At 56.7% G+C, this 55,341-nt stretch carries 57 protein-coding genes (1 of these 57 running past the window's edge); 25 read left to right on the forward strand and 32 right to left on the reverse strand.

Annotation, left to right across the window (positions count from 1 at the left end; all coding sequences use genetic code 11):
• Positions 1–112: 112 nt before the first annotated feature.
• From zapB to OHJ17_RS00560, 4 genes are all read left to right on the forward strand, one after another.
• Complete coding sequence (gene zapB, locus OHJ17_RS00545; protein ID WP_004150222.1) at positions 113–358, forward strand: septal ring assembly protein ZapB; 246 nt, start codon at positions 113–115, stop codon at positions 356–358.
• 151 nt (positions 359–509) lie between these two features.
• A complete protein-coding gene (locus OHJ17_RS00550; RefSeq protein WP_002922936.1) occupies positions 510–1,499 on the forward strand; it encodes a sulfate ABC transporter substrate-binding protein in 990 nt (329 codons plus the stop codon).
• A gap of 162 nt (positions 1,500–1,661) precedes the next feature.
• Positions 1,662–2,432, forward strand: a complete 771-nt coding sequence (locus OHJ17_RS00555; RefSeq protein ID WP_014906767.1) for a CDP-diacylglycerol diphosphatase — start codon at positions 1,662–1,664, stop codon at positions 2,430–2,432.
• A 64-nt stretch (positions 2,433–2,496) separates the two neighbouring features.
• A complete protein-coding gene (locus OHJ17_RS00560) occupies positions 2,497–3,801 on the forward strand; it encodes an SLC13 family permease (protein ID WP_032433693.1) in 1,305 nt (434 codons plus the stop codon).
• A gap of 92 nt (positions 3,802–3,893) precedes the next feature.
• Here the strand turns inward: OHJ17_RS00560 and tpiA are convergent, their stop codons facing one another.
• Positions 3,894–4,661 (reverse strand): triose-phosphate isomerase, encoded by a 768-nt coding sequence (tpiA, locus tag OHJ17_RS00565; protein WP_002922909.1) that lies wholly within the window; start codon positions 4,659–4,661, stop codon positions 3,894–3,896.
• Positions 4,662–4,770: 109 nt separating this feature from the next.
• Positions 4,771–5,373, reverse strand: coding sequence for a YiiQ family protein (locus tag OHJ17_RS00570; RefSeq protein WP_002922908.1), 603 nt, complete (start codon positions 5,371–5,373; stop codon positions 4,771–4,773).
• A 112-nt stretch (positions 5,374–5,485) separates the two neighbouring features.
• Between OHJ17_RS00570 and OHJ17_RS00575 the strand changes: the two genes are divergently transcribed.
• Complete coding sequence (locus tag OHJ17_RS00575) at positions 5,486–5,914, forward strand: DUF805 domain-containing protein (RefSeq protein WP_004901418.1); 429 nt, start codon at positions 5,486–5,488, stop codon at positions 5,912–5,914.
• Here OHJ17_RS00575 and fpr read toward each other — a convergent pair whose 3' ends face one another.
• From fpr to gmk, 7 genes are all read right to left on the reverse strand, one after another.
• Positions 5,915–6,661, reverse strand: coding sequence for a ferredoxin--NADP(+) reductase (fpr, locus tag OHJ17_RS00580; protein ID WP_004173895.1), 747 nt, complete (start codon positions 6,659–6,661; stop codon positions 5,915–5,917).
• A 150-nt stretch (positions 6,662–6,811) separates the two neighbouring features.
• The gene (glpX, locus tag OHJ17_RS00585; protein WP_002922903.1) at positions 6,812–7,822 is read right to left on the reverse strand and encodes a class II fructose-bisphosphatase; all 1,011 of its coding nucleotides are present in this window, start codon (positions 7,820–7,822) and stop codon (positions 6,812–6,814) included.
• Between the two features lie 48 nt (positions 7,823–7,870).
• A complete protein-coding gene (gene recG / locus OHJ17_RS00590; RefSeq protein WP_004151504.1) occupies positions 7,871–9,952 on the reverse strand; it encodes an ATP-dependent DNA helicase RecG in 2,082 nt (693 codons plus the stop codon).
• A gap of 5 nt (positions 9,953–9,957) precedes the next feature.
• On the reverse strand, positions 9,958–10,647 hold the full coding sequence (gene trmH, locus OHJ17_RS00595; RefSeq protein ID WP_004181538.1) for a tRNA (guanosine(18)-2'-O)-methyltransferase TrmH: 690 nt from the start codon (positions 10,645–10,647) through the stop codon (positions 9,958–9,960).
• A 4-nt stretch (positions 10,648–10,651) separates the two neighbouring features.
• Positions 10,652–12,772: a bifunctional GTP diphosphokinase/guanosine-3',5'-bis pyrophosphate 3'-pyrophosphohydrolase gene (spoT, locus tag OHJ17_RS00600; RefSeq protein ID WP_004150214.1), complete on the reverse strand. Its 2,121-nt coding sequence runs from the start codon at positions 12,770–12,772 to the stop codon at positions 10,652–10,654.
• Positions 12,773–12,790: 18 nt separating this feature from the next.
• The gene (gene rpoZ, locus OHJ17_RS00605; RefSeq protein ID WP_000135058.1) at positions 12,791–13,066 is read right to left on the reverse strand and encodes a DNA-directed RNA polymerase subunit omega; all 276 of its coding nucleotides are present in this window, start codon (positions 13,064–13,066) and stop codon (positions 12,791–12,793) included.
• 54 nt (positions 13,067–13,120) lie between these two features.
• Positions 13,121–13,744: a guanylate kinase gene (gene gmk, locus OHJ17_RS00610; protein ID WP_002922664.1), complete on the reverse strand. Its 624-nt coding sequence runs from the start codon at positions 13,742–13,744 to the stop codon at positions 13,121–13,123.
• A gap of 258 nt (positions 13,745–14,002) precedes the next feature.
• Here gmk and ligB point away from each other — a divergent pair, with 258 nt between their 5' ends.
• Positions 14,003–15,679, forward strand: coding sequence for an NAD-dependent DNA ligase LigB (ligB, locus tag OHJ17_RS00615; RefSeq protein WP_021313902.1), 1,677 nt, complete (start codon positions 14,003–14,005; stop codon positions 15,677–15,679).
• 5 nt (positions 15,680–15,684) lie between these two features.
• Here ligB and OHJ17_RS00620 read toward each other — a convergent pair whose 3' ends face one another.
• Positions 15,685–16,302, reverse strand: a complete 618-nt coding sequence (locus OHJ17_RS00620) for a trimeric intracellular cation channel family protein (RefSeq protein WP_002922654.1) — start codon at positions 16,300–16,302, stop codon at positions 15,685–15,687.
• Between the two features lie 275 nt (positions 16,303–16,577).
• Here OHJ17_RS00620 and OHJ17_RS00625 point away from each other — a divergent pair, with 275 nt between their 5' ends.
• Positions 16,578–17,828 carry a chloride channel protein gene (locus OHJ17_RS00625; protein ID WP_009308789.1) on the forward strand — a complete coding sequence of 417 codons (1,251 nt, stop codon included), beginning with the start codon at positions 16,578–16,580 and terminating at the stop codon, positions 17,826–17,828.
• Between the two features lie 55 nt (positions 17,829–17,883).
• On the opposite strand, the gene OHJ17_RS00630 is transcribed toward OHJ17_RS00625, so the two are convergent.
• The 3 genes from OHJ17_RS00630 to OHJ17_RS00640 all read right to left on the reverse strand — a co-directional run bounded on the left by OHJ17_RS00630 (position 17,884) and on the right by OHJ17_RS00640 (position 20,737).
• The gene (locus OHJ17_RS00630; protein WP_004151500.1) at positions 17,884–18,942 is read right to left on the reverse strand and encodes a bifunctional transcriptional activator/DNA repair enzyme AdaA; all 1,059 of its coding nucleotides are present in this window, start codon (positions 18,940–18,942) and stop codon (positions 17,884–17,886) included.
• Between the two features lie 2 nt (positions 18,943–18,944).
• Complete coding sequence (locus OHJ17_RS00635) at positions 18,945–19,691, reverse strand: isocitrate lyase/PEP mutase family protein (RefSeq protein ID WP_032433692.1); 747 nt, start codon at positions 19,689–19,691, stop codon at positions 18,945–18,947.
• 182 nt (positions 19,692–19,873) lie between these two features.
• Positions 19,874–20,737 (reverse strand): YicC/YloC family endoribonuclease, encoded by an 864-nt coding sequence (locus OHJ17_RS00640; RefSeq protein ID WP_002922636.1) that lies wholly within the window; start codon positions 20,735–20,737, stop codon positions 19,874–19,876.
• 499 nt (positions 20,738–21,236) lie between these two features.
• Between OHJ17_RS00640 and OHJ17_RS00645 the strand changes: the two genes are divergently transcribed.
• Complete coding sequence (locus OHJ17_RS00645; protein WP_032433691.1) at positions 21,237–22,937, forward strand: lysophospholipid acyltransferase family protein; 1,701 nt, start codon at positions 21,237–21,239, stop codon at positions 22,935–22,937.
• A gap of 37 nt (positions 22,938–22,974) precedes the next feature.
• Here the strand turns inward: OHJ17_RS00645 and OHJ17_RS00650 are convergent, their stop codons facing one another.
• Positions 22,975–23,106 carry a hypothetical protein gene (locus OHJ17_RS00650; protein ID WP_050486007.1) on the reverse strand — a complete coding sequence of 44 codons (132 nt, stop codon included), beginning with the start codon at positions 23,104–23,106 and terminating at the stop codon, positions 22,975–22,977.
• Here OHJ17_RS00650 and OHJ17_RS00655 point away from each other — a divergent pair.
• From OHJ17_RS00655 to pyrE, 5 genes are all read left to right on the forward strand, one after another.
• Positions 23,066–23,992 carry an HlyD family secretion protein gene (locus OHJ17_RS00655; RefSeq protein ID WP_269465353.1) on the forward strand — a complete coding sequence of 309 codons (927 nt, stop codon included), beginning with the start codon at positions 23,066–23,068 and terminating at the stop codon, positions 23,990–23,992. The two genes, OHJ17_RS00650 and OHJ17_RS00655, sit on opposite strands and share 41 nt — an antisense overlap.
• Positions 23,985–24,902 (forward strand): ABC transporter ATP-binding protein, encoded by a 918-nt coding sequence (locus OHJ17_RS00660; RefSeq protein ID WP_004173902.1) that lies wholly within the window; start codon positions 23,985–23,987, stop codon positions 24,900–24,902. Before OHJ17_RS00655 ends, OHJ17_RS00660 begins: the two co-directional genes overlap by 8 nt.
• On the forward strand, positions 24,889–26,028 hold the full coding sequence (locus OHJ17_RS00665; RefSeq protein WP_002922603.1) for an ABC transporter permease: 1,140 nt from the start codon (positions 24,889–24,891) through the stop codon (positions 26,026–26,028). The genes OHJ17_RS00660 and OHJ17_RS00665 overlap by 14 nt, the downstream gene beginning before the upstream one ends.
• A gap of 96 nt (positions 26,029–26,124) precedes the next feature.
• Positions 26,125–26,841, forward strand: coding sequence for a ribonuclease PH (rph, locus tag OHJ17_RS00670; RefSeq protein WP_002922602.1), 717 nt, complete (start codon positions 26,125–26,127; stop codon positions 26,839–26,841).
• A 110-nt stretch (positions 26,842–26,951) separates the two neighbouring features.
• A complete protein-coding gene (gene pyrE, locus OHJ17_RS00675; RefSeq protein WP_032433690.1) occupies positions 26,952–27,593 on the forward strand; it encodes an orotate phosphoribosyltransferase in 642 nt (213 codons plus the stop codon).
• A 47-nt stretch (positions 27,594–27,640) separates the two neighbouring features.
• Here the strand turns inward: pyrE and slmA are convergent, their stop codons facing one another.
• The 3 genes from slmA to coaBC all read right to left on the reverse strand — a co-directional run bounded on the left by slmA (position 27,641) and on the right by coaBC (position 30,012).
• Positions 27,641–28,237, reverse strand: coding sequence for a nucleoid occlusion factor SlmA (gene slmA / locus OHJ17_RS00680; RefSeq protein WP_002922598.1), 597 nt, complete (start codon positions 28,235–28,237; stop codon positions 27,641–27,643).
• A 124-nt stretch (positions 28,238–28,361) separates the two neighbouring features.
• Positions 28,362–28,820, reverse strand: coding sequence for a dUTP diphosphatase (gene dut, locus OHJ17_RS00685; RefSeq protein ID WP_004145270.1), 459 nt, complete (start codon positions 28,818–28,820; stop codon positions 28,362–28,364).
• On the reverse strand, positions 28,798–30,012 hold the full coding sequence (gene coaBC / locus OHJ17_RS00690; RefSeq protein ID WP_004188117.1) for a bifunctional phosphopantothenoylcysteine decarboxylase/phosphopantothenate--cysteine ligase CoaBC: 1,215 nt from the start codon (positions 30,010–30,012) through the stop codon (positions 28,798–28,800). Before coaBC ends, dut begins: the two co-directional genes overlap by 23 nt.
• Positions 30,013–30,184: 172 nt before the next feature.
• Between coaBC and radC the strand changes: the two genes are divergently transcribed.
• From radC to mutM, 4 genes are all read left to right on the forward strand, one after another.
• A complete protein-coding gene (gene radC, locus OHJ17_RS00695) occupies positions 30,185–30,850 on the forward strand; it encodes a RadC family protein (RefSeq protein WP_002922589.1) in 666 nt (221 codons plus the stop codon).
• 216 nt (positions 30,851–31,066) lie between these two features.
• On the forward strand, positions 31,067–31,303 hold the full coding sequence (gene rpmB / locus OHJ17_RS00700) for a 50S ribosomal protein L28 (protein WP_000091955.1): 237 nt from the start codon (positions 31,067–31,069) through the stop codon (positions 31,301–31,303).
• A gap of 20 nt (positions 31,304–31,323) precedes the next feature.
• A complete protein-coding gene (gene rpmG / locus OHJ17_RS00705; RefSeq protein WP_002922510.1) occupies positions 31,324–31,491 on the forward strand; it encodes a 50S ribosomal protein L33 in 168 nt (55 codons plus the stop codon).
• A 134-nt stretch (positions 31,492–31,625) separates the two neighbouring features.
• On the forward strand, positions 31,626–32,435 hold the full coding sequence (gene mutM / locus OHJ17_RS00710; RefSeq protein WP_004173907.1) for a bifunctional DNA-formamidopyrimidine glycosylase/DNA-(apurinic or apyrimidinic site) lyase: 810 nt from the start codon (positions 31,626–31,628) through the stop codon (positions 32,433–32,435).
• 187 nt (positions 32,436–32,622) lie between these two features.
• Here mutM and coaD read toward each other — a convergent pair whose 3' ends face one another.
• The 7 genes from coaD to rfaQ form a co-directional block, all read right to left on the reverse strand.
• Positions 32,623–33,102, reverse strand: a complete 480-nt coding sequence (coaD, locus tag OHJ17_RS00715; RefSeq protein WP_002922501.1) for a pantetheine-phosphate adenylyltransferase — start codon at positions 33,100–33,102, stop codon at positions 32,623–32,625.
• Entirely contained in the window at positions 33,099–33,875 is a 777-nt protein-coding gene (locus tag OHJ17_RS00720; RefSeq protein ID WP_004145264.1) for a glycosyltransferase family 2 protein, read from the reverse strand. Before OHJ17_RS00720 ends, coaD begins: the two co-directional genes overlap by 4 nt.
• Positions 33,875–35,149: a lipid IV(A) 3-deoxy-D-manno-octulosonic acid transferase gene (waaA, locus tag OHJ17_RS00725; RefSeq protein ID WP_004145263.1), complete on the reverse strand. Its 1,275-nt coding sequence runs from the start codon at positions 35,147–35,149 to the stop codon at positions 33,875–33,877. Before waaA ends, OHJ17_RS00720 begins: the two co-directional genes overlap by 1 nt.
• Before the next feature lie 91 nt (positions 35,150–35,240).
• Positions 35,241–36,230: a glycosyltransferase gene (locus OHJ17_RS00730; protein WP_004173909.1), complete on the reverse strand. Its 990-nt coding sequence runs from the start codon at positions 36,228–36,230 to the stop codon at positions 35,241–35,243.
• A gap of 29 nt (positions 36,231–36,259) precedes the next feature.
• Positions 36,260–37,354, reverse strand: coding sequence for a glycosyltransferase (locus OHJ17_RS00735; RefSeq protein ID WP_032433689.1), 1,095 nt, complete (start codon positions 37,352–37,354; stop codon positions 36,260–36,262).
• Positions 37,355–37,356: 2 nt separating this feature from the next.
• Positions 37,357–38,484 (reverse strand): glycosyltransferase family 4 protein, encoded by a 1,128-nt coding sequence (locus OHJ17_RS00740; RefSeq protein ID WP_032433688.1) that lies wholly within the window; start codon positions 38,482–38,484, stop codon positions 37,357–37,359.
• A complete protein-coding gene (rfaQ, locus tag OHJ17_RS00745) occupies positions 38,481–39,557 on the reverse strand; it encodes a putative lipopolysaccharide heptosyltransferase III (RefSeq protein WP_004181527.1) in 1,077 nt (358 codons plus the stop codon). Before rfaQ ends, OHJ17_RS00740 begins: the two co-directional genes overlap by 4 nt.
• 111 nt (positions 39,558–39,668) lie before the next feature.
• Here rfaQ and OHJ17_RS00750 point away from each other — a divergent pair, with 111 nt between their 5' ends.
• Positions 39,669–40,631 (forward strand): polysaccharide deacetylase family protein, encoded by a 963-nt coding sequence (locus OHJ17_RS00750; RefSeq protein ID WP_002922494.1) that lies wholly within the window; start codon positions 39,669–39,671, stop codon positions 40,629–40,631.
• 18 nt (positions 40,632–40,649) lie between these two features.
• Positions 40,650–41,729 (forward strand): glycosyltransferase family 9 protein, encoded by a 1,080-nt coding sequence (locus tag OHJ17_RS00755; RefSeq protein ID WP_002922472.1) that lies wholly within the window; start codon positions 40,650–40,652, stop codon positions 41,727–41,729.
• A 43-nt stretch (positions 41,730–41,772) separates the two neighbouring features.
• Here the strand turns inward: OHJ17_RS00755 and OHJ17_RS00760 are convergent, their stop codons facing one another.
• From OHJ17_RS00760 to rfaD, 5 genes are read right to left on the reverse strand one after another with little or no spacing between them, the layout of a single operon-like run.
• Complete coding sequence (locus OHJ17_RS00760; RefSeq protein ID WP_004164973.1) at positions 41,773–42,942, reverse strand: O-antigen ligase family protein; 1,170 nt, start codon at positions 42,940–42,942, stop codon at positions 41,773–41,775.
• Positions 42,920–43,828: a sugar glycosyltransferase gene (locus OHJ17_RS00765; protein WP_002922468.1), complete on the reverse strand. Its 909-nt coding sequence runs from the start codon at positions 43,826–43,828 to the stop codon at positions 42,920–42,922. The genes OHJ17_RS00760 and OHJ17_RS00765 overlap by 23 nt, the downstream gene beginning before the upstream one ends.
• Positions 43,828–44,799, reverse strand: coding sequence for a lipopolysaccharide heptosyltransferase RfaC (gene rfaC / locus OHJ17_RS00770; RefSeq protein ID WP_032433687.1), 972 nt, complete (start codon positions 44,797–44,799; stop codon positions 43,828–43,830). Before rfaC ends, OHJ17_RS00765 begins: the two co-directional genes overlap by 1 nt.
• Before the next feature lie 3 nt (positions 44,800–44,802).
• On the reverse strand, positions 44,803–45,861 hold the full coding sequence (gene rfaF, locus OHJ17_RS00775) for an ADP-heptose--LPS heptosyltransferase RfaF (RefSeq protein WP_032433686.1): 1,059 nt from the start codon (positions 45,859–45,861) through the stop codon (positions 44,803–44,805).
• 9 nt (positions 45,862–45,870) lie between these two features.
• Positions 45,871–46,803, reverse strand: a complete 933-nt coding sequence (gene rfaD, locus OHJ17_RS00780; RefSeq protein ID WP_002922463.1) for an ADP-glyceromanno-heptose 6-epimerase — start codon at positions 46,801–46,803, stop codon at positions 45,871–45,873.
• Positions 46,804–47,016: 213 nt separating this feature from the next.
• On the opposite strand from rfaD, the gene kbl reads away from it, so the two are divergent.
• From kbl to OHJ17_RS00795, 3 genes are all read left to right on the forward strand, one after another.
• Positions 47,017–48,210 (forward strand): glycine C-acetyltransferase, encoded by a 1,194-nt coding sequence (kbl, locus tag OHJ17_RS00785; protein WP_002922462.1) that lies wholly within the window; start codon positions 47,017–47,019, stop codon positions 48,208–48,210.
• A 12-nt stretch (positions 48,211–48,222) separates the two neighbouring features.
• Complete coding sequence (tdh, locus tag OHJ17_RS00790; RefSeq protein WP_002922461.1) at positions 48,223–49,248, forward strand: L-threonine 3-dehydrogenase; 1,026 nt, start codon at positions 48,223–48,225, stop codon at positions 49,246–49,248.
• Between the two features lie 219 nt (positions 49,249–49,467).
• On the forward strand, positions 49,468–50,205 hold the full coding sequence (locus tag OHJ17_RS00795) for a glycosyltransferase family 2 protein (protein WP_014343446.1): 738 nt from the start codon (positions 49,468–49,470) through the stop codon (positions 50,203–50,205).
• 5 nt (positions 50,206–50,210) lie between these two features.
• Here the strand turns inward: OHJ17_RS00795 and OHJ17_RS00800 are convergent, their stop codons facing one another.
• Genes OHJ17_RS00800 through gpmM form a run of 3 tightly spaced genes read right to left on the reverse strand, consistent with a single transcriptional unit; the run spans position 50,211 to position 53,987 of the window.
• Complete coding sequence (locus OHJ17_RS00800; protein ID WP_002922459.1) at positions 50,211–51,158, reverse strand: divergent polysaccharide deacetylase family protein; 948 nt, start codon at positions 51,156–51,158, stop codon at positions 50,211–50,213.
• Positions 51,159–51,161: 3 nt separating this feature from the next.
• Entirely contained in the window at positions 51,162–52,433 is a 1,272-nt protein-coding gene (envC, locus tag OHJ17_RS00805) for a murein hydrolase activator EnvC (RefSeq protein WP_002922458.1), read from the reverse strand.
• 9 nt (positions 52,434–52,442) lie between these two features.
• Positions 52,443–53,987 (reverse strand): 2,3-bisphosphoglycerate-independent phosphoglycerate mutase, encoded by a 1,545-nt coding sequence (gene gpmM / locus OHJ17_RS00810; protein WP_004152046.1) that lies wholly within the window; start codon positions 53,985–53,987, stop codon positions 52,443–52,445.
• 245 nt (positions 53,988–54,232) lie between these two features.
• On the opposite strand from gpmM, the gene OHJ17_RS00815 reads away from it, so the two are divergent.
• The 3 genes from OHJ17_RS00815 to secB all read left to right on the forward strand — a co-directional run.
• Entirely contained in the window at positions 54,233–54,664 is a 432-nt protein-coding gene (locus OHJ17_RS00815) for a rhodanese-like domain-containing protein (RefSeq protein WP_023291350.1), read from the forward strand.
• A 104-nt stretch (positions 54,665–54,768) separates the two neighbouring features.
• Positions 54,769–55,020: a glutaredoxin 3 gene (gene grxC / locus OHJ17_RS00820; RefSeq protein ID WP_002922429.1), complete on the forward strand. Its 252-nt coding sequence runs from the start codon at positions 54,769–54,771 to the stop codon at positions 55,018–55,020.
• 60 nt (positions 55,021–55,080) lie between these two features.
• Positions 55,081–55,341, forward strand: partial view of a protein-export chaperone SecB gene (gene secB, locus OHJ17_RS00825; RefSeq protein ID WP_002922428.1) — the 5' portion only. Its footprint extends 207 nt past the window's final position; the window shows 261 of its 468 coding nt (coding positions 1–261); the start codon lies at positions 55,081–55,083; the stop codon falls past the right edge of the window.

Raw genomic sequence — 55,341 nt, forward strand, 5'->3', positions numbered from 1 at the left:
GGGGATTCATACAATCGACGATAACACCGCTATGTGCGCTAATTTTCGTTAAGGCGGGACCGCGTATACGAAACACGAGTTTCTATCAACGCCTTGCAAGTTCAGGAGAGGTATGACGATGTCATTAGAAGTGTTTGAGAAATTAGAATCTAAGGTTCAGCAGGCGATTGATACCATCACTCTGTTGCAGATGGAAATCGAAGAGCTGAAAGAAAAGAACAACACCCTGGTGCAGGAAGTTCAGAGCGCGCAGCATGGTCGTGAAGAGCTGGAGCGCGAAAACAGCCAGCTGAAAGAGCAGCAGCAGGGCTGGCAGGAACGTCTGCAGGCGCTGCTGGGTCGCATGGAAGAAGTCTAATCGCTTCGCGCCCTCTCCCGCCCGGGAGGGGGTCATCCTTACTCGCGTCTTTATATCCGCAAGTTATAGCCAATCTTTTTTTATTCTTTAATCATTGAATCGCTTTCTGGCACGCTTAACCCATCACAACACACATAAAGAGAGCGGTGCGATGAATAAGTGGGGCGTAGGGTTAACTCTGTTGCTGGCATCCGCCAGCGTTCTGGCAAAAGACATTCAGCTATTAAACGTATCTTATGATCCAACGCGCGAGCTGTACGAACAGTACAACAAAGCGTTTAGCGCACACTGGAAGCAGGAGACCGGCGACAACGTGGTGATCCGCCAGTCGCATGGTGGCTCTGGCAAACAGGCGACCTCGGTGATTAACGGTATTGAAGCGGATGTGGTCACGCTGGCGCTGGCCTACGATGTCGACGCTATTGCCGAACGCGGCCGCATCGATAAAAACTGGCTGAAACGCCTGCCGGATAACTCTGCGCCGTATACCTCCACCATCGTGTTCCTCGTCCGCAAGGGCAATCCGAAACAGATCCATGACTGGAACGATCTGATCAAACCGGGTGTGTCGGTCATAACCCCGAACCCGAAAAGCTCCGGCGGCGCCCGCTGGAACTACCTGGCAGCCTGGGGCTATGCTCTGCATCAGAATCACGGCGACCAGGCGAAAGCCCAGGAATTCGTCAAGGCGCTGTATAAAAACGTGGAAGTGCTGGACTCCGGCGCGCGCGGTTCGACCAATACCTTCGTAGAACGCGGCATCGGCGACGTACTGATCGCCTGGGAAAACGAAGCGCTGCTAGCGACCAACGAACTGGGCAAAGACAAGTTTGAAATCGTGACCCCGAGTGAGTCGATTCTGGCTGAGCCGACCGTCTCGGTGGTCGACAAAGTGGTGGATAAGAAAGGCACGCGTCAGGTGGCGGAAGCGTACCTGAAGTATCTCTACTCGCCGGAAGGCCAGGAGATTGCGGCGAAGAACTTCTACCGCCCGCGCGATCCGAATGTGGCGAAGAAATATGCTAACGAATTCCCGAAACTGAAGCTGTTTACCATCGATCAGGAGTTCGGCGGCTGGACGAAAGCGCAGAAAGAGCACTTCTCCAACGGCGGCACCTTCGACCAGATTAGCCAGCGTTAATTCTCTTGTCCCTGCTTGCGCTACGCTTAGCAGGGCTACAGTTTTGCGCGGTGCGTAGCCCGGGTAAGGCGTCAGCCGCTACCCGGGATAACGCCCCGTCCACCATCTGTTTTCATTTAGTCATCAAATTACGCTACTCTTCCGCTTCAGGCTTAACAGGGAATGAAAATGAGAAGAGTAAGATACTTTTTGCTGGCGCTGCTGGTGGCGATCCTCGCGGCGCTGGCGGGCGGCTACTACTGGCTGCACTCTGGCAACCCGGACGCATTACGCAAGATTGTCCTGCAGCAGTGCGTACCCCATCAGCAACAGCAGCAAAACCCGTCGCCGTGCGCGGAAGTGAACCTCAAGGGCGGCTATGTGCTGTTTAAAGACCGTAACGGCCCGCTGCAATATTTGCTGATGCCGACCTACCGCATCAACGGCACCGAAAGCCCGCTGCTGCTGGATCCGTTGACGCCGAACTTTTTCTGGCAGGCCTGGCAGGGGCGTGAAATCATGAGCCAGCGCCACGGCGCGCCGGTTCCTGATAACGCGGTATCGCTGGCGATCAACTCGCGCAGTGGACGTACGCAAAACCATTTCCATATTCATATCTCCTGCCTGCGCCCCGATGTGCGCGCGCAGTTAGATAAGGATGCCGCGGCGATCAGCAGCCGCTGGCTGCCGCTACCGGGCGGGCTTCAGGGCCACGAATACCTGGCGCGCCGGGTGACGGAGGCGGAGCTGGCCCAGCGTAGCCCGTTCCTGATGCTGGCGGAAGAGGTGCCGGAGGCGCGTGAACATATGGGACGCTTCGCGCTGGCAATGGCGCAACAGAGCGACGGCTCGCTGGTGCTGCTGGCGACGGAGCGTAACCTGCTGACCCTGAACCGGGCTTCAGCGGAAGAAATTCAGGATCATCGCTGCGCCATCCTGAACGCAAACCACTAGTTCTGGCGTTTACCTGTCTTACCTGTCGTCGTATTCTTGCTGAAAAAAACGACAGGAGACAGGCATGTCGCTCTGGCTTACCCACCCGCTGTTCCTTCCTTCATTGATTGTGGGCGTCACCATCGTGCTCTGGGCGACGTCGCTGCTGCCGGAATTTATCACCGCGCTGCTGTTCTTCGCAGCGGCAATGATGGCGAAAATCGCTCCGCCGGAGGTGATCTTCGGCGGCTTTGCCTCTTCGGCGTTCTGGCTGGTGTTCAGCGGCTTTGTGCTCGGCATCGCCATCCGTAAAACCGGACTGGCGGACCGGGCGGCGCAGGCGCTGTCGGCCAGGCTCACCGACTCCTGGCCGCGGATGGTCGCCAGCGTGGTACTCCTGAGCTACGCCCTGGCGTTCGTGATGCCCTCCAACATGGGGCGCATCGCGCTGCTGATGCCGATCGTGGCGGCGATGGCCCGCCGCGCGGGCATTGCCGACGGCAGCCGCGGCTGGTTCGGCCTGGCGCTGGCGGTGGGGTTCGGCACCTTTCAGCTGTCGGCAACGATTTTGCCCGCCAACGTGCCGAATCTGGTGATGAGTGGCGCGGCGGAAGGCTCGTACGGTATCCATCTGAATTATGTTCCCTATTTACTGCTGCATACGCCGGTGCTTGGCTGGCTGAAAGGGGCGGTGCTGGTGACGCTGATTTGCTGGCTGTTTCCCGGCAAGCCGCATCGACCGCGCGACCTGGCGCCGCTGCCGCCGATGAGCCGCGACGAGAAACGTCTGGCGTGGCTGCTGGCGGTGGTCCTCTCGCTATGGGTGACCGAGAGCTGGCACGGCGTCGGCCCGGCGTGGACCGGCCTGGCGGCGGCTGTGATCACGCTGCTGCCGCGGGTGGGCTTTATTAACGGCGAGGAGTTTGCCAGCGGGGTGAATATGCGCACCTGCATTTACGTCGCCGGGATTCTGGGGCTAGCGATCGCCGTCACCCAAACCGGGATTGGCGGCGCAGTGGGCAATGCGCTGCTGCAGGTGATGCCCCTGGATAAAGACAATCCTTTCACCAGCTTTCTCGCCCTGACCGGGATAACCAGCGCGCTGAACTTTATTATGACCGCCAACGGCGTGCCGGCGCTGTATACCACCTTTGCCCAGAGCTTTGCCGACGCCACCGGTTTTCCGCTGCTAAGCGTGATTATGATTCAGGTGCTGGGCTATTCCACGCCGCTGCTGCCCTATCAGGCGTCGCCGATCGTGGTGGCGATGGGGTTAGGCAAGGTCCCGGCGAGGGCGGGGATGCAACTGTGTCTGGCGCTGGCGGCGGTGAGTTATCTGATTTTACTGCCGCTGGACTACGCCTGGTATCAGCTGTTGGGGAAACTGTAACGGCAAAAGAAAGCCCGGCTTGCGCTGTGCTAGGCCGGGCTCCCACGTTTTGTCAGTCAACCCGGTCGCGTGTCGCCACCGGGAAAAGCGAATTACGCTTTTTTCGCTGCTTCTGCTGCTTTAACGATCACCGCGAAAGCGTCAGCTTTCAGGGAGGCGCCGCCAACCAGCGCGCCGTCGATGTCCGGCTGGGTGAACAGCTCTGCGGCGTTGCCAGCGTTAACGGAACCGCCGTACTGGATGATCACTTGCTCAGCGATTTTGGCGTCAGCTTTAGCAATGTGGTCACGGATGAATTTGTGCACCGCCTGCGCCTGAGCCGGGGTCGCTGATTTGCCGGTACCGATAGCCCATACTGGTTCGTAAGCGATAACCACGCCTTCGAAAGCGGCAGCGCCCTGGGTTTTCAGCACGGCGTCGATCTGACGTGCGCAAACTTCTTCCGTTTTGCCCGCTTCGTTTTCGGCTTCGGTTTCACCGATGCACAGAACCGGGGTCAGACCCTGCTCTTTCAGCACGGCGAATTTCTTCGCGATCAGCTCGTCGGATTCTTTGTGGTAGGTACGACGCTCGGAGTGGCCGATGATGATGTACTGCGCGCCGATATCTTTCAGCATTTCGGCGGAGGTTTCACCGGTGAATGCGCCGGACAGATTCACGTCAACGTTCTGCGCGCCCAGGTGAATGTGGCTGCCTTCTGCCGCGCGCTTAGCCAGGTCCAGATACATTTCCGGCGGGGCGATGGCAACTGCACAGCCGCTTACGCCAGCCAGCTCGGTACGCAGGTTCGCAACCAGTTCGTTTACCATGTGGCGGCTGCCGTTCAGTTTCCAGTTACCCATCACTAAAGGATGTCGCATTTTAATTCTCCACGCTACTTAAGCGAATTAAGGAATATAGCCGCCCCAGAGGGCAGCATGGTCTGTGAAACAGTATAGAGACTCGTCACTGGAAAGGCTTTGCTTTTTGTCATTTATTGTTACCTTCCAGCGTTTCAGATAGCGCCAGCTTAATCGGTTCAATGGCGAAGGTCAGGCCCTTTTCCCCATGATCTGCCACCACATAGCGCACGGCGCCTTCGGTATCGGCGAAGTAGCGCTTGCCCTTGCCGGCGGCCAGCAGTTTCTGCAGTTTTTGCTGGCTTTGCGCCTGGCTAAAAGTCGGCACGAAGGCGCGGATCATGGCGCTCATATACTCCAGCGCTTTGGTCCTGGCCGCCTTTTGCTCCGGCCCCTGGATCGGCAGCCAGGTGATCTGCATGGATTTGATCTTCAGCGTGCCGCGCTCCAGCGCGGTGGAGGCATAGAGATTTTCGTTAATTTTGCTGGCGGCGCGGGTCAGGTTAGCCCGATCGCGACTGGTGGCGATGGAACGGAATTCGTTCAGAGGCAGCTTTGGGTTATCGGCGTTGAATTTCTCGCGGAACTGACTGATCGACTGGTCAAAGCTCGGCGCGCCGGCGAGCAGGTAGGGCGCTGCCGCGGTCGTCGATTCGCTCTCTGCGGACAACGCGTGCGGGCCGACGGCAAGGCCCATCAGCCCACTTAACCACAAAATTGTCCACTTCTTCATGCCCGTCGTTCCTTTTTTTGCCTGCTGACGATTAAATCGGGAAGCGCGGCGCTTGTCAAAAAGTCACGACGCCAGGGTAAACTACGCAGACGATGATGATAAGGAAAAACGCATGACCCTACAGCAGTGGTTATTCTCAATTAAAGGGCGCATTGGCCGCCGCGATTTCTGGATCTGGATTGCCATCTGGCTGGTGACCATGAGCGCCTTGTTTACCCTGGCAGGCAGCAATCTGCTCAACCTGCAGACGGCGGCGTTTATTATCGTCTGCCTGCTGTGGCCGACGGCGGCGGTGGTGGTCAAGCGGCTGCACGATCGCGGCAAATCCGGGCTGTGGGCGCTGCTGATGGTTCTGGCGTGGATGCTGCTGGCGGGGAACTGGTCGATGTTGCCGCAGGTCTGGCAGTGGGGCGTCGGGCGCTTTGTGCCGACGCTGATTATCGTCATGATGCTGATCGACCTGGGGGCGTTTGTCGGCACCCAGGGCGAGAATAAGTTCGGCAAGGAGACCCAGGACGTGCGCTGGAAAGCGGACGCCTGATTACCAGTAGTGCTCCGCCGTCATATGGCCCGGCCGGCGACGCAGATGTTTGGTCATCTGCCGGGTCTCTTTTAACAGCTGTTGGGTATCGCGCACCATTTGCGGGTTGCCGCACAGCATCACATGGCTGGTGTCAGTGGTCATCGGTAGGCCGACGGCCTCTTCCAGCGCGCCGGTTTCAATCAGAAACGGCACCCGGCCGGTCAGCGAGCCTTCCACGGTTTCGCGGCTGACCACCGTCTGAATACGGAGTTTGCCGGCATAGCGCTGCTCCAGTTCGCGCATTAGCGGCAGATAGCTCAGGTCCGCGGCGTAGCGGACGGCGTGGACCAGCACCAGGTTGTTAAAGCGCTCAAGGTCCTTGCCTTCCTGCAAAATTGACAGGTACGGCCCCAGCGCAGTGCCGGTCGCCAGCATCCACAGGGTATCGCAATCCGGTACTTCCTCAAGGACGAAGAAACCTGCCGCTTCACTCACCACCAGGACTTCATCGCCCGGCTTCAGCGCCGCCAGACGCGGGCTCAGCTTGCCTTCCGGGACGGTGACCAAATAGAACTCGAGGTCGGGATTGCCGGGGGCGTTGACGTAGGAGTAGGCGCGCTGCACGCGTTCGCCGTCGATTTCCAGCCCGAGCTTGGTAAATTGCCCGGCGGTAAACGGATGAACAGGCGCCCGCACGTATAAACTGAACAAGGCGTCCGTCCAGTACTCCACTTTTGTCACTTTGCCGCTAACCCAGTCCGCCATCGTCTTCTCCTGTTGCCAAGCGATGCCTTATCTTCGGTCCAGACGAGCCAGATTTCCACCCCGAAGGCGCAAGAAAGCTCTATTGATCAAATATAAACGAAGAACAGGGCAACCGCCTGCGGACGGTTGCCTGGGAGAGAAAAAGCGGTATTACAGGATGTGCTGCTGAATGTCCGGATCTTTACGGTCGAGGTAATGAATCGACTGGATACGACGGATAGTGCGCGACTTGCCGCGGATCAGCAGCGTCTCGGTGGTGGCCATGTTGCCCTTGCGGGTGATGCCGTCCAGCAGATCGCCTTTGGTGATCCCGGTGGCGGAGAAGACGACGTTATCGCTGCGCGCCATTTCATCCAGACGCAGCACTTTGCCCGCTTCAATGCCCATGGTTTTGCAGCGCGCCAGCTCATTTTCACCGATGCGGCGGTTCTCTTCGTTATCGCCCTTCACGTGGTGGCGAGCCAGCAGGCGCCCCTGCATATCCCCGTCGAGGGCGCGGATCACCGCGGCGGAAACCACCCCTTCCGGCGCGCCGCCGATGCCGTACAGTACGTCGACTTCGCTATCCGGCATGCAGGTGAGAATAGAGGCCGCGACGTCGCCATCGGGAATAGCGAACACGCGCACGCCCAGCTGCTGCAGCTGGGCAATGACCGCGTCGTGGCGCGGTTTCGCCAGCACGGTGACGGTCAGCTCGCCCAGCGGCTTGTTCAGGGCGCGGGCGATATTGTGCAGGTTCTCTTCCAGCGGCAGATTGAGATCGATAGCGCCTTTAGCGCCCGGGCCGACGATCAGCTTTTCCATATACATATCCGGCGCGTTGAGGAAGCAGCCCTTATCGCCGACCGCCATCACCGCCAGGGCGTTGGCCTGGCCCATCGCCGTCATGCGGGTGCCTTCGATGGGATCGACGGCGATATCTACCGCATCGCCCTTGCCGGTACCCACTTTTTCGCCGATATAGAGCATCGGCGCTTCATCGATTTCGCCCTCGCCGATGACGATGGTGCCGTCGATATTGACGAGGTTAAGCATAATGCGCATGGCGTTAACCGCTGCGCCGTCGGCGGTATTCTTATCGCCGCGGCCCAGCCATTTATAGCCCGCCAGCGCGGCGGCTTCGGTGACACGCGAAAATTCGATGGCCAGTTCTCGTTTCATAATCCACTCGTTGTGTAGAAAAGTTGCCCGCAGCGCGGCAAAAGCGCGCTACGCGTTGGAATAGCGTTCGGTTTCCGGCATCCAGCGCTCGATAAGCGCCTGGGCCTGCAGCGGATAGCGTTCATGAATGTGGCGAGCAATGCGCTGGACATCGGGGATCATCGCCTGATCGCGCAGTAAGTCCGCCACTTTAAATTCGGCGTTGCCGGTCTGGCGGGTGCCGAGCAGCTCGCCGGGACCGCGAATTTCGAGGTCTTTCTGGGCAATGACGAAACCATCGTTGCTGTCGCGCAGGACCTGCAGACGTTTCTGCGCCGTTTTGGAGAGCGGCGATTTATAGAGTAGCACGCAGTGGGAAGCGACTGCGCCGCGCCCGACGCGCCCTCTGAGCTGGTGCAGCTGCGCCAGACCCAGACGTTCCGGGTTTTCGATAATCATCAGGCTTGAGTTAGGCACGTCGACGCCGACTTCAATCACCGTGGTGGCTACCAGCAGATGCATCTCGCCCTGCTTGAAGGCCTGCATCACCGCCTGCTTCTCCGCCGGTTTCATCCGCCCGTGGACGAGGCCGATATTGAGCTCCGGCAGCGCCAGTTTGAGCTCTTCCCAGGTCGCTTCCGCCGCCTGGGCTTCCAGCAGATCGGACTCTTCAATTAGCGTACAAACCCAATAGGCCTGGCGCCCTTCGTGGGTGCAGGCGTTGCGTACGCGGTCGATAATATCGCTGCGCCGGGTGTCGGGGATGGCGACGGTGGTCACCGGAGTTCGGCCTGGCGGCAGCTCGTCGATAATCGAGGTGTCCAGATCGGCGTAGGCGGTCATCGCCAGGGTGCGGGGGATCGGCGTGGCGGTCATGATCAGCTGATGCGGGTGGAACCCCTGCTGCTGACCTTTCTCCCACAGCGCCAGCCGCTGATGCACGCCGAAGCGGTGCTGTTCGTCAATAATCACCAGCGCCAGGCCGTTAAACTGCACCTGCTCCTGGAAGATGGCGTGAGTGCCGACAATCATCTGCACTTCGCCGCTGGCGATAGCCTCCTGCTGCGCCTGACGGGCTTTGCCTTTCTGTTTGCCCGCCAGCCAGCCGACTTCTATGCCCAGCGGTTCGAACCAGTTGCGGAAGTTATTAGCATGCTGCTCGGCAAGCAGTTCGGTGGGCGCCATCAGCGCCACCTGTTTGCCGTGGACGATAGCGCGCAAGGCGGCCAGGGCAGCGACCAGCGTTTTACCGGAGCCAACGTCGCCCTGCACCAGGCGCATCATCGGCACGTCCAGCGCCATATCGTGTTCAATCTCGGCGGTAACCCGCGCCTGCGCGCCGGTGGGCTTAAAGGGCAGGGAGGCCAGCAGTTGGTTTTTCAGGGTATCGTTGGCGCCGAGCGGCAGGGCGTGATAGCGCTGGGCGCCTGCCCGCAGCGCCAGCATGCTGAGGTTATGCGCCAGCAGCTCTTCCAGAATCAGACGCTGCTGCGCCGGGTGCTTGCCGCTTTCCAGCTCGCTAAGTTGCAAGGAGGGAGGCGGGCGGTGCAGCGTACGCAGCGCCTCCGGCAGGCTCATCATCCCCTGCGCCAGCTCCGGCGGCAGGAGTTCGCTAATCGCGCAGGTTTCCAGGAGCTCAAGCGCCTGATCGGTGAGCTTGCGCAGGGTCGCCTGCTTGATGCCTTCGGTGGTCGGATAGACTGGGGTTAACGTTTCCTGCAGCTCCGGAGTACTCATATCGCCCTGGACGCGATATTCCGGGTGGATCATCTCGGCGCCGTACTTCCCGCGTTTGGCTTCACCGTAGGCCAGCACCCGACGACCGGTCGCGAGGCTGTTTTTCATCGCCGCGTTGAAGTTGAAAAAGCGCATGGTGAGGATGCCGGTGCCGTCGCTGATCTGGCAGGTCATCATCCGCCGGCCGCCGAAGGTGATATTGCTGTTGAGCACTTCACCTTCCACGGTGGCATAAACTCCGGGAAGCAGCTCGGCTATCGGGTAAAGATGGGTGCGATCTTCGTAGCGTAAAGGCAGGTGCAGCAGCAGATCCTGTACCGTATGCAGGCCAATCTTCGCCAGTTTGCTGCTCTGCGCAGCGCCCACACCGGTGAGTGAACTGAGCGGAACGGCATCTAACAGGCGGCCTGACATTGGGTTTACCTCGCAGCCTGCATGGTAGCCCACCACGCGGCATCGGCTTCCACTTCGCCCTGCTCGTTAACGTGGGGGTAAGGCAGACCTTTTTGTCTGGCGACGCGGGCCAGCACCGGATAGCCGCCTTCGAACAGCAGGCGCTGCTGCTCTTGCGGCGGCAGCATGCTGTTGGCGCGTTGGTACATCCCGGCATTCTGCCGCTGGCGCTGCGCCTCGTAGAGGATCAGCGCCGAGGCGACGGAGACGTTCAGCGACTGCACCATGCCGATCATCGGGATAATGATGTCCTGATCGGCCAGCGCCAGCGCTTCCTGGGTGATGCCGGTTTTTTCCTGACCCATCAGGATGCAGGTTGGACGCGTATAGTCGATTTCACGAAAATCGATGGCTTTGTCGGAAAGGTGAGTGGCGAGAATTTGCATGCCCTGGCCTTTCAGGTGGCCGACGGCATCTGCGATAGTGCGGTGGGTTTTAACCTGCACCCAGCTGTTGCTGCCCGCGGCGGCGGAGGCCATGGTACGCATCCGGCTGCTCGGCCAGACGGCATGCACTTCGTGTACGCCAACGGCATCTGCGGTCCGGATGACCGCAGAGACGTTATGAGGCTTATGGACCTGCTCCATGCAGACCGTCAGGTCAGGCTGACGCCTGGCGAGCATCTCGCAGATACGCTCGTAGCGCTTTGAGTTCATAAAGCTAGTTTCGGTTACGGGTGACTTTAATCACGTCCGGCATGACGCGGATTTTGCGCATGATATTCGCCAGATGCACGCGGTCGCGCGCGGTCAGGCGGATAAAGGCGCTGTATACGCGGCCATCTTTCTCTTCCGTATTCAGGCTCTGGATATTGGAAGACGCGGTGTTGATCGCCGCCGTCAGGTTAGCCAGCGCGCCCTGGTGGTTAAACATGTCCACCTTGATTTCGGTGATGAACTCCTGAGCGGTCTCTTTATCCCACTCAACCGCCATAAATTTCTCCGGCTCTTTCTGGTAGCCGCGAATGTTACGACAGGATTCATGGTGGATAACCAACCCTTTACCCGGGCTGACGTGGGCGATAATCGGGTCACCTGGAATTGGACGACAGCACTTGGCGAAGGTGATCAACACGCCATCGGCGCCTTTGATTGGCAGATGACCGTGGTTCGACGCGTTAGCCGGAACCGGCGCCGCAGCGGCTTCGCCCTGCTGCAGGTTTTTTGCCACCACGACGCTCATGGCGTTGCCCAGACCGATTTCCGCCAGCAGATCGTCAAGCGAGGCCAGCTTCATGCGATCGAGTTCGCGCTGGATATTCTCCGGTGGGATCTCGGCGAGTTTGCGGCTTCCGCCCAGCGCGTGATTGAGCAGACGACGGCCAAGGCTGACCGAATCGTCGCGCTTAAGGTTTTTCAGCAGCTGACGGATCTTGGCGCGCGCTTTCGAGCTGACGACAAAGTTCAGCCAGGCGGCGTTCGGGCGAGCGCCCGGCGCGGTGATAATTTCGACAGTCTGACCGCTGGAGAGCGGCTGCGACAGCGGATAGGGCTGACGGTCGACGCGCGCGCCGACGCAGGCATGACCGATATCGGTATGCACCGCGTAGGCGAAGTCCACCGGCGTGGCGCCGGCAGGCAGTTCGACAATGCGCCCTTCCGGGGTGAAAACGTAAATCTCATCGGGGAACAGATCGGATTTTACGCTCTCGATAAATTCAAACGAGCTACCGGCGCTCTGCTGCAGCTCCAGCAGGCTTTGCATCCAGCGCTGAGCGCGGATCTGCGCGGTGGTGCTGCTTTCGCCGCCGTGCTCTTTATAAGCCCAGTGCGCCGCTACCCCCATCTCCGCCATCTGGTCCATGTCTTCGGTACGAATTTGTACCTCGACCGGGACGCCGTGGGGGCCGATCATCGAGGTGTGCAAAGACTGATAGCCGTTAGCTTTCGGAATGGCGATGTAGTCTTTAAAACGACCCGGACGCGGTTTGTAGAGGCTGTGCATCTGGCCGAGCACGCGATAGCAGATATCGGCATCATGGACGATAACGCGGAAGGCGTAGATATCCATGATCGAGTGAAAACGTTGCTCTTTGAGCACCATTTTACAGTAGATGGAGTATAGATGCTTCTCGCGACCGCTGACGCGGCAGGGGATCCCCGCTTCCTGTAAACGCCCTTCGATTTCGGAGAGGATCTTTTGAATCATCTCCTTACGGTTGCCACGCGCCGCTTTGACCACCTCTTTAATGACGCGGTAGCGGTTAGGGTACAGCGCTTCAAAGCCCAGCTCTTCGAGCTCGGTTTTGATGTGATGGATACCTAAACGGTGCGCCAGCGGGCTGTAAATTTCCAGCGTTTCGCGGGCGATGCGGCGGCGTTTATCCGGGCGCAGCGAGCCCAGAGTACGCATGTTGTGGGTGCGGTCGGCAAGTTTGATGAGGATGACGCGGATGTCCTGCACCATCGCCATGATCATTTTGCGAAAGTTTTCGGCCTGCGCCTCTTTCTTATCGCGGAACTTGAGCTTATCAAGTTTCGACACCCCCTCTACCAGCTCGGCGACGCTTTTACCAAAAAGCTGTTCCATGTCCTGGTAGGTGGCGGGGGTATCTTCAATCACATCATGCAGCAGCGCGGCCATCAGCGTTTCATAGTCGAGCTTCATCTCGGCCAGAATGCAGGCTACCGCGACCGGGTGCGTGATATAGGGTTCACCGCTTGAACGTGTCTGACCCTCGTGAGCGTCACGTGCAACGAGATACGCCTGCCGCAGACGCTTAATCTGGTCTTCCGGCAGGTAGTTTTGAATCAGCTGATTCAGGCTTTCAAACAGATACAAGGGCGACCCGCTGTGTGATTAACGACGACCTTCAGCAATCGCGGTAACGGCTTGTAATTCAGCGGCTTCCTGCTCTTGCTGTTCCTGGCGCTCACGTACGTCGAGGATCTGGTTGTTGATCAGACCTTCTTCGATTTCGCGCAGTGCGATAACGGTGGTTTTATCGTTTTCTTCCGGTACCAGCGGATCCTTTCCGCCAACCTGCATCTGACGAGCGCGACGCGCGGCGACCAGTACCAGGTCAAAACGGTTACCAATTTTCTCTACAGCGTCCTGAACAGTTACGCGTGCCATACTTAAAATGCTCCACAGGTGAAGAAATGACTGGGCATGATACTGAATGTGGGTTCAGTCTGCCAATAGTTTGGTGATTAAAGCGCCATGTCGCTGCTTTTGGCGGCTCATGCGCAGACGTTCAGCGCGGATGATATTTTTCAGGTCGCTCAGGGCGGTGTCAAAATCATCGTTCACAATCAGGTAATCATATTCCGCGTAATGGCTCATTTCCGCAACGGCCTGGGCCATCCGTTTCGCGATCACCTCTTCGCTGTCCTGGCCGCGGCCGCGCAGGCGACGGTCCAGTTCATCTTTTGACGGCGGCAGAATAAAAATACTGCGCGCGCCGGGCATGCTTTTACGGATCTGCTGCGCGCCTTGCCAGTCGATATCGAGGAAGACATCGACGCCGGTCGCCAGCACCTGCTCGATCGCTTTACGCGACGTGCCGTAATAGTTGCCAAAGACCTCTGCATGTTCCAGAAACGCGTTTTCGCCAATCATCGAGCGGAATTCGTCGTGATTCACGAAGAAATAGTGTTCGCCGTGCACTTCACCCGGACGCGGCGCCCGCGTGGTATGGGAGACCGATACCTGGGTGTCATACAACGGTTGGGTTTTTAATAAAGCCTGAATCAGGCTGGATTTACCCGCGCCGCTAGGGGCGGAAACAATATAAAGCGTGCCTTGAGCCATGAGTGTCTTTTGTATGTGGTTATCGAAAGAGGTCCTACATACGAGCCTATTATACACGTAGCCGCGGCGTGACGCAGTCATTGTCACACTTTTTGCCGCTGTTTCTTTCATTTTGCCTGCCGTTTTCCTGAATTCGCCAGCCGTTGCTGCAAAGAGGCGTAAATCCTGGAAGGCGCTTCGCAAGGCGAAAAAGCTTCCGTCGCGGCTCGCGGCATTCTGCAGCAGACTCTCCGCCAGGTGATGGAGGAGGGGACTGCAATGCGTAAAGGAGGGTGGTGGCTGGCGTTAGGGATGTTCTCTGCCAGCGCGCTGGCGACGTGTCCGGACTGGCCGCCGGCCAGAGGAAGGCAGGAGACATCACGCCTTCATCAGCAAATTGTCGCCTGGAAAGAGGCTTACTGGCGGCAGGGCGCCAGCGGAGTGAGCGATGACGTTTACGACCAGCTCACCCTGCGCCTGGCGCAGTGGCGACAATGCTTTCCGGGCGCGACGCCTGAGGATGACGATCTGCCTCCGCCCACCGGCGATGCGCGTCATCCGGTGGCCCATACCGGCGTGCGCAAGCTGGCGGATGAGGACAGCGTTGCCCGCTGGATGAAAAATAAATCCGACCTGTGGATACAGCCTAAAGTGGACGGCGTGGCGGTGACTCTCGTTTATCGCCAGGGGCGTCTGGTTCAGGCCATTAGCCGCGGCGATGGTCTACGCGGTGAGGCATGGACCGCCCGAGCGCGGCAGATCCCGGCGCTGGCGAAAGTGATGACCGGTGAACTGGCCGACAGCGTACTGCAGGGGGAACTGTTTCTGCGCCGGGACGGCCATGTCCAGCAGCAGGCCGGGGGGATGAATGCGCGGGCGAAAGTCGCCGGGTTGATGATGCGAGCCGACGCGGCGGCGGCGCTCAGCCAACTGGACGTCTTTATCTGGGCCTGGCCAGACGGTCCGTCCGATATGCGCCGTCGTCAGCAGCTGCTGGCGCAGGCGGGGTTTAAGTACAGCGGACAATATACCCATCCGGTGTCGCGCATCGAGCAGGTGGCGCAGTGGCGCCAGCGCTGGTATCGCTCGCCGCAGCCCTTCGTCAGCGACGGTGTGATTGTGCGCGAAGGACGCGAGCCGCCGGGACGAGTCTGGTCGCCCGGAAAGGGCGAGTGGCTGGCAGCCTGGAAATATCCTCCGGCATCGCGGGTGATGCAGGTACGGGCGATCCGTTTCAGTACCGGCCGCAGCGGCAGACTCAACGTGGTGGCCGAGCTTGAGCCCCAGCGGCTGGATGATAAACGCGTGCAGCGGGTTAACGTTGGCTCTGTGTCCCGCTGGCAGATGCTGGATATTGGGGTTGGCGATCAGCTGCAGATCAGTCTGGCAGGGCAGGGTATTCCTCGGGTCGACGCCGTCGTCTGGCGGACGGCCGAGCGCCATAAACCGACGCCGCCGCCGGCGAAATTTAATGCGCTAACCTGCTATTTCGCCACCCCTGAGTGCAGCGAACAGTTTCTTTCCAGGCTGATCTGGTTGTCATCAAAGTCCGCCCTGAATGTCGATGGCGTGGGGGAAAATTTATGGCGCGTCATTCAGCAGCAAAACCCGATGACGCATATCTTTTCCTGGCTGGCGCTTACCGTTGAGCAGCTGCAGGCGGTGCCAGGGATTTCCGCCGCCCGCGGGCAGCACCTCTGGCATCAGTTTGATCTTGTTCGCAAACGACCTTTTATCCGCTGGGTGCTGGCGATGGGGATCCCGGTGCCGCAGGGGGCGCTGGCGCAGCTCGAAAGCGAGAACTGGCATCTGCTGGCGGCAAAAAGTGAAGCGCAATGGCGCACGCTGCCGGGCGTGGGGGAGATCAGAGCCCGCCAGCTGGTGGCTTTCCTGCACCATCCGGACGTGGTGGCGCTGGCGCAATGGCTTAGCGGGCAGCGCATCCCCGGATTTTAAGGCGGTTAGTGGGCGTCATGGGTGTAGTGGAAGACCGGTAGCCCCAGTTTCCAGCGCAGCGCCAGCATGCGGGCGGTAAAGCCGAACAGCAGTGTAGCCAGCACCACCACATCGTGGCTGCTGACGTAATGTTGCAGAGCAATATAGAGTACGGCTGCGGCAAAGGAGATCCCGGCATACAGCTCTTTCTGGAAGACCAGCGGAATGCGTTTGCAGAACATATCGCGCAGTACGCCGCCGAAGACACCGGTGATCACGGCGGCAATAGAGGCGATAACCGGGCCTTCGCCCATGTCCAGGGCGATCTGCGCGCCGATGATGGAAAACACGATCAGCCCCAGCGCGTCCAGCACCAGAAACAGCCGACGAAGGTGCGGCATCACCGGAGCGGCAATGGTCGTGAGGACGGCGGCGACGGCGACAATGATGACATATTCGGGATGCTTCACCCAACCAAGAGGATAGTGCCCCAGCAGGATATCGCGAACGGAACCCCCGCCCAGCGCGGTCGCAGTGGCGATAATGATGACGCCAAACGTATCCATCCGCCGGCGCCCGGCAGCCAGTGCGCCGGTCATGGCTTCCGCGGTGATACCGATTAAATACAGAACATGAAGCAGCATAGATCCCCCCAGGTAATGGCGGGCAGGTTAACGATTTGTGCGCAGGATCACGATTGAGATTTTCTAAAGCGAATCATTTACGCCAGGAAAAATTAATGGGAATAGTATCTGTGATGGCTTGATTTAAAGGTTGATTGATTTTTTAGGGATTTTTATTGATTAGAAAAAGTAATGCTAAGTGAAGCGATGGGTATCACTATCGAAAAGACTATGATTACGCAATGTTTAAGTCTCGTCCTTTATTCTTTTATTTTTCCTTTTCAAGGCCTGAGAAAATGAGCGTCGCCGCCGGGAATAAAAATCATCTGATCCGCCTGATAGCCGTGGTATTAACCGGGATTCTGGCCGGTCTGTCCGGCATGGTTTTGGCACTAATTTTACACGCGATTCAGCACCTGGCTTTTGGTTACAGTTATGGGCAGATCGTCGGTTCGGTGTCATTTTTACAGGGCGTCACGGAGTCGTCCTGGCCACGCCGCATCGTGGCAATCGTGGCCGGCGGCGCCGTCGCCGGATTTGGCTGGTGGCTGCTTGGTCGCTATGGGCAGAGGCGGGTTTCCATTGCGGCGGCGGTGGCCAACCCCTGCGTACCCATGCCCGCGGGCACCACGACGATCCACGCGCTGCTGCAGATCGTCACCGTAGCGCTGGGCTCCCCGCTTGGCCGCGAGGTGGCGCCCCGGGAAATGGGCGCGCTGGGGGCGGGGATGGTGGCGCGTAAGCTGCGCCTGCTGGAAGATGAAACCCGCACGCTGATTGCATGTGGGGCGGGCGCAGGTCTGGCGGCGGTCTATAACGTCCCGCTGGCCGGGGCGTTGTTCAGCCTTGAGGTCATGCTGCTGTCGTTTAGCTGGGAAAAAACGCTGGCGGCGATAATGACCTCGGCGATTGCCGCCTGGACGGCCACTCTGGGGTTAGGGGATGAATCGCAATACCATTTTGTTTCCAGCGCACTTCCGCACACCTTTCTCTGGTGGGCGATTCTGGCGGGCCCGATTCTTGGCACCGGCGCCTGGCTCTTTCGCAAAGCGACCAGCGCGGCGCGTTCACGCGCGCGAAGTAACTGGCAGATGCCGGTGTTCTGTCTGCTGGGGTTTTCTCTTCTTGCCATCCTGAGTCTTTATTTCCCCGAGCTTCCGGGCAATGGCAAGGGTCCAATGCAGCTGGCGCTCAGCGACGGGCTGCCTCTCTCCATGGTCGCTGTCCTGTTAGTATTGAAGATGGTGGTGATTCTGGCGGTGCTGCGCGGCGGCGCGGAGGGTGGATTGTTAACCCCAGGGCTGGCGGTGGGCGGATTGGTCAGCCTGCTGCTCTGCGCGCTCTGGCAGCTCGGCTTCCCTGGCGGTGATAAAAGCAGCTTCGCTGTGGTGGGGGCGGCCGCGTTTCTCGCCGCCTCCATGCAGATGCCGCTGACCGCGGTGGCGCTGGTGATGGAGTTTACCCACATGGATCACAGCTATCTGGCTCCGGCGCTGCTGTGCGCGGCAGGGGCGTTTTTAACCTGCCGGGTGCTGGATAAAAAATAGGCTTACCGAGCCGCGGTGAAAGTCCGGGAGGGGCCCGTTGATCCTGAAAGTAAAATCAGCCGCGTTTTTCCCTGATGGTTGCCTCATGGTTAATAAGCCATATTTTTCGTGCAATGCCGCCGCCGTAACCGGTCATCGAACCATCTTTGCCGATAATTCGATGGCACGGGATGATAATCGCGACGCGGTTAGCGCCGTTTGCAGCAGCCACCGCGCGCGTGGCCGTTGGTTTACCTATCTCCATCGCAATCGATTGATAATGCGTCGTCTCACCGAAGCTAACGTGCTGTAAACGGCGCCAGACCGCTCGCTGGAATTCGCTGCCTGGGGTATCAAGCGCCACCTCGAACGATTGACGCTGTCCGGCGAAATACTCCGTTATTTCCTGTTGCGCCTGCCTGGTGTGGGCATTTTCACCTGCGATGATGCTGGCGTTGAACCGCCGCTGCAGGTCGCTGAATTCTGACTCCAGCGCTCGTCTGTCGACAAACTCCAGCAGACAAATTCCCCGTTGCGTTGCACAAACAAACATTGGCCCTAACGGGGTGGTAAAACGATGAATTAAAACAACCTGGCGTTGCGCGCTGGGTGCGAAACCGGTCAATTTTTTGCAGGTATAGCCGAAGCCGCTTAAGGACTCGTAACCGCTATCGAAAGCGACATCGGTAGTTGAGCGGCCTGCTTTTAATTCCTGAAGCGCCATATTCAAACGCTGCATCCGTTGAAAAGCCTGAAAGGTGATCCCGTGGTTTTGCAGGAACCAGCGGCGAACGCGTTCCGGGCTAATATCGTGCTGACGTAGCTCGCTATCGCTGAGGCGGACCTTTGGAGCTTCTCGCAGCAGGCGGAGCGCTTGTTCAACAAAGGCGGGGGCCGTCCGGGCATTCTCCGTCGGGCGACAGACTTTGCATGGCCGGAAGCCGGCATCCAGCGCGGATTTAAAGTCATTATAAAATTCGACGTTTTCCCGCCGGGGTTTTCGCGCCCGACAGACCGAGATACAAAATACGCCGGTGGTTTTCACGCCGACGAAAAAAACGCCGGTGAATTCCACCGCGCGTTCAAGCAGCGCCTGATACCAGATATCGCACTGCATGCTGTCGGTAATTTTCATGGTCAAAAAACACCTGAGAAAGAGTGTTGGGTTTGCACCTGACATAATAAGTCTTTCAGTCTGGCCTGCGTCGCAGCATAAATAAAATTGCCCATCGAAATTCGTTTTACGCCCAGTGTCGATAAGGTGCTGAAGTCAGCCAGCTCAGGCATACACATTACGTTTAAGGGTAAAGGCACGTGGTGAACGATGGCGGTAATATCCTCCGCGCGGGTGACGCAAGGCACAAAAAAACCGCATGCGCCGTGTTTGGCGTAGAGTTGACCGCGATAGAGCGTTTGAACCAGCGCATCTTGTACGTTGAGAAGAAAGGTATCGGTGCGGACATTAACAAACAGACCGGGACAGGCGCGGGTGATTTCCTGCAGTTTGACGGCAAAGCGCTCCGCATCGTCAAGACGACGCGTACTATCCACCACATGACTATCCTCGAGATTTATTCCACTCACGCCGAGATGCGCCAGACGCCGGATATTGTCAATGATGTGGCTGGTTGTCGCGCTGTAGCCCGCCTCTAAATCGACGCTTAACGGCAGTTCGCTAACGGTTTTGATGCGTGAGACGACATAAAACAGCTCGTCAAAACTCATCTCTTCGCCATCTTCATACCCTAACATTGCGGCGATAGCAGCGCTGGAGGATCCCAGCGCCTGATAACCAGCCTGCTGAGCAGCCTGAGCGCTGCTGGCATCCCAGACATTGGCAAGCAACAAAGGTTGGTTTTGCTGGTGAAGCGCATTAAAGTCCATTCTTTTCTCTCGCGGTAGTGTTTTCCTGACTGTGCCGCGTTGTGCTTATTTGCCACAACCGAAAACTGGACGACTATTTTTTATAAGTAGATTCTTATCATTCGCCCGTGAGAGAGATAAATAAAAAGGCCATGATTTATCATGGCCCTGGATACCGAAATACATTAACAAACGAGAAAGCGTTACTCGATATTCTGGATTTGCTCGCGCATTTGCTCGATGAGTACCTTCAGCTCAATCGCGGAGTTGGTCACCTCGGCGTTAATCGATTTTGACGCCAGGGTGTTCGATTCACGGTTGAACTCCTGCATCATAAAGTCGAGACGGCGACCCACAGCTTCTTTCTTCTTCAGAATGTTATAGGTCTCTTTAACGTGCGCTTCGAGACGGTCCAGTTCTTCGGCAACGTCGATACGCTGCGCCATCAGCACCAGCTCTTGCTCAAGGCGGTTATTTTCCAGCTGCACTTCCGCATCTTCCAGCTTGGCGACCAGACGCTCGCGCTGCCACTGGAGAATTTCCGGCATATGAGCGCGAACTTTCGCCACTTCGCCGCTCACGCCTTCAAGCCGCTGCTCGATAAGCGCTTTCAGGGCCTGGCCTTCCGTTTCGCGGGCGACGATGAAGTCGTCCAGCGCGCCGTCAAGAGCGGCCAGAATGTCGGCGGCGATGGCGTCGAGATCCTGCTCTTTGGCGGCCATCACGCCCGGCCAGCGCAGGATATCAACCGGGTTGATTTCCCCTTCATCGCTCTGCATTTTCACCCAGTTGGCAGCGTTTACCAGCTGTTTAGCCAGCTTTTCGTTGAGGATGAGTTCACCCTGAGCGCTGGGATCTTGTTCAAAACGCAAGGTGCATTCGACTTTACCGCGAGTCAGGCGGGCGCGAATGCGCTCGCGTACCACGGGCTCCAGACTACGGAACTGCTCCGGCAGGCGGAAGTACGTTTCCAGATAGCGCTGGTTTACCGAGCGCAGCTCCCATGCGGCGCTACCCCAGTCACCCTTGATTTCACGGCGGGCATAGGCGGTCATACTGCGGATCATAGGCGTTCCTGTTTTCGTAATAATGAATGCAAGGATTATAGCCGTGCGGGCGGTGACTTAACAGGAATAGTGATGAAATACTTCAAGGACGATTGTTTTAAGGGATATCGCCGCAAAGTTATTTTCGCCAGGGGCTGTAGGTGGGGTTATATATTATGGGAATCCGTAGTTAATATTTTCTGATATTAGATGCGGGCATGGAATTCGGATGCCTTTGTACAAATGCATATACCGCCAGAAAAGCTATTCTGTGAGTTTTAGGAAGTATAACCACCAGAAATGAGATAGGGTATTACCTTTAAGCATTATGTATGTTTTTTTTGCATTGATTACTATAAATTTATTAAAACTTTGGTGATTGTATTTATGGTGAGAATACTGTTGTATTAATTATATCTAATTGTTTTGTTTTGGCCTTTTTAAGTTTTATGCGGTATTGTCCGACTGAAAGAACGCTAGTATAGTCGTTTAAGATGAGTTTTATAAAAAGGATTTTAATATGGACGCTATCTTTGACAGAGTCGTAAGGGAATTTTTTCCAAATACAACCATACCTTTTTGGAAAAAATGGCTGTTCAGGACGGCATTTGGCAATAAGGTATTTTCTCGCTTAATATATAACGAGCGACTCGTTAATAAAAATGGGGTCGAGTGGGTTAATGCAGTTGTTGAACTCCTTGAGTTGAAATGTGAAAGCGAACACCACCAACTTAACAACATACCTGGGCATGGGGCTACGGTTGTTATTTCAAATCATCCGACGGTTATCGATGGACTTAGCTTAATACATACGGTCTCCCGAGTCAGGAGTGATATAAAAATAATAGCTAATCACGTTTTGCCAATTATATTCCCCCAGGTATCGGAACTTACCATTGGAATTGAGAATATGGCCGGTAAGATGAGCCATAAAAAATTCCGCGAGATGAACGATCACCTGCGAAAAGGAGGCGTATTGATTATATGTCCTGCGGGTAAGCTGGCTAACTGGTCTCTTTCCGGGTTACAGGAGCATAAGTGGCACCCCGGTTTTTTACAGCTTGCTATGAGAAATAATGCAGCATTGGTACCAATTCATATTACGGGAGCAAACAGTAAGATTTATTATCTTACTGCAACATTCTGGCGGCAACTGTCGAACATGATGGTTATTCGTGAAGCTCTCCGCCATCATGGCAAGACCATGAAAATCAATATAGGACAGCAAATAGCCTTATCCTCGTTTAAAGAATACAATAAAGATCTTTCTGCCGCGGCAAATGTATGTTTGACGCACCTCCAGAGTATAGCGAAGAATGGCCCGGCTATGTTAGATACGATTGCGCCGCAAGAATTAGAACCAGGTAAAAAGGAGCTAATTAGCGCAATAGAGGAGTGCGAAATATTAAGGCAGTTTGAAGACGGTAGAAAACTAGTGATATATCGCTGTAATACTAACCGAACCTCACCTATTATTGATGAGTTAGGGCGCTTACGAGAACGCTGTTATCGCGATATTGGTGCCGGAACTGGTAACGACCGAGATAACGATGTTTTTGATGAAAGTTATTATCATATCATTTTGTGGGATCCTTCTGATGTGGAAATCCTGGGAGCATATCGTGTTATGCCCGTTGGCGAGCAGCTGGCCCAACATGGTGTAACAGGCCTCTATAGCAACAGCTTGTTTAAATACCATGATAATGCCTATTCCTGTTTAGAGAAGTGTGTGGAAATTGGCCGCGGCTTTATTCAGAAACCTTATCAAAAAAGTAAGGTGCTTGATTATTTATGGCAAGGGATATTTGACTTTATAAAAAGATATCCGGACTATAAATACTTGCTGGGTGTGCTGACCATTCCTGGAACTTTTCCTGAAAAAGTACAGAAACTCATCATCAGTTTCTATAATATATACTTTTCCTCGACAGCTGATTTTTGTTCGCCGATAGCATTGTTCACTGCCGAAAATGTACAGGATGATACTCCATTTTGTGGCGAAGATTTTAGAGCAGACTGGAGCATGCTCAATCACCTGCTGAGAGAAGAAGGTTATGAACTTCCCTGGCCTTTTAAACAGAGTGCTAAATGGTTCTCCCCGGGCGGATCGTCGATTCTTGCATTCACAAAAGATGATTCTTTTAATTCGATAGCTGGGTTAAATCTGAGCTCTATAGATAAATTGAATGAAAGCTACGTTAAGCATTATTTAAAAGATTAAACTGACGATGGCTGTACGGTCCTGGAGCGAGCGTGCCTTAATCCAGACCGTAATGATAAGGGAAATGATATACGTATGGATGCGTTTTAATGCGAAAGCCAATAAATATATTTATTATATTGATATCGGTGCTGATACTCACCGGATGTGATAACAAATCAGATAACATGTTATCCGGTTATTCACATGGAGAATTTGTATACCTTTCATATTCTGGTAATGAAAAAATAGAACGGATCTTGATCAATAAAGGAGATAACGTCGCCGCAGGACAGGAGTTAGTGAAGATTGAGTCCTTCGATGCGCAAAATATTTTCCTGCGCGCTGAGGAAAAACTATCAGCAGAGAGCGCTCTATTACGAAATCTGGAATCTGGAGAACGGCCTGAAGAGCTGGATATTATACGTTCGCAGATTAAAAAAGCACAATCGGCAGAATCCCAGGTAAAGCGGCAGCTTGGGCGATATCGTAATCTTTACGCCAATCATGCCATATCGCTTGCGGAATGGGAGGATATCCGGGATGAATTAACTCAAAAAGGCGCACAGGTTGAAGAGTTAATTAATCAACTCAAAGCACGGCAACTCCCTGCCCGGCAGGATGAGATTAGCAAGCAGCGCTCAATGGTGGCCGCGGCAAAACTCGAACGGGATAAGGCGCTGTGGGATGTCCAGCAAACGACGATTGTTTCTCCGGTCAATGCTAAAGTCTTCGATATTATTTATCGTGCCGGGGAGCGCCCTTCTGCTGGTAAACCAATAATCAGTCTGTTACCTCCTGAGAATATAAAAGTACGCTTCTTTATACCCGAAGCGAAGCTCGGTAAATTTAAAATCGGATCTAAGGTAAAACTTATATGCGATGGTTGCGCTGAGCCCATTGCTGGCGTTATTAACTATATCAGCCCTGAGGCCGAGTTTACGCCTCCAGTTATTTATAGTACGAAACGTCGTGAGAAGCTCATTTTTATGGCGGAGGCTATCCCTGCGCTGCAGCAGGCAGGGCGGATGAAAATCGGCCAACCGTTTGATGTGGAGATTATTGGCGATGAATAATCTTTGTATTGATGTAAAAAATCTCAATAAACATTTTGGCGAGCATCACGTCGTAAAGGATTTCTCTTTACAGGTGGCAAAAGGCGAGATCTATGGTTTTCTCGGTCCGAACGGTAGCGGAAAAACGACATCGATTCGAATGATGTGTGGTTTGATTACGCCGGATTCCGGTGAAGGTACTTGTCTGGGTATGGATATCTTTACGCAGCGGGAAAAGATAAAGAAAAAGATAGGCTACATGACCCAATATTTCTCAATGTGGGGAAATTTAACTATTCGGGAAAACTTACTTTTTATTGCGCGATTATATAGCCTCGATCAGCGTAGAGATCGGGTTGAACGTGCGCTTTCTGAGTTAGGCCTCACTGCCCGACAGCACCAGCTGGCTAAGGAGCTTTCTGGGGGCTGGAAGCAAAGAATGGCCCTCGCCGCCTGTATGTTGCATGAACCTGTTTTGCTATTTCTGGATGAGCCGACTGCTGGCGTGGATCCCAAGGCGCGGCGAGAGTTCTGGCAAATGCTGCACCAGCTCTCTGACCGGGGGATCTCGATACTGGTGAGCACGCATTATATGGATGAGGCTGAGCGCTGCCATAAGGTTGCCTATCTATCTTATGGTCGGCTGCTGGCGAATGGCACTATTGCGTCGATTATCGCCTCCCAGAATTTGATCACCATGCGAACCAGCGGCGCCGGTCTGACGCTGCTTGAAAGCCAGCTACAGCGCTTGCCGGATATTGAGCAAACGGTCATTTTTGGCAATCAGCTTTATATTACATCCAGAGATGAAGCGAAGTTAAAATCCGCGCTTTTTGCATTTACGCAACAGGGTTATGAGTTCTGTAAGGTGGATACCAATCTGGAAGATGCATTTACCTACTTGATGAAAAATAATTGTGAAAAAAATTAATTTTAGCTTCTCCGTTACGCGGTGGATTGGCGTGGTTATTAAGGAAATTCACGAGCTACGCCGTGATAAAGTCAGCATCAGTATGGTGCTCCTGACACCTCTTTTTCAGCTGATCATTCTTGGCTATGCCATCAATATGGATCCGCATAATCTTCCGACCGCCTTACTAAATTATGATACCGAACGCATGAGTCAAATCTTTGTGACGGAAGCGCAAAATACCGGGTATTTTTCGATGATTCCTGTCGATTCAGAAGAGGCGGCGCAGAAAGCCTTTGTGCGGGGGGATGTCACTTTTATCGTGACGATCCCTGAGGGGTTTACGCGCAAGTTACTGCGTGGAGAAAAGCCACAACTATTAATTCAGGGGGATGCCATCGATCCGATCACCACGGGGAATGCGCTCAGCGCCCTTGTGCAGGTGGCGAAGTCGATGTTTCAGCACGATTTGCCGGGCGACATGCGTGTGGTGCAAAAAGAGGATGATTTCGAGCTTATCATTCATCGCATGTTTAACCCTGAGGGGATAACCCAGTTTAATACTATTCCCGGTATTATGGGGTCGATACTCAGTACAACGTTAATCCTGATGACCGCCCTGTCAATTACCCGCGAGCGAGAAAACGGGGCGTTAGAAAATTTACTGGTCTCTCCGTTGTCCGGGCTTGAGGTTATTATTGGGAAAATAACGCCTTTTGTTATCATTGGTCTGTTTCAGGCGACGTTAATCCTGATTGCCGCCGTTTTGTTGTTCGATATCCCCCTTCACGGTAGCGTCTTCCTACTATTTTTTGTGCTGTTAATTTATGTCTTTCTTTGTCTGTCGATTGGTATCGGTATTTCTGGCTTAGCACAAAACCAGCTGCAGGCGCTGCAAATGTCCTCTTTTTACTTTATCCCTTCCATTATGCTGTCCGGCTTTATTAGCCCCTTTATTAGTATGCCTGACTGGGCGAAAGCCATTGGATCCTGTTTACCGCTGACCTACTTCATCCGCCTGGTTAAGGGCATTATGCTGAAAGGCTATTCAGCAACGGCATTGTTGCCTGACCTCTTGCCGCTGATAGGCCTGGCGGTGATTGTCATTGGCGTGGGGTTGAAATCTTATCGTAAAACGCTGGACTGACATTATCGGCGCGTCCGGCTGGAGTGGGCATAGGCTTTTTGCCATGAAATTCGTATAATGCGCCCTCACATTCGTTTCAAGCCGGAGATTTCTATCATGCGTCCAGCAGGCCGTAGCGCTAATCAGGTGCGTCCCGTCACCCTGACCCGTAATTACACAAAACACGCTGAAGGCTCCGTGCTGGTCGAATTCGGTGATACCAAAGTGCTGTGCACTGCCTCTATTGACGAAGGCGTTCCGCGTTTCCTGAAAGGCCAGGGCCAGGGCTGGATCACCGCTGAATACGGCATGCTGCCGCGTTCTACGCACACGCGTAACGCGCGTGAAGCGGCAAAAGGCAAGCAGGGCGGCCGGACGATGGAAATTCAGCGCCTGATTGCCCGTGCGCTGCGCGCAGCGGTTGACCTGAAAGCGCTGGGCGAATTCACGATTACTCTCGACTGCGATGTACTGCAGGCCGACGGCGGCACCCGCACTGCCTCCATTACCGGTGCCTGCGTGGCGCTGGCCGATGCGCTGAATAAGCTGGTCGCCGCCGGCAAGCTGAAAACCAATCCGATGAAAGGGATGGTGGCCGCGGTCTCCGTCGGTATCGTAAATGGCGAAGCCATCTGCGATCTGGAGTACATCGAAGACTCCGCCGCGGAGACCGACATGAACGTGGTGATGACCGAAGATGGCCGTATTATTGAGGTGCAGGGCACTGCGGAAGGTGAGCCGTTTACCCATGAAGAACTCCTCACTCTCCTGGCGTTAGCCCGAGGGGGGATCGAGTCCATTATCACGACGCAGAAGGCGGCGTTAGAAAATTAATGATTAAGGCGACTGAGAAGTCGCCTTTTTTTTGCGCTTTATCCTTCATCACACCTGCGAAGGGGAGCGCGCAGTCTGACAATGATGAAAAGTACCAAAGGAGCGAATCCATGAAGCCGTATCAGCGCCAGTTTATTGAGTTTGCGCTTAGCAAGCAGGTTCTTAAGTTTGGCGAATTCACGCTGAAATCCGGGCGCAAGAGCCCCTATTTCTTCAACGCCGGCCTGTTTAACACCGGGCGCGATCTGGCTCTGCTGGGCCGTTTTTATGCCGAGACGCTGGTGGATTCCGGAATTGAGTTTGACCTGCTGTTTGGCCCGGCCTACAAAGGAATCCCAATCGCCACCACCACCGCGGTGGCGTTAGCCGAGCATCATGACCGCGATCTGCCTTACTGCTTTAACCGCAAAGAGGCAAAAACCCATGGCGAAGGCGGCAATCTGGTCGGTAGCCCGCTGCAGGGCCGGGTAATGCTGGTGGATGACGTGATCACCGCCGGTACGGCGATTCGCGAATCCATGGAGATTATCCAGGCCCAGGGCGCGCAGCTGGCGGGCGTTCTGATCTCCCTGGATCGTCAGGAACGCGGCCGCGGCGAGATCTCCGCCATTCAGGAAGTGGAGCGGGATTACGGCTGCCAGGTTATCTCAATCATCACTCTGAAAGAGCTGATCGCTTACCTGGAAGAAAAGCCGGAGATGGCGGAACACCTGGCGTCAGTTCGCGCCTATCGTGAAGCCTACGGCGTCTAAGACATAAGCCCGGTAAGCGTCACGCTACCGGGCATCTCAGAAGAAGATTACTGCAGCTGTGCGGCGACCAGCGGCCAGCGGGCGTCGAAATCATCCGTCGGACGATATTTGAACTCGCTGCGCACAAAGCGCGACAGCATGCCCTCGCAGAAAGCCAGCAGCTGGCTGGCCAGCAGGGTTTCGTCGAGGGTGTAGCCTTCGCCTTCGCGCATTTTTTTCTCGCGCATCACCTGGCGTAGCTGCGCTTCGATGCGCTCAAAAAGCTGGTTGATGCGACCCTGAAGCCGGTCCTGTTCGAACATCAGCGCGTGCCCGGTGAGGATACGCGTCAGCCCAGGATTACGCTCGCCAAAGCCAAGAATCAACAGAACGATCAGGCGCAGGCGCGCGGTGGTGTCCTTTTCATCTTTCAAAATCAAATTGATGCGCGTAATCAGACTGTCTTCAATGAACTCGATCAGGCTGTCAAACATGCGGGTTTTGCTGGGAAAATGGCGATACAGTGCGGCTTCAGAGACGCCGACGGAAGCCGCCAGTTTCGCGGTGGTAATACGCTGACTACCATCGCTGGATTCCAGCATCAGCGCCAGAGATTGAAGTATTTCTTCGCGACGATTCCGTTTCGCAGTTTGCTTTTCTGCCATGTTTTAAAATACCCCTGAAAATAAGCACTTGTCAGGCAGACATCCACAACGCGACCGCAAACCAGGGCTTGCGGTAATGTTATTGCGTTATGCGCGTTGGGATGCAGATTCCGTGTTGCTGGGCTTATTTACGCCCTGAGTGACCGAAGCCGCCTTCGCCGCGGTCGGTGGCATCGAAGGATTCCACCAGGTTAAATTCCGCCTGAACGACCGGCACAAAGACCATCTGTGCGATACGTTCGCCCGGCTCGATAATAAAGCTCTGCTGACCGCGGTTCCAGACGGACACCATCAGCTGCCCCTGGTAATCGGAGTCGATAAGGCCCACCAGGTTGCCCAGGACTACGCCATGCTTATGACCCAGGCCGGAGCGCGGCAGGATCACCGCCGCCAGAGAGGGATCGGCGATATGAATCGCAAGGCCGGTCGGCAACAGCGTGGTTGCGCCCGGCGCCAGCTCTACGGCGTCGTCGAGACAGGCTCGCAGGTCAAGTCCGGCGGAGCCGGAGGTGGCATAGGTCGGCAGCGGAAATTGCTGGCCGACACGCGGGTCCAGAATCTTAACGTCGATTTTTTTCATCATAACGGGTCACGATCTCGTCGAGTAATAATTGGCCCAGGAGTTCCTTGCGCTCAAGTGGTAAGCGCTTTTCCCCATCCTGCCAGAAAAGGTGTAGTGCGTTGCTGTCGCTGTTAAATCCCTGATTAGGCTGGGAAACATCGTTGGCGCAAATCAGGTCGAGGTTCTTGCGGGCACGTTTTTGCCGCGCATATTCTTCCACATTATTCGTTTCGGCGGCAAACCCAACGACGTAGGGACGATGTGATTTTAGCGCCGCGACCCCGGCCACTATATCCGGGTTTTTAACCATTTTTATTGTTAATTCATCACCTTGTTTTTTTATTTTATCTTCGGCGATGACGGCGGCGCGGTAATCCGCTACCGCGGCGCAGCCAATAAAAATGTGCTGCTGCTGGGCGCCAGCCTGGACGGCCGCTTCCATCTCCAGCGCGGTAGTGACATCAATGCGCTGCACAAACGGCGGGGTCGGTAGCGATACCGGCCCGCTGATCAAGGTCACGTTCGCGCCCCGCTGCGCTGCGGCGGCGGCAATCGCGAAGCCCATCTTGCCAGAGCTGTGGTTGGTGATATAACGCACCGGATCCAATGGCTCACGGGTCGGGCCCGCGGTAATCATGAGGTTGAGATGTTGCAAATCTTTGACAGGGGAGGCGAAATGCTGCGCGGCCATGTCTACGATAGTTAACGGATCGAGCATTCTCCCCGGGCCGACGTCGCCGCAGGCCTGGCTACCGCTGTCTGGTCCCCATAGCAGCAGCCCGCGGGTAGCGAGCGTCTGCAGATTATGCTGGGTGGCCTGCGCGCGATACATCTGCTGGTTCATGGCGGGCACCACGGCAACCGGGGATGGAGTGGCAAGACAGATCGTCGACACCAGATCGTTGGCCATGCCGGCCGCCACGCGAGCGATTAAATCGGCGGTCGCTGGGGCGAGGATCACCAGGTCGGCCCATTTACCGAGCTCAATATGGCCCATTGCCGCTTCCGCCGCCGGATCGAGCAGGCTGTCGGAAACCGGATAGCCGGATACCGCCTGCAGGCTGAGTGGGGTGATGAACGCTTTTGCCGCCTCCGTCATCGCGACACGCACTTCCGCGCCGCGTTCACGCAGCCGGCGCACCAGTTCCGGGGTTTTATACGCCGCGATGCCGCCGCTGACGCCCAGGACGATTTTTTTACCCGCCAGAGTCATCATGATGTCTTCCTGTTGCCGTAGACCAGAATCCGCGCATCTTATCACAATCCTGCCGCCGTCGTGCCTCTGCCGGGCATTCACTTTGCGAGCGGCTACGCAGGGTGAAAATCGGCGGGTCGGCAGCGCCGTCAGGCTGTGCCAGGATAGGCTGATTCACCCAGGAGGGCGCATGGACGGAATGGAAAATCTGATGCCACGGGAGAAGATGCTGCAATACGGCATCGAAACGCTAACGGATGTTGAGCTGCTGGCGCTGTTTCTGCGCGTCGGCACGCGTCGTCAGGATGTGCTCAGCTATGCCCAGGCGTTACTGCAGCGTTTTGGCTCACTCTACGCTCTGCTTTCCGCTGATAAAGCGCAACTGATTGCTGTAGACGGACTGGGGCTGGCGAAATATGCCCAACTGAAGGGCATTGCCGAGCTGGCGCGACGCTATTTTAGCTCGCAGCTGGTCGAGGAGGCCGCGCTGGTCACCCCCTCGATGACGCGCGAGTTTTTACAAAGCCAGCTGACGGAAGAGGAGCGCGAGATCTTTATGGTGATCTTTTTAGATAATCAGAACCGGGTGTTGAAACATAGTCGTCTTTTTTCTGGTACTCTTAGCCACGTTGAGGTGCATCCGCGAGAAATTGTACGCGAAGCCATCAAAGTGAACGCCGCCGCCGTGATCCTTGCGCATAATCATCCCTCCGGTAGCCCGGAGCCAAGTCAGGCCGACAGACTGATTACCGAAAGGGTGATAAAATGTTGTAGATTCATGGAGATACGCGTGCTTGACCATCTGGTTATCGGCCGCGGTGCGTATGTATCTTTTGCCGAACGTGGCTGGATTTAGCCCCGAACTGGCGATCCTTCGGGATCTTTGTCTGTTCGGGACTTGAGCACATCGCCGAGTCAGCGTATACTACGCCACCTTTGAGAATCTCGGGTTTGGCATTTGGGCCTGGCAGTCGAGAGTTCACATTGAACTGCGATGACCAGGCTGTAAAGCCTGACGAGGCGCCAATACCCCATACGAAGCTCGAGCTAATTTGATTTTTGGAGAATAGACATGTCCCGAGTCTGCCAAGTTACTGGCAAGCGTCCGGTGACCGGTAACAACCGTTCCCACGCACTGAACGCGACTAAACGCCGTTTCCTGCCGAACCTGCACTCTCACCGTTTCTGGGTTGAGAGCGAGAAGCGTTTTGTCACCCTGCGCGTATCTGCTAAAGGTATGCGTGTAATCGATAAGAAAGGCATCGATACAGTTCTGGCTGAACTGCGTGCCCGTGGCGAAAAGTACTAAGTACTTAGAGGAAATAAATCATGGCTAAAGGTATTCGTGAGAAAATCAAGCTGGTTTCTTCCGCTGGTACTGGTCACTTCTACACCACCACGAAGAACAAACGTACCAAACCGGAAAAAATGGAACTGAAAAAGTACGATCCGGTTGTACGTCAGCACGTTATCTACAAAGAAGCTAAAATCAAATAATTTTAGCCTCCTTGTATAAAAACCCCGCTTCGGCGGGGTTTTTTGTTTTTAAAACTCCCCATATTGCTTTCACATACTCCCTTTTCAGTCACCTGTCCGTGAAGCACAATACGTCGGGTAAACGGAGGAAAATCATGCCTGAATTACCAGAGGTTGAAACCAGCCGTCGCGGCATCGAGCCGCACCTGGTTGGCGCAACCATTCTGCACGCCGTCGTGCGCAACGGACGGCTGCGCTGGCCGGTTTCCGAAGAGATTTATCGCCTGAGCGACGTTCCGGTTCTCAGCGTGCGTCGCCGCGCCAAATACCTGCTTCTGGAGCTGCCGGACGGCTGGATCATCGTCCATCTTGGGATGTCGGGGAGCCTGCGCATCCTGAGCGAAGAGCTGCCTGCTGAAAAACACGATCACGTTGACCTGGTCATGAGTAACGGCAAAGTGCTGCGCTACACCGATCCACGCCGCTTTGGCGCCTGGTTGTGGACCAGAACGCTGGAAGGCCATCCGGTACTGGCCCATCTTGGCCCGGAGCCGCTCAGCGACGCGTTCAACGCCGACTATCTCCAGCAAAAATGCGCGAAGAAGAAAACCGCGATCAAACCCTGGCTGATGGATAACAAGCTGGTGGTGGGCGTGGGGAATATCTACGCCAGTGAATCGCTGTTCTCCGCCGGGATCCATCCTGACCGGCTGGCGTCCTCGCTGTCGCGGGAAGAGTGTGAGCAGCTGGTGAAGGTGATTAAGCTGGTCCTGCTGCGTTCGATAGAGCAGGGCGGCACCACGTTAAAGGATTTCCTGCAAAGCGATGGCAAGCCGGGCTACTTCGCCCAGGAGCTACAGGTCTATGGCCGCAAGGGCGAACCCTGCCGGATCTGCGGCACGCCGGTCGTCGGGACCAAACATGCCCAGCGGGCGACCTTTTATTGCCGTCAGTGCCAGAAGTAGTCTCAGGAACAGGAATGTTTGTCGGCCAGGTCAGCGGGCCTTCGGGTGCGCATCTGGTGGGCCGGGGGCGTTTGTAGGCCAGGTCAGCGTAGCGCCATCTGGCACAAAGACCGGGACAGAGCCGGTGTGAATGGCCCAGCGGCGTAGTGCTGCGCCAGCCGACGTGGCTCATGTCCCGGCAGATGCGTTACTTCAGCTTATTCAACAGCGCCTGATGCACATTAGCTGGCAGAAAGTGAGAAACGTCGCCCTGGTGGCGCGCCACTTCCTTCACCAGTGAGGAAGAGATAAACGACCACTCTTTGCACGGCATCAGAAACACGCTCTCAAGGGTGGGCATCAGGTGGCGGTTCATATGGGCCAGCTGCATCTCATACTCGAAATCCGCCACCGCCCGCAGGCCGCGGATCAGGATATTGGCCTGCTGCGCGCGCGCGAAATTGGCCATCAAATCACTGAAGCCGATAACCTCCACGTTCACCAGGTGGGCCGTCGCCTGCTCTGCCAGCGCAATGCGCTCATCAAGGCTGAACATCGGCTTTTTACTCGGGCTGGCGGCGATAGCCAGCACCACTTTATCGAACATACTTGCCGCGCGGGTGACAATATCGATATGACCGTTGGTGATGGGGTCGAAGGTACCCGGATAGATCGCTTTTGTGCTCATGATGACTCTTTCTCCGAGTAGCCGTGGCTCAGCGCCCACAGCTCGGTATATTTCGTAAACGTATACTGCGCGTTGACCATCGCCAGTAACCATCCCTGTTTACCGTCCAGCACCCCACCGCGCAATAGCAACGTCTTGAGGAACGCGCCCAGCGTATGGCTGAAAATCCCTGCCATCGAGGTCTTCTTGCCCTTCTGGTGACGCTCAAGCGCCCACGCGGCGGCATACGCCAGCTGTTTTTGCTGGAAGCCAGCGAAGTCGCGGCAGGTCAGGTGCAGGAGATCGCCGGTCAGCGGAATAACCTCGGCGCCCAGGCTATCCAGCGATTCATGGACCAGATTATCGTTATAGCGGTAACGGGCGCGTTCGTACAGGCGCAGGACGCGATCGGGATACCAACCGCTGTGGCGCATAAAGCGTCCGAGAAAATAGTTACGGCGGGCGATGCTGTAGATGGCGCCGCGCTGGGGGGCGTCCAGTACCTTAAGAATAGCCTGCCTGAGTTCTGGCGTGACGCGCTCATCGGTATCGATCATCAACACCCAGTCGCCGGTGGCGTAATCCTGCGCGCGCTGGCGCTGAATGCCATAGCCTCGCCAGTCGGTATGGGTATAGACCTGGGCGCCGAGGCGGCGGGCCAGCTCAACGGTGTTGTCGGTGCTGCCGGAGTCGAGGACGATAATTTCATCCGCCCAGCTAACGGAGCCCAGACAATCCGGCAGCAGGTCGGCGGCGTTTTTAGCGATCATCACCACGGAAAGCCGGTTCGACATTAATGACTCCGCTGCGGCAGGTAAGGTTGCAGTAACTGTAGCAGACGCGACAGCGCGCCCTGGTTCTGGTGCAGCACTTCCACCGCGTGACGGCCATACCACAGACGGTAATCTTCATCGGTCAGGAGCGTGGACACCTCCCTGACCAGCGAATCGGCATCGGTAACGGTGATCAGGCCATCGTCCTGCTGCAGCTTGGCGCAGATATCTTTGAAGTTGAAGGTATGCGGACCCATCAGCACCGGAATGGCGTGCGCCGCCGGCTCTAGCGGGTTATGGCCGCCGCGCTCCACCAGGCTGCCGCCGACGAAGGCGAGGTCGGCAATGCCGTAGAGCAGCATCAGCTCGCCCATGGTATCGCCAATGACTACCTGGGTACTGGAGGAGGGGATCTCGCCGGTGCTGCGCAGAGTAAAGCTCATCCCAGCCTTTTGTACCATCTCACGGGCGTCAGGGAAGCGCTCCGGATGGCGGGGAACAAGGATCAGCAGCAGGTTCGGGAAAGTCTCCAGCAGTTTTTTATGCGCCTGGAGGATGATTTGTTCTTCACCGTCGTGGGTGCTGGTGGCAATCCAGACCTTGCGGTGCGGTGCCCATTGCCGACGCAGCGTCACCGCCCGGGCCGCCAGCTCTGGCGTGACGGAGATATCGAATTTCAGGCTGCCGGTGACCGCCAGCTGGTTGCGCTTCAGCCCCAGAGAGAGGAAGCGGTTACCATCTTCTTCATTCTGCGCGGCGATAAGCGTAATGCGGCTCAACAGGCGGCGCATAAAGCCGCCCAGTTTGGCATAGCCTTTAGCGGAACGTTCGGACAGGCGCGCGTTGGCGATCACCAGCGGGATCTTACGCTTATGCAGCGCGGCCACCATATTCGGCCACAGCTCGGTCTCCATAACGATCACCAGCTTCGGCTGAACGGTGTTCAGGAAGCGGTTCATGGCGCCGGGCAGATCGTAGGGCAGATAGACGTGATGAACATCTTTGCCAAACGCCGACATGGCGCGCTCGGAGCCGGTCGGCGTCATGGTGGTGACGGTGATCGGCAGAGAAGGGTAGCGGTGGCGCAGGGCGCGGACCAGCGGAATGGCGGCTAAGGTCTCGCCGACGGAAACGGAGTGCAGCAGAATGCCATCCGGCTCTACCTTGTTCTGACAGAAGCCATAGCGTTCCGCCCAGCGTTTGCGATAGGCAGGAGCCTTACGACTGCGCAGCAGCAGCCGCAGCCACACCAGCGGCTGAATAAGGTAAAGTAGGGTGGTATAAAGCAATTCCAAACTATTTATCCGTTCTCTGTTTTGGCGGGCAAATTCTAAGCATTTAGCCCGCGTAAAGCTATCTCTTTGGCGGAAACAGCGGGTTTTTGGTCTATCCCGCGTGGCGATAACGCTTAATACGCAGATAACGGCGTCCCAGGCGCCAGCGTAAACGGAAAGTACAGGCGTTTTTCCAGATTAACCGCCAGATACCGCGGTCGAAGAACTCGTTAATAATAACATGCTTTTTGGACTCATCTTTCATGCTATCGAAGGTATGGATGATCCCCAGGCCTTCTTTGGCGATCTGCCAGCGACAGGCGGCGATATGGCGTACTTTATCCGGGTAGCGCTGGTTAATCGCCTCCAGCATCTCCAGAATCTTCATATAGTGGCGCGCCGAACGCATCAGCGTGTCGTCGTTGTCCGGCTTATGCGACACCGACTCAGAGTGAATGTAGTAATCATAGAACTGCTGACTGGTGTACTGCACGCGCTCCGCGGCCAGCAGGGCTTCTGTGGTCCATGGGATATCCTGATGGCGCAGGCCAGGCTCGAAATGGAAGTGATGCTGGCGGATAAAGTCGTGACGATAAATATTAAGCCAGGTGACGTGCAGAAACTTCCGCGAGTCCAGGGCCTGCTTAAGCCAGACATGGCCCGGCAGTACATCCGTCGAGGGCAGGCGATCCAGTGGGAAGATCGGGTGGCTCTCGCGGCGCTTTTCGTACACATAGGTGCCGTTGCAGGTAGCGATATCGAGATGTTCTTTCTCGGCCATCTCCAGCAGCGTGCGATACATGCCCGGATAGAGTTTGTCGTCGATATCCGGAAACGCGAGATATTTGCCGCTGGCGGCGGCGAGGCCGGTATTGCGCGCGACCGAGACGCCCTGGTTTTCCTGCTCCAGCACCTGGACGTTCTGCAGCCGCTCCTGCCATTCGGCGATCACCGCCAGGCTGTTGTCTGTCGAACCATCGTTCACCAGGATCAGTTCATAGCTGTCCAGCTGCTGCTGTTCAATGCACTCAAAGAATTGCGCTAGAAATTTCTCACCGTTGTAGACGGCAGCCACGATGCTCAATAAAGGCGTTTGACTCATAAATCTTCGATCCTGGTTAACTAACGGCGTCAGGTGCGCTGCAGCTGACGGTACTGCTGACAAATGGATACGACGCTGAATTTTTCCAGCGCGGCATCGTCGATGGCCGGCGGGTTATGGTAAATGCTTTGCATCGTCTGAGCCAGCGCCGGACTGGTCAGATCCGCCAGACCGCGGGCAAGTTCGCCGGTGAGGATCTCGGTGACGCCGCCGGGGCAGCGGGTGCTGGCGACCGGAGTATGTAACAGCAGCGCCTCCACCACCACATTGCCGAATCCTTCGCTATCGGAGCTCAAAACCAGCATCCGTGCGCCTTTTATCCACGGTAAGGGGTTTTTCTGAAAGCCTTTGAACCACACCCGATCGTCAATGTGCAGCGTTTTTGCCAGCTGGCGCAGGCGCTGCTCTTGCTCCGGTTTTCCCTGGCCTAGCAGCACCAGCGGTGCGTCGATGCCGCTCTGCGCATAGGCTTCAAGCAGGCGGTCATGGCGTTTGCCCGGATGGAAGCGACCGACGTGAATCAGGTAGTCACCGTCCGGGCGCTCGCTATCGGCTTCCGCCTCGGCGCGCAGGGCGGTGATATCGAAGGGATTGTAGATGGTTTTCAGCTGTGCCGGGCGCAGGGCAAACTCTTTCACCAGATCTCGCCCCACCGCGTCGGAAACCGTCACCACGTTGCGACCCTGATAAATTCGCTTAATTTTCTGCTGCTTCATCCAGCGGTCAAAGCCGGTGCGGTGCCCGAGATAGGAGGCAGAGAATACGCCGTGCAGACAGAACCAGACGTTACGCTCGCGCAGCGCCCGGCTGCGGGCGACGATGCGGTCGGTTTTGTGCAGGTTGGAGAGCACAAGGTCAAATTGCCCCTGCTGTTCGGCCCGCACGACTGCGGCATCCAGCTGGCGGGCGCGGCGGGACAGCTCGGTCAGCTTGCGCCACGGTTTACGGCAGCGATCGGCAACTACCTGGTAGTCGAGCCCCTCGGGCAATGGGTACTCGCAGACATCGCGCAGCGAAATGAGCGACACCCGATCGCCGTCGCGCAGGAACTGTGCCGCCAGGGTCAGGACCACTTTTTCCGCGCCGCCGCCGGGTAAACCGTCAATCACAAATAAGATGCGCATCGTTAATTCACCAGATCCTGATAAAGAGAAAGCAGCTGGGTTGAGAGTCGCTCGCTGGTGCAGGCCATAATGCGCTCGCGGGCGTGACCGCCTTCCGCGGAGCCCAGCGCGCGCGGCGGCAGAGCCATCACCGCCTGCTGCAGCGCCGGGATATCCAGGGCGTCGCAGACGTAACCGTTGTGGCCGTCGACGATAAACTCCGCCCCGCCGCAGCCGGTAGTGGTGATCACCGGCAGACCGCAGGCCATTGCCTCGAGGATGACGTTGGGGAACGGATCGTAGAGGGTCGGCAGCAGCAGACCATCGGCCATTTGATAGAAGGGCAATGTCTCCGACTGCATGCCGAAGAAGCGCACCCGCGCTTCACAGTTCAGGCTCTTCGCCAGCGCCTGATAGCGAGGCTGATCCTTATCTTTGCCGACCACCAGCAGGTAGCGATCGGTAGGGGCGATGGCGCGGATCGCCGCCGCCAGCCCTTTACGTTCAAAGCCGGAGCCGACGTAGATCAGGCAGGTCGCCTGCAGCGGCAGATGCCATTTGGCGCGTAAGGCGGCAAAGGTCTCTTCGTCTGGCGGCAGGAAGCGCTGGTTGTCAATGGCGTTGTAAATAACGTGGATCTTCTCCGCCGGCAGGCCAAAGTCTTCGATGATCTCGCGCTTGATCATCTCGGCGTTGCAGATCACCCCGCGCAGGTGTGAGTCTTCATACATCTCGCGCTCCGCCTGCATGACGTAGCGGTGGTAACGGTCGGCGAACAGCAGGCGGCTTTTCCAGGCCGGTAAAATGCGCGAGCGCTGCTGCAGCCAGCGGCGATGAACGCCATCGCCAGCGCGGTAGAGATCGCAGCCGGGAATACGTTCATGGCTCTGCACCAGGTCGAAGGACTCGCGCTGCCAGAGCGCGCGCGCGGCGTTGGCAAAGCCGCGCTCGCGGCTGATGCGCCCCCATTTACGTGGGTTACAGATATGGATCTGCCAGTCCGGTTTCACCGGCCCCTGCCATTCGCGGGTGATGACGTTCAGTTGCAGATGACTGCTGTCGAGGGCTTCCAGCGCGCGGGAGACAAACCGTTCTGCGCCGCCGTCCGGGCGGTACTTCTGCCGCACCAGAGCCAGCCTGAATTTACTCATGCCAGTACCTTTTTCGCCGCCGCGATCACGGCGTCGGTAGGAATTAAATCAAGATAACGTTCGTCGGTGTTGGTGTTGATAGCGTCCGGATCGGGCAGCGGACCGAAGTCGCCGGCCCAGATCACCTCGCCTTTCGCCTGCCACGGACGCCAGAAGGTCAGCTTCGAGGGACCGAACAGGGCGACCAGCGGAGTGCCAAGGGCTGCAGCCATATGCATCGGCACCGAGTCGACGCCGATAAACAACCGGGCATGATCGATCACCGCCGCCAGCTGGCGCAGCGTTAACTGGCCGGCTAAAGAGTGTAGTCGCGCCTGCGGGCAGCCGGCGATGATGGTATCCACCATCTTCTTCTCTCTAGCATCGGGGCCGGAGGTGAGCACCACCGCGTATCCTTCGGCGGACAGCGCGTTGATCAGGGCGCTCATCCGATCTTCACGCCAGCATTTAAAGAACCAGCGCGACGTCGGCTGGATGACGATGTAGTGTTCCCGGAAGTCCTCCGGCAGCAGGGCGCGGCTGGCGGCCCAGTCTGCTTCGCTGTAGCCCATCCGCGCCGGCGCATCGTTCAACTGGAGACCGAGCGGAGCGAGAATAGAGAGATTCTGCTGTACCGTATGCAGCTGGTTGTGCTGTTGGGTGGAGGCCAGCGCGGTGTGGCAATAGCGCCAGACCGGGTGGCGGCGCTTCGGAAAATCAAAACCAATCCGCGTCGCGGCGCCGGTCAGTTTGCTGATAACCGCGCTCGGCCACTGGTCGGCCAGGTTAAGCACCATATCGTACCGCTGCTGGCGCAGCGTCTGAATGAGCTGCCATTGCATCTTCAGCTGATACCTTTTTCCCTGCTTTTTCCAGCGGCGATCGAGACCATAAATATGGTGGATATCGGGGTTGGCTGCGAGCATATCCCGGGTCTCTTCATACAACAGGACATCCACGCTGGCGGCGGGGTACTGCTGTTTCAGCGCGTGAATAAGCGGCGTGATCAGCAGCATGTCGCCATGATGGCGCAGCTTAATGACCAGGATCCGCGCCGGGTTCAACGGGCCGCGGGAGAGGGTTTCAGGCGTCATACTCTGTTCTTCATCCAGGATAAGGGTTCCGATTCTAGGGGATCAGACAGATTGAGAGAAGCGTTGTATTGCTCTACCATGACCCGATACGTATGGCCTGAGGACGTTTTCGTGCACAATCCCGCATTTCTCATCACGATTGATACAGAGGGCGATAACCTCTGGCAAAAACATGACAGCATCACCACCGAGAATGCGCGTTATCTTCCGCGTTTTCAGCAGCTTTGCGAAAAGTATGGCTTTAAACCGGTCTATTTGACCAACTATGAAATGGCCATCGACCCCTTTTATATCGAATTCGCCAGAGACGTGATTGCCCGCGGCACCGCGGAAGTCGGCATGCATCTGCATGCGTGGAACAGCCCGCCGACCGAGCCGCTGACTGCAGATGACTGGCGCCATAAGCCTTATCTTATTGAATACAGCGACGCTATGATGCGTGAGAAGGTCGACTATATGACGCGTCTGCTGGAGGATACCTTCCAGACCAAAATGGTTAGCCATCGCGCCGGGCGCTGGGCTTTTGACGAGCGCTATGCGCGTCTGCTGGTGGAATACGGGTATCAGGTGGATTGCTCGGTGACCCCGCGGGTGAACTGGAAGACCGCCAAGGGGGCGCCGCAGGGCGATGGCGGGACCGATTATCGCCGCTTTCCGCAGCATGCCTATTTCCTCGATGAAAATGACATCAGCCGCGAGGGCCACTCGCCGCTGCTGGAAGTGCCGATGAGCATCCAGTACAAGCACTCAGCGTGGATGAACAGCGTGAAGCAGGGCTACGACCGCCTGCGCGGCAAAGTGCGATCCCCCTCCGTACACTGGCTGCGACCGATGGGCGGCAATGTGGAAACGATGAAAAAAGTCGTCGAACAAACGTTGACGCAGGGCAATGACTACGTGGAATATATGCTCCACTCTTCAGAGTATATGCCCGGCGGCAGCCCCACGTTCCAGAATGAACGGGATATTGAGCGTTTATACGCTGACCTCGAAGCCTTTTTTAGCTGGCTGGCGCCGCAGGTGAAGGGCATGACGCTGGCAGAATATTACCAGCGGAAAATTACACAGCGCTAACACAGCTCAAGGTACCGTATGCGTATCCTTAAACAATTAACGCGGAAAAAGAATGCTTTTTTCCGCGGCATTAAATTTAATTTAATTAACTATCGATACAGAAATAAGCCGGCGCGTAAAGCCTTCGACCCAGCGGCTGTGCGCCGCGTGCTGCTATTGCGTCTGGATGATAAAGTCGGTGATATGGTGGTCACGACCGGCTGCGCCAGAATACTGGCCGAACGGGGATATCAGGTTTCGGTGTTAACCGGACCAATATGCAGCGAAATATTAGCAGGCTCAGAATTCATTCAGCAAGTATATTTATATCGGCCCCGCATGTCCTTAAATACGTTGCGGGCGGCGGGTTTTGATGCGGTTATCGATTTTGATGACGTGACCAGCTATGAACGCTTTAAATTACTCGCCGATTTACGGGCGACCAGCGTGATTGGTTTTAATAAAGAGCCCTATAAACTTTACGATCACTCAATCGCTTTTTTTGACGGCAACAGCCATATTTCCCTGCGCTATAAGCAGGTGGTGAAGCTGTTTGGCATCGTTGACGACCGCCCGTATCACTATCATCTCCCCGGCTGCCGCCATGAGCGGGAGAAAGTGGCCCGCTTGCTTTCTCAGGCCGGAGAGGTCGAACTGCGTATCGCCATTAACCCTTTTACCGCCTCCGAGGATAAAGACTTCTGTCGTCACCAGGTGGCGACCCTGGTCGAGCGGCTACATGCTCTGCCTTACCGGGTCTGTATCGTGATGGTGGGGCGCAGTGAAAAAATCCGCCAGCTGGGGCTGGATATGGCGCTGTACATCGCCGACAGCACCATCAACTCCGCCGTAGAAGTGATCCGCAGCTGTGATTTAGTCATTACGCCGGACACCTCGATCGTGCATATTGCCCGGGCTTTCGATAAGCCGATGGTGGCGGTCTATAACAAACGCAAACTCAAGAATACCGGGCTGCCCGGCTATCACATCTGGGCGCCGGGCTATGACAAGGCGAAGCAGATAGTCTGTGAAGAAGCGAATGTCGCCGATGTGGCGATTGAGTCGGTGTGGCCCGTGATTAAAGAGCAGGCCGACCGGCTGGTCGCCGCCCGCAGTTAATTTAAAAAGTTAATATAAAAAGGGCCGCTGACGGCCCTTTTTGTTAGCGTTTTTCCGCCAACCCTTTGCTGAGCGCAATGCCCAGCGGCAGCCAGAACAGCACCCAGGTTTCCCGGGGATTGCTGATGATAAACATCCCCTGCGAGGCCATAAACACCAGCGCGTAAAACAGGATCGCCAGACTGTAGCGGCTGTCGGTATGGCGCTTGCGCCACGCCTGCCATAGCCCGCAGGCAATGATCGCCAACAGCAGCAGTAACCCCACGATGCCGCCTTTCAGCAGGGCGCCCATATACACACTGTGGGTGGTGGTGATGTGCTCGCCGCTGTAGTTGATGAAATCCAGTTCATAGCTGAAACCGCGCCCCAGCCACGGCTGGCTGGCCATCTCCGACAGCGTATGGTGCCAGATGCTCAGGCGCAGCCCGCTTTGGGTGCCCAGCTCCTCGAAACGGGCGAGCAGCATGTCGCCCACCGGCGTCATGACCAAAAGCAGCGCTACCAGCACGGCCAGCGCTGCGGCGATCAGCAGGTTGCGGCGGGTGAAGACGTGCAGGTGCAGCGTACAGCCGACCGCCAGCACCAGGGCGATGATCGGCCCGCGGCTTTGGGTGAGCAGCAGCATCACCAGCATGATGACCACCGGCAGATAGAGCCAGTGGCTGGCTTTTTCTTTCAGTAGCATGCCGCAGATTAAAATGCCGATGCCGCAGTAACCGGCAAGGTCGATAACGTTCGTTGGTCCGGGGTTCTCGGGGGAGACCGCTCGTTCGGTGAGAACCAGCGTATGGTCGATAATCAGCGTCCACAGGGAGAGCACGGTGATCCCACCGACCACCGCCAGCATCGCCAGTCGGCGGGTTCGTCCGTCCCTGAGCAGCATCGTCATCAGCAACAGATACCCGGTCAGATACACGCCGTGGGTGATCGGCGAGTCAATATGCTGCGGCGTATGGCCCCACACATTACTGAGGGCGTAATAGATAAAGAAAGCCGCCAGCAGCGTCCAGGTCTGCCACTGCTCGCGTAACACCCCGGCCAGCGCCTGGCGGTTTTCCTGGCGTACCAGCGACAGCAATAGCAGCAGGATCGATAAATGCAGCAGATTATTGGTCCGGGTGGACATGCAAAAAATCGCGCTGAAAAATAAAAACAAAGGAAAGACAATCGAGTAACCCTGTCTGGCGAAGTTACTCACTTTTAAAGTACTCATTAAACGCAACCTTTTCGAAGATAGTATCCGGCACAGCGCTTTCTGGGGAAAAATTAATCACCCGAATCTGGCGTTGCTGCAGTACCTGCGCGGCATGCGCAAAGGAGGGCATGACGAGGGTATCCACTTTTGTTGCCAGGTAAGAAGGCAATTTTTCTTGTTGTGTTTCGTAGAATCGCGGCTGGTTAAAGTTGGTCATATCCAGGCCGCTCACCAGGATAGTATTGAAGCCCAGCCAGGCGAGAATTTGCAGCGCCCAGTAGACCACCGTGCCGGCATCAAAGATGCCCTGGCGAATATCGGTGCTAAAACAGATATCCGGGCGCTGAGGATGAAAGCACATCGCCGCATTCTGCTGGTAAGTGCGCTTTATCGCTTCGCTGGCGACTTTCGGCTGGTAAATCTTATAGCAACCGTCCTCAATCAACGCCAAACGGCAGCGCAGCGCGTCCCCATAGCGATCGACGATTTTGGCGATCCCGTGCATGGTGGTGAACAGCAAAATATCCGGCTGGCTGACAATGGCGCGGATAATGTCCGGCTTCTTATCGAAAAATTCCATGTCGACGATGGTATAGAGTGAAAAGTGCAGCCGGTCGGCAAGATGCCAGGCGCCATTGACGCCCATCACCGGGATCGTTTTCGACAACAGGGAAAAATCGATATTGCGGGTTGAGGGGCCGGTGGCGGTCAGCAGGACTTCGCCCTGCATACTGTTTTTCAGCGCGCTCAGGCTGACCAGCGGCACCGTTTTCCCTTTATAGCGTAACGCGCTGATTTCGCCGCTTGGCGCGCGCGTAATACGGGTAAAAGGCCACAGATTTTCATTGTGGCGATACGCGCGAGGGCGCGTATAGCGGTAGATCTGCTTAAACAGGGATCCCATCAGAGCAGCCCCTGATTTTGCAGGAGAAGATGAATCCGGCTGGCCGCAATATCGCCGGTGCTGGCGCTGTTTTCCGGCCGCACGATATGCTGGTTTTTACCGTATCCGCCAATCAGCCCCGGGTCGGTCGGGCCGTAGAGCGTAAAGTTCGGTTTATCCAGCGCGGCGGTCAGATGGCTCAGCCCGGTATCGACCGAGACGACGGCCCGGGCGCCGGCCAGAACCTGCGCCACCTGCTCAAGGCTCATGCGCGGCAGCACTTCGACATACTCCCGGCCTTCCGCCAGCCGCTTCGCCCGCGCCTCTTCGTGCGGGGCCCCCCACGGCAGCTTAATGTGGACGCCGCTGTCGGCCAGCAGATCGAGAAGCTCCTGCCAGCGGGTTTCCGGCCAGTGCTTATCGTCGCGGGTGGTGGCGTGCAGAAACACCAGATAGGGCGCGGCAGCGCTAGCCTCGTGCTGCAGGAAATGGCGCGCAATGGCGTAATCCCCCTGGGTCTGGGGTTTCGCGTAGCCAAGGCTTTTGGCGAACAGCTCACGGGTACGCTCCACCGCGTGCTGCTGTTTCGCGATATGGTGGCGGCGGTTGTAAAACAGGCTCGCCAGCGGCTCGCGGGCCGTTTGCCAGTTCATACCGTGCTTGACGCCGTGCGCCAGGCGAGTAACCAGCGCGGCGCTTTTTACCAGCCCTTGGGCATCGATGATGGCGTCATACTTTACCGCCTGAACGGCCTCGCGAAAGGTTTGACGCTCGGCTTTGATCGGCGCGGAGAACCAGGCTTTGCGCCAGCGGCGGATCGCCACCGGGATCACCCGCTCGACGCTTTTATGCCAGGAGGGGATCTGCGCGAAACCCTCTTCAACCACCCAGTCGAAGCGGATGCCGGGGATAGCCTGCGCGGCGTCGGTTAGCGCGGGCAGCGTGTGCAGCACGTCGCCCATGGAGGAGGTTTTAACGATCAATACCCGCATCCGTTACGCTTCCTCGTGCTCGGTTTTTTCCGCTAACAGTTCGTTTAGCTCTTGCAGGACGCGTTCTGGGGTGATGTCGATCAGGCTCTGATGATAGCCTTCGGCGGCATCGCCTTTGCGCACCTTGTGGTAGCCGGTAATCAGACGGATAACCCGCGCTTTATGTGACAGCGGCGGGGTAAAGTCCGGACTGCTCGGGCCATACAGCGCCACCAGCGGGCGGTCCAGTGCCGCGGCGACGTGCATCAGCCCCGAATCGTTAGTCACTACAGCTTTACAGGCGGCGATCAGAATGACCGCCTGCTCCAGCTGGGTTTCACCCGCCAGATTACGGCACCAGGCCTGCTGCTCGCTGCTGAGGGCGGCGATGATCTCTTTGCCGGCCTCGTTATCTTTCGCCGAGCCGAAAAGCGCAATCTGATAGCCATCGTCGATAAGCTTTTTCGCCAGCTCAGCATAGTGATAGTGCGGCCAGCGTTTGGCCGGGCCGAACTCCGCGCCGGGGCAGAAGCCGACGATCGGCCGATCGTAGGACAGGTTAAAAGCGCTGCAGGCCTGCGACTTTTCCCCTTCGTTGACCTGCAGCTGCGGCCACAGCAGCGGCTGCGGCAGATCTTTGGCGCAGCGCATCACGCCGTTGTCGTAGGCCAGCGCCACGTAGCGTTCCACCATCAGCGGCCAGGCGTCTTTGTCCAGCACCCGGGCGTCGTTGAGCAGGCCGTAGCGCATCTCGCCGCGCCAGCCGGTGCGCAGCGGGATATTGGCAAAGAAAGGGACTAATGCCGATTTAAACGAGTTCGGCAGCACGTAAGCGCGATCGTAGCGACGCTCGCGCAGGCTGTGGCCGAGCTTACGGCGTTCGCCGATAGCCAGCGCGCCGTGACCCAGCGGCATCGGGATCGCTTCGTTCACTTCCGGCATGCGCGAAAGCAACGGACGGCACCAGGCTGGCGCCATCACGTCGATAATCGCCTGGGGATAGCGCGCCCTGAGCGTACGATAAAGACTTTGCGACATCATCATGTCGCCCACCCAAGACGGGCCTACCACCAATATTTTCATGCTTGTTTCTTACGCGTCGCGGTTTAGCCAGGCCATATATTCCGTTACGCCTTCGGCAACGGTTTTGAACGGTTTGTCATAGCCCGCTTTGCGCAGGTTAGTCAGATCCGCCTGAGTGAACGCCTGGTAGCGGCCTTTCAGTTTGTCCGGGAACGGGATGTACTCGATGCTGCCTTTTTTGTGGTATGCCAGGGTCGCATCGGCGACGGCCTGGAAGGATTCCGCACGGCCAGTGCCGAGGTTGAAGATGCCGGAAACGCCGTTTTCCCAGAACCACAGGTTGACGTCAGCCACGTCGCCCACGTAGACGAAGTCGCGCTTGAAGCCGTCGCTGCCTTCAAACAGTTTCGGGCTTTCGCCATTATTCAGCTGGGTATTGAGGTGGAAAGCGACGCTCGCCATACTGCCTTTGTGGCCTTCGCGCGGCCCGTAGACGTTGAAGTAGCGGAAGCCGACGATCTGCGAATTGGCTTCCGGCAGGATCTGGCGGACGTATTCGTCGAACAGGAATTTGGAGTAGCCATAAACGTTCAGCGGCTGTTCGTACTCGCGGGACTCGATGAAGTCGCTGGTGCGTCCGCCATAGGTGGCCGCGGAGGAGGCGTACAGGAACGGGATTTCGCGCTCCAGGCAGTAGTGCAGCAGCTCTTTGGAGTACTGATAGTTGTTGTCCATCATGTACTTGCCATCCCACTCGGTAGTGGAAGAGCACGCGCCTTCGTGGAAGATAGCTTCGATTTCACCGAACTCTTCACCCGCCATAATCTGGATCAGAAAGTCTTCTTTATCCATGTAGTCAGCGATGTTCAGGTCAACCAGGTTTACAAACTTGGTGCCGTCTTTCAGATTGTCGACAACCAGAATGTCGGTGATGCCTTTGTCATTCAGCGCTTTAACGATGTTGCTGCCGATAAAGCCTGCGCCGCCGGTAACGATGATCATAACTGTACCTTTGAAGTTGGGAGCCCGGAGACAATCCGGACATGAATGCTCTTATCATATCACCACATGAGCAAGCCTACAGCCATTCGCAGAATAAGGTGCTGGGCTGACGTGATTTATGCTGCAAATAATTCATTCAGGCCTGCATCATCTCGTATCAGCGTATAGCTTTGGGTAATATGTGCCAAATTTTGCCGAATCTGGAGAGTTGCAATGCGTGGTGATTTCTACAAACAGTTAACTAGCAATCTGGAGACCGCTCGGGCCGAAGGGTTGTTCAAAGAAGAGCGCATCATCACCTCGGCGCAGCAGGCGGACATTACCGTCGGCGACAGCCACGTGATTAACTTCTGCGCCAATAACTATCTGGGTCTGGCGAACCACCCGGAACTGATTGCCGCGGCGAAATCCGGCATGGACAGCCACGGTTTCGGGATGGCCTCGGTACGCTTCATCTGCGGCACCCAGGATACGCATAAGCAGCTGGAGAAGAAGCTGGCCGATTTCCTCGGTATGGAAGACGCGATCCTCTACTCTTCCTGCTTCGACGCCAACGGCGGCCTGTTTGAAACGCTGCTCGGCCCGGAAGACGCCATTATCTCCGACGCCCTGAACCATGCCTCGATCATCGACGGCGTGCGTCTGTGTAAAGCGAAGCGCTTCCGCTATGCCAACAACGATATGCAAGAGCTGGAGGCGCGTCTGAAAGAAGCTCGCGAGGCCGGCGCGCGTCACGTGCTGATCGCCACCGACGGCGTGTTCTCGATGGATGGCGTGATCGCCAACCTGCAAGGCGTTTGCGACCTGGCGGATAAATACGATGCGCTGGTGATGGTCGATGACTCCCACGCTGTCGGCTTCGTCGGCGAAAACGGCCGCGGCTCCCACGAATACTGCGATGTGATGGGGCGCGTCGATATCATCACCGGCACGCTGGGTAAAGCGCTGGGCGGCGCCTCCGGCGGCTACACCGCCGCGCGCAAAGAGGTGGTTGAGTGGCTGCGCCAGCGCTCCCGTCCGTATCTGTTCTCCAACTCTCTGGCGCCGGCCATCGTGGCCGCCTCCATCAAAGTGCTGGAGATGGTTGAAGAGGGGGCAGACCTGCGCGATCGCCTGTGGGCTAACGCGCGTCTGTTCCGCGAAAAAATGACCGCGGCAGGCTTCACGCTGGCCGGCGCCGACCACGCCATCATTCCGGTGATGCTGGGCGAGGCGGTGGTGGCGCAGAACTTTGCCCGCGAGCTGCAGAAAGAAGGGATCTATGTCACCGGCTTCTTCTATCCGGTGGTACCGAAAGGCCAGGCGCGTATTCGCACCCAGATGTCGGCGGCGCATACCCCTGAACAAATTGAGCGTGCGGTGGAAGCCTTTACCCGCATCGGCAAACAACTGGGCGTCATCGCCTAATAAGGGTATGAGATGAAAGCGTTATCCAAACTGAAAGCGGAAGAAGGCATCTGGATGACCGACGTACCGGAACCGGAAGTCGGCCATAACGATCTGCTGATTAAAATCCGCAAGACCGCCATTTGCGGGACCGACGTGCACATCTACAACTGGGATGAGTGGTCGCAGAAGACCATTCCGGTGCCGATGGTGGTCGGTCACGAATATGTCGGCGAAGTGGTGGGGATTGGTCAGGAAGTGCGCGGCTTTAAGATTGGCGACCGCGTCTCCGGCGAGGGGCATATCACCTGCGGCCACTGCCGTAACTGCCGCGCGGGCCGCACCCATCTGTGCCGCAACACCATCGGCGTGGGCGTCAACCGCCCGGGCTGCTTTGCTGAGTATCTGGTGATCCCGGCCTTTAACGCCTTTAAAATCCCCGACAATATCTCTGATGACCTGGCGTCTATCTTCGACCCGTTCGGCAACGCGGTGCACACCGCGCTCTCCTTCGATCTGGTCGGGGAAGACGTGCTGGTTTCCGGCGCCGGTCCGATCGGCGTGATGGCGGCGGCGGTAGCGAAACACGTCGGCGCGCGTAACGTGGTGATCACCGACGTCAACGAGTACCGTCTTGAGCTGGCGCGCAAAATGGGCGTTACCCGCGCGGTGAACGTGGCCAAAGAGAACCTTAATGACGTGATGGCCGAGCTGGGGATGACCGAAGGTTTCGATGTGGGTCTGGAGATGTCCGGCGCGCCGCCGGCGTTTCGCAGCATGCTGGATACCATGAACCACGGCGGCCGTATCGCGATGCTGGGTATCCCGCCGTCGGATATGTCCATCGACTGGACCAAGGTCATCTTCAAAGGGCTGTTTATCAAAGGTATCTATGGTCGCGAAATGTTCGAAACCTGGTACAAGATGGCGGCGCTAATCCAGTCTGGTCTGGATCTCTCACCGATCATCACCCACCGCTTCGGCATTGATGACTTCCAGAAAGGTTTTGACGCGATGCGCTCCGGCCAGTCCGGTAAAGTGGTTTTGAGCTGGGACTAATCCCCCATGCTGGCGTAAAAATCAGCAAAAAAGGCGCCTGCGGGCGCCTTAATTTAGATTTGGATAACATTTTTAGCCTGCTTAATATTAAGCGCACAATTTCTACATCGATTTTACGGTTATTCGCTTATACAGTGTGTTTAGTCGCAGTTTAACTTTGTAACTATCATGCTTAAACTCTCCGTATGCTTACTGACCTGTAACTCTGCGCGCCTGCTGATGGAGGTGCTGCCGCCTCTGCTGAAGGTGGCCGATGAATGTATCGTCGTCGACTCCGGCAGTACCGACGAAACCGTCGCTATTTGCCAGCAGTTTGGTCTCACCGTCCATCACCATGCCTATAAAGCCCACGGCGCGCAGATGAACTATGCCATCGGGCTGGCCAGCCATGACTGGGTGCTGTGCATGGACAGCGACGAAATTCTTGATAATGACGTGGTGACGGCCATTCAGGCGCTAAAAGCGGGGGAGGAGCCTGACCCGACCTGCGCCTGGCGTCTGCCGCGCTACTGGTTTGTGCTAGGCAAACAGGTACGGACTATCTACCCCATTTCCTCACCGGATTATCCGGTGCGCCTCTTTAACCGCCAGCAGGCGCGGTTTAACGATCGGCCGGTGGATGACCAGGTGGTCGGACACGCGAGCTCCGTCAGGCTGCCGGGCTTCGTTCGCCACGATACCTTTTATTCGCTGCATGAAGTGTTTAATAAGCTGAACAGCTATACCACCCGGCTGGTGAAGTACCAGCAGATCAAACCTTCGCTGACGCGGGGGATCGTCAGCGCCATTGGCGCTTTCTTTAAGTGGTATCTGTTTAGCGGGGCATGGCGCTATGGCAAGGTCGGCGTGGTGACCGGCCTGTACGCGACGTTTTACAGCTTTCTGAAATATTTTAAGGCGTGGTACGCCCACGAAGATAACCAGGCGCCCGTCGCGCAAAAGCGAACGGACCCCTGAGTAGTCTAGTTGCCGGGGTTGTCCCAGCCCTGCCATTTGAGGCGATAGTACTGGATCAGCGCGCTCTGGCTGATGCTATCGCTGAGGATAGTGAAGAAGCGACTGGCGTTCACAGGCTCCAGCGGGCGCTTCGGTTTGCAAGACTTCACGCCATGGAACGGATTACGCGGCTTCTGCTGCGTTTGTTGCGCGGGCGGCTGGGCGTAGTTTGGCGTCGAGTTGTCGACCTGCGGCTCGTTGAGCAGGCTGCTCGGGCGCACCAGCGTGATATCCGGCGGCAGGTTATAGACCATCTGCTGCAGCACCCGCACCGTCGTCGGATGCGGATGGCCAATGGCTATCGCCGAACCGTTGCGCCGCGCCAGGGCGATGGCGCGATTGAACTGGTTGCGGATATCGGCTTCATTCTGCGTATCGTCGAGAAACACTTTGCGCTTAATCACCTTCACGCCGGTACCCTGCGCGGCGCGCATGGCCTGGGTGTTGCCGATGGTGACGCTGTCGAGAAAATAGAGATTGTAGCGCTCCAGGGCCTGCATCACCTTCTGCATGCCAAACAGGTTGGAGGTCATCGCGCTGCCCATATGGTTATTCAGCCCGACGGCGTAAGGGACTTTGCCGTAAGCCTCGCGAATAATGCGCTCGATCTCCTCGCTGCTCATTTCGGGACGCAGGGTGTCTTTTTCCAGCGGCTGTTTGCTGAGCGGCGCCATTGGCAGATGGATGAGCACTTCATGGCCCTGATTATGCGCTTTAGTGGCCATTTCCCGGGCGTGCGGCGCGTTCGGCAGCACGGCGACGGAGATAGTTGCCGGCAGCGCCAGCACCTGATTCTCGGTCTGCGGGCGGTAGCCAAAATCGTCAATAACGATGGAGAGTTTGCCAGCGAACGCTGGCGCCGCCAGAGCCAGCGAACCGGCTACGGCAAGAGCAATTGCGCGAAATTGAAGCAAAACTTATCTTCCCAACCACGGCTGTGGATTGACCGCCTGACCCTGGCGGCGAATTTCGAAATAGAGCGACGGACGGCCCTGACCGCCGCTGCTGCCTACGAGCGCGATAGGCTGGCCGGCACGCACCTGGGTACCAACGCTGACCAGCGCGCTTTGGTTATAGCCATACAGGCTCATGTCGCCTTTGCCATGTTCGACCACCACCACCAGACCATAGCCCTGCAGCCAGTCGGCCAGAATGACCCGACCATCGGCAATGGCTCTGACTTCGGTGCCTTCAGACGCGGCGATAACCATCCCTTTCCAACGTAGTTCACCTTGCAGCTGTTCGCCATATCGATGAAGGAGCGGACCGCGAACCGGCCAGAACGCCTGACCGCGCGGCGAGCCCAGTCCGCCGGTGCGTGACATCAGCGAACGCTCGCTTTCCGTTGGTTTATAGGTGGTGCCTTTGCGCGATGCTTCCTGCTGGCGGTCGCGCACCGCCTGCGCATCGCGTGCTTCCCGATCGGCTCGGGCTTTGGCGGCAGCCTCCGCCTGGGCGATACGACCGCGTAGGCGCGATTCGTTAGCCCGCAATTCACTTAACTGTTGCTGACCTTGCTGAATGGAGGATTCCAGTCCGGAAAGGGTCTTTTTCCGTTCGTTACGCGCCTGCTCCAGCTTCGCCTGCTGAGCTTTTTGCTCGTAGACCAGCGTCTGCTGCTGGCTCTGCTTCTCTTCGAGCATCGACTTTTGCACCGCCATCTCTTCGCGCGTTTTCTTCAGTTCCGCGATAGTCTCCTGGCGGGCCTGGTTGAAATAGCTGAAATAGACCTGCATCCGCTGATTGCGCTGGCCCTCTTCACCGCTGAGCACCATCTGGATGCCGGTATGCGGCCCCTGGCGGAAAGCGGCATCGAGCTGCGCGGCGAGGTTCCGCTCCTGAGACGCGCGCTGGCGCTCCAGCTTCGCGAGAGCGGCGTTCATCTCGTCAATCTGCTTATTGAGCTGGTTCAGGCTATCCTGGGTTTCGCGCAGTTTGCGGGCCGCGGCGGCGATCGCCTCTTCCTGCGCTTTGAGCTGGGCGAGCAGGCTTGCGCGCTGCTGCTGCTGTTGCTTAATCGCCCGCTGCCTGGCGGCGATGTCGGCCTGGATGGACTTTAGCTGATCGCGATCGTCGGCATGCGCAGATGACGCGCACAGCAATACGCCAGCGCTGAGCGCGCTGGCGTAAAGGACGGATCGAACTGCCGCTGCGATCCATGTAGTTGAATACATCGCCTTTCCCCTCATGGGGAAGGATTATTCCACGATGAACAGCGGCTTGCCAGTCATCTCTTGCGGGATTTCCATTCCCATCAGCGACAGCATGGTCGGGGCGATGTCGGAAAGTTTGCCGCCGTTGACCGCTTTGACCGCTTTATTACCGACGTAGATCAGCGGAACCGGCAGATTGGTATGGGCGGTGTGCGCCTGGCCGGTGGCCGGGTCGCGCATCTGCTCGGCGTTGCCGTGGTCGGCGGTGATCAGCAGTTGGCCGCCAACGGATTCCACCGCCTGAGCCACCTGGTCGATGCAGCGATCCAGCGCTTCAACCGCTTTTACGGCAGCTTCCATCACCCCGGTATGGCCAACCATATCGCCGTTCGGGTAGTTACAGATGATGGTATCGTATTTTCCGCCTTTGATGGCGGCGACCAGTTTCTCGGTCAGCTCGGCGGAGCTCATTTCCGGCTGCAGATCGTAGGTCGCCACTTTCGGCGAGTTAATCAGGATCCGCTCTTCGCCTTTAAACGGCTCTTCTACGCCGCCGTTGAAGAAGAAGGTGACGTGAGCGTATTTTTCAGTTTCGGAGATGCGCAGCTGGGTTTTATCGTGCTTCGCCATCCACTCGCCGAAGGTATTGGCCAGCGAGGCGGGCGGATAGGCGCAGGCGACTTTGATGTCGGCGGCGTATTCGGTGAGCATCACGAAATCGAGATTAACCACTTTCTTACGCGCAAAGCCGTCGAAGTCGGCGTTGACGAAGGCGCGGGTGATTTCACGCGCGCGGTCGGCACGGAAGTTCATGAAGATCAGCGCGTCGCCGTCTTCCATCGCGGCATCGGCCTGGCCGGCGGCGCGGATAACGGTGGCTTTCACGAATTCGTCGTTTTCGTCACGGGCGTAGGCGGCCTGCAGACCTGCGACGGCGGTATCGGCCTGGAATTCGCCTTTGGCCAGGGTCAGCAGATCATAAGCTTGTTCTACGCGATCCCAGCGGTTGTCGCGGTCCATGGCGTAATAGCGGCCGATGAGCGATGCGATGCGACCTTTGCCCAGCGCGGCAAATTTGGCTTCGAATGTCGCCAGCGTTTTTTCCGCACTGCGCGGCGGCGTATCACGGCCGTCGAGGAAGGCGTGCAGGTAGATCTTCTCAGCGCCGCGCTCTGCCGCCAGCTCCACCATCGCCATGATGTGATCTTCGTGGCTGTGGACGCCGCCTGGCGACATCAGGCCCATGATATGTACTGCTTTGCCGGCGGCAACCGCTTTATCGACCGCGGCGGTCAGTACCGGGTTGGCGAAGAAGGTGCGTTCTTTAATTTCCACATCGAGACGGGTCAGGTCCTGATAGACGATACGACCGGCGCCCAGGTTGACGTGGCCTACTTCGGAGTTCCCCATCTGACGGTCCGGCAGGCCGACTTCGAGGCCGGATGCATCGATCAGGGTATGTGGACGTTTGGCCCATAGCGCGTCCATTACCGGCGTTTTAGCGCTATAAATGGCGTTATCCTGTTGGTCTTCGCGATAGCCGTAGCCATCCAGAATCACCAGTACCATAGGTTTTTTAGAAACCGACATTGCGACAACCTCATGCTCAAAGACAGAAATTTTGCGTAATTTTACTACAGCTGAATCGTTTAAATCCCCGTGAAAGATCAAAGAAAGGGAGCGGCCGGGCCGCGCCGGGTCAGCGAGAGCGGCTTTTTTTCGCCACCGCCCGCAGAAAATACATTACATCGCGCTCACTGGCTGTAATTGCCGCAAGGCACAGGTATACTCCTTTCCTGGTTTTTTTCTCACTTAGTCGGGAGTTGTAACCCCCCATGCAAGAAATTATGCAATTCATCGGCCGTCACCCGGTCCTGAGCATCGCGTGGATCGCGCTGCTGGGTGCGGTATTGTTCACCACCTTCAAGGGGCTGATGTCGAAAGTTAAAGTCATCACCCGTGGTGAAGCGACGCGTCTTATCAATAAAGAAGATGCGGTGGTGGTCGACCTGCGTCAGCGTGACGATTTCCGTAAAGGCCATATTGCCGGCGCTATTAACCTGCTGCCCAGCGATATCAAAGCCAATAACGTCGGCGAGTTGGAAAAACACAAATCGCAACCCATTATTGTGGTAGACGGTTCCGGCATGCAGGCGCAAGAGCCCGCCAGCGCGCTGAACAAAGCCGGGTTTGAAAAAGTCTTTGTACTGAAAGAGGGCATTGCTGGCTGGAGCGGCGAAAACCTCCCTCTGGTACGCGGCAAATAACTTACCTCGCGTGGTGATGCCGCCGCGTTTTCTCCTTCACGCCTGACGTGAAGGGAACACAGGCTGCGGCGTAAAACCCTCAGGGTAACAACAGGAGTGAAGTCATGGCCAATATTGAGATCTACACCAAAGCGACCTGCCCGTTCTGCATCCGCGCGAAAGCGCTGCTGAACAGCAAAGGCGTAACGTTCCATGAGTTGCCGATCGATGGCGATGCCGCGAAGCGTGAGGAGATGATCCAGCGCAGCGGAAGGACGACGGTTCCGCAGATTTTTATTGATGCGCAGCACATTGGCGGCTGTGACGACTTGTATGCGCTTGATTCACGTGGTGGACTTGATCCCCTCTTGCGCTAATTTTTGCGCGCTTTCCCTGGCGGAAGCGCGTATTTAAGGACAACACGAAAGGGTTTTACTATGTCAGAACAAAACAGCACCGAAATGACCTTCCAGATCCAGCGTATCTATACCAAAGATATCTCTTTTGAAGCGCCGAACGCGCCGCAAGTTTTCCAGAAAGACTGGCAGCCGGAAGTTAAACTTGATCTGGATACCGCCTCCACCCAGCTGGCTGAAGGCGTTTATGAAGTGGTGCTGCGTGTGACCGTGACCGCTGCGCTGGGCGAAGAAACCGCGTTCCTCTGTGAAGTACAGCAGGGCGGTATTTTCTCCATCGAC

It is taken from the genome of Klebsiella sp. KP20-425-1, from assembly GCF_025813515.1.
Taxonomy (GTDB): domain Bacteria; phylum Pseudomonadota; class Gammaproteobacteria; order Enterobacterales; family Enterobacteriaceae; genus Klebsiella; species Klebsiella pneumoniae.

What these genes read in the sequence shown, in the direction of transcription:
- zapB (WP_004150222.1), top strand. Translation starts at nt 113, where the DNA reads ATGACGATGTCATTAGAAGTGTTTGAGAAATTAGAATCTAAGGTTCAG.
- OHJ17_RS00550 (WP_002922936.1), top strand. Translation starts at nt 510, where the DNA reads ATGAATAAGTGGGGCGTAGGGTTAACTCTGTTGCTGGCATCCGCCAGC.
- OHJ17_RS00555 (WP_014906767.1), top strand. Translation starts at nt 1,662, where the DNA reads ATGAAAATGAGAAGAGTAAGATACTTTTTGCTGGCGCTGCTGGTGGCG.
- OHJ17_RS00560 (WP_032433693.1), top strand. Translation starts at nt 2,497, where the DNA reads ATGTCGCTCTGGCTTACCCACCCGCTGTTCCTTCCTTCATTGATTGTG.
- tpiA (WP_002922909.1), bottom strand. Translation starts at nt 4,661, where the DNA reads ATGCGACATCCTTTAGTGATGGGTAACTGGAAACTGAACGGCAGCCGC.
- OHJ17_RS00570 (WP_002922908.1), bottom strand. Translation starts at nt 5,373, where the DNA reads ATGAAGAAGTGGACAATTTTGTGGTTAAGTGGGCTGATGGGCCTTGCC.
- OHJ17_RS00575 (WP_004901418.1), top strand. Translation starts at nt 5,486, where the DNA reads ATGACCCTACAGCAGTGGTTATTCTCAATTAAAGGGCGCATTGGCCGC.
- fpr (WP_004173895.1), bottom strand. Translation starts at nt 6,661, where the DNA reads ATGGCGGACTGGGTTAGCGGCAAAGTGACAAAAGTGGAGTACTGGACG.
- glpX (WP_002922903.1), bottom strand. Translation starts at nt 7,822, where the DNA reads ATGAAACGAGAACTGGCCATCGAATTTTCGCGTGTCACCGAAGCCGCC.
- recG (WP_004151504.1), bottom strand. Translation starts at nt 9,952, where the DNA reads ATGTCAGGCCGCCTGTTAGATGCCGTTCCGCTCAGTTCACTCACCGGT.
- trmH (WP_004181538.1), bottom strand. Translation starts at nt 10,647, where the DNA reads ATGAACTCAAAGCGCTACGAGCGTATCTGCGAGATGCTCGCCAGGCGT.
- rpoZ (WP_000135058.1), bottom strand. Translation starts at nt 13,066, where the DNA reads ATGGCACGCGTAACTGTTCAGGACGCTGTAGAGAAAATTGGTAACCGT.
- gmk (WP_002922664.1), bottom strand. Translation starts at nt 13,744, where the DNA reads ATGGCTCAAGGCACGCTTTATATTGTTTCCGCCCCTAGCGGCGCGGGT.
- ligB (WP_021313902.1), top strand. Translation starts at nt 14,003, where the DNA reads ATGCGTAAAGGAGGGTGGTGGCTGGCGTTAGGGATGTTCTCTGCCAGC.
- OHJ17_RS00620 (WP_002922654.1), bottom strand. Translation starts at nt 16,302, where the DNA reads ATGCTGCTTCATGTTCTGTATTTAATCGGTATCACCGCGGAAGCCATG.
- OHJ17_RS00625 (WP_009308789.1), top strand. Translation starts at nt 16,578, where the DNA reads ATGAGCGTCGCCGCCGGGAATAAAAATCATCTGATCCGCCTGATAGCC.
- OHJ17_RS00630 (WP_004151500.1), bottom strand. Translation starts at nt 18,942, where the DNA reads ATGAAAATTACCGACAGCATGCAGTGCGATATCTGGTATCAGGCGCTG.
- OHJ17_RS00635 (WP_032433692.1), bottom strand. Translation starts at nt 19,691, where the DNA reads ATGGACTTTAATGCGCTTCACCAGCAAAACCAACCTTTGTTGCTTGCC.
- OHJ17_RS00640 (WP_002922636.1), bottom strand. Translation starts at nt 20,737, where the DNA reads ATGATCCGCAGTATGACCGCCTATGCCCGCCGTGAAATCAAGGGTGAC.
- OHJ17_RS00645 (WP_032433691.1), top strand. Translation starts at nt 21,237, where the DNA reads ATGGACGCTATCTTTGACAGAGTCGTAAGGGAATTTTTTCCAAATACA.
- OHJ17_RS00650 (WP_050486007.1), bottom strand. Translation starts at nt 23,106, where the DNA reads ATGTTATCTGATTTGTTATCACATCCGGTGAGTATCAGCACCGATATC.
- OHJ17_RS00660 (WP_004173902.1), top strand. Translation starts at nt 23,985, where the DNA reads ATGAATAATCTTTGTATTGATGTAAAAAATCTCAATAAACATTTTGGC.
- rph (WP_002922602.1), top strand. Translation starts at nt 26,125, where the DNA reads ATGCGTCCAGCAGGCCGTAGCGCTAATCAGGTGCGTCCCGTCACCCTG.
- pyrE (WP_032433690.1), top strand. Translation starts at nt 26,952, where the DNA reads ATGAAGCCGTATCAGCGCCAGTTTATTGAGTTTGCGCTTAGCAAGCAG.
- slmA (WP_002922598.1), bottom strand. Translation starts at nt 28,237, where the DNA reads ATGGCAGAAAAGCAAACTGCGAAACGGAATCGTCGCGAAGAAATACTT.
- dut (WP_004145270.1), bottom strand. Translation starts at nt 28,820, where the DNA reads ATGATGAAAAAAATCGACGTTAAGATTCTGGACCCGCGTGTCGGCCAG.
- coaBC (WP_004188117.1), bottom strand. Translation starts at nt 30,012, where the DNA reads ATGACTCTGGCGGGTAAAAAAATCGTCCTGGGCGTCAGCGGCGGCATC.
- radC (WP_002922589.1), top strand. Translation starts at nt 30,185, where the DNA reads ATGGACGGAATGGAAAATCTGATGCCACGGGAGAAGATGCTGCAATAC.
- rpmB (WP_000091955.1), top strand. Translation starts at nt 31,067, where the DNA reads ATGTCCCGAGTCTGCCAAGTTACTGGCAAGCGTCCGGTGACCGGTAAC.
- rpmG (WP_002922510.1), top strand. Translation starts at nt 31,324, where the DNA reads ATGGCTAAAGGTATTCGTGAGAAAATCAAGCTGGTTTCTTCCGCTGGT.
- mutM (WP_004173907.1), top strand. Translation starts at nt 31,626, where the DNA reads ATGCCTGAATTACCAGAGGTTGAAACCAGCCGTCGCGGCATCGAGCCG.
- coaD (WP_002922501.1), bottom strand. Translation starts at nt 33,102, where the DNA reads ATGAGCACAAAAGCGATCTATCCGGGTACCTTCGACCCCATCACCAAC.
- OHJ17_RS00720 (WP_004145264.1), bottom strand. Translation starts at nt 33,875, where the DNA reads ATGTCGAACCGGCTTTCCGTGGTGATGATCGCTAAAAACGCCGCCGAC.
- OHJ17_RS00730 (WP_004173909.1), bottom strand. Translation starts at nt 36,230, where the DNA reads ATGAGTCAAACGCCTTTATTGAGCATCGTGGCTGCCGTCTACAACGGT.
- OHJ17_RS00735 (WP_032433689.1), bottom strand. Translation starts at nt 37,354, where the DNA reads ATGCGCATCTTATTTGTGATTGACGGTTTACCCGGCGGCGGCGCGGAA.
- OHJ17_RS00740 (WP_032433688.1), bottom strand. Translation starts at nt 38,484, where the DNA reads ATGAGTAAATTCAGGCTGGCTCTGGTGCGGCAGAAGTACCGCCCGGAC.
- rfaQ (WP_004181527.1), bottom strand. Translation starts at nt 39,557, where the DNA reads ATGACGCCTGAAACCCTCTCCCGCGGCCCGTTGAACCCGGCGCGGATC.
- OHJ17_RS00755 (WP_002922472.1), top strand. Translation starts at nt 40,650, where the DNA reads ATGCGTATCCTTAAACAATTAACGCGGAAAAAGAATGCTTTTTTCCGC.
- OHJ17_RS00760 (WP_004164973.1), bottom strand. Translation starts at nt 42,942, where the DNA reads ATGAGTACTTTAAAAGTGAGTAACTTCGCCAGACAGGGTTACTCGATT.
- OHJ17_RS00765 (WP_002922468.1), bottom strand. Translation starts at nt 43,828, where the DNA reads ATGGGATCCCTGTTTAAGCAGATCTACCGCTATACGCGCCCTCGCGCG.
- rfaC (WP_032433687.1), bottom strand. Translation starts at nt 44,799, where the DNA reads ATGCGGGTATTGATCGTTAAAACCTCCTCCATGGGCGACGTGCTGCAC.
- rfaF (WP_032433686.1), bottom strand. Translation starts at nt 45,861, where the DNA reads ATGAAAATATTGGTGGTAGGCCCGTCTTGGGTGGGCGACATGATGATG.
- rfaD (WP_002922463.1), bottom strand. Translation starts at nt 46,803, where the DNA reads ATGATCATCGTTACCGGCGGCGCAGGCTTTATCGGCAGCAACATCGTT.
- kbl (WP_002922462.1), top strand. Translation starts at nt 47,017, where the DNA reads ATGCGTGGTGATTTCTACAAACAGTTAACTAGCAATCTGGAGACCGCT.
- tdh (WP_002922461.1), top strand. Translation starts at nt 48,223, where the DNA reads ATGAAAGCGTTATCCAAACTGAAAGCGGAAGAAGGCATCTGGATGACC.
- OHJ17_RS00795 (WP_014343446.1), top strand. Translation starts at nt 49,468, where the DNA reads ATGGAGGTGCTGCCGCCTCTGCTGAAGGTGGCCGATGAATGTATCGTC.
- envC (WP_002922458.1), bottom strand. Translation starts at nt 52,433, where the DNA reads ATGAGGGGAAAGGCGATGTATTCAACTACATGGATCGCAGCGGCAGTT.
- gpmM (WP_004152046.1), bottom strand. Translation starts at nt 53,987, where the DNA reads ATGTCGGTTTCTAAAAAACCTATGGTACTGGTGATTCTGGATGGCTAC.
- OHJ17_RS00815 (WP_023291350.1), top strand. Translation starts at nt 54,233, where the DNA reads ATGCAAGAAATTATGCAATTCATCGGCCGTCACCCGGTCCTGAGCATC.
- grxC (WP_002922429.1), top strand. Translation starts at nt 54,769, where the DNA reads ATGGCCAATATTGAGATCTACACCAAAGCGACCTGCCCGTTCTGCATC.